Origin of the sequence: Brevibacterium luteolum, from assembly GCF_025147615.1 — a bacterium.
GTDB lineage: Bacteria > Actinomycetota > Actinomycetes > Actinomycetales > Brevibacteriaceae > Brevibacterium > Brevibacterium luteolum.
In genome coordinates this window covers 1-51193 of record NZ_JALXPM010000019.1, presented here as the reverse complement: position 1 = coordinate 51193, position 51193 = coordinate 1, and the positions used below count along the sequence as shown (strand labels likewise).

Sequence of the window (51193 nt, the reverse complement as noted above, 5' to 3'; positions counted from 1 at the left end):
GGACATCACTACCACAGAACGCCCCTGAATTGGCGCCTTCCCGCCCAAAGAATCGAGAGAATCCACTATCATCCCTGGTCAGAGCGCTGAGAAAAAATTCTGAGAAATTTTCCGGAGGTGGCGCCCGGTTCGAGATCTGACCGCTGGCAGCCGTGTCCGGGGGTGCCGATAGACTGTCGAGCACACCGGATCCCAGCAGCTATCGGGATCCCAGACAGATCAGCAGGCCAAAGCCGCGCACTGTTCGGCAAGGGAGGCAACGATGCCCACGCGCACGCTGCGGATCACCGCAGACAATCCTTCGGCGATGACGCTGGAGGGAACGAATACCTACCTGCTCACCAGCGCTGACGACGCCTCGGCCCTGCTCATCGACCCCGGCCCAGAACTCGCTGAGCACCGGGCGAACATCCTCGACGCGATCGCCGGCCGGTGCCTGTCTGCCGTCGTCTTCACCCACCGGCACGCCGACCACACCGAGATGTTCCACACCGTGAGCGAATGGGCCCCGGACACCGCCTGCCACGCCGTGCTGCCCGAGTTCTGCCGGGGCGCCGATCCGCTCATAGACGGCCAGCAGCTGTCCTTCGGATCCGACCACGCAGACGCCGTGACGATCCTCGCCACCCCAGGGCACACCTCGGATTCGGTGAGCCTGCTCTTCGGCTCCTCGCTCTTCACCGGCGACACAGTGCTCGGCGAGGGCACGACGATGATCGCCCACCCGGAGGGCTCGCTGGGGGACTACATGGCCAGTCTCGCGCGCCTGCGCGGGCTCGTCAGCGATGGGGTCTTCGACCGCATCGAACCGGCCCACGGGCCGGCGCGCACGGATGCCGCGGCGGTGCTCGACTACTACATCAGCCACCGCCACGAGCGCATCGAACAGGTGCGCGGACTGCTGGAGGACGGCCACTCTTCGGCGGAGGAGATCTGCGACGCCGTCTACGCCCAGGTGCCGGACTCGGTGCGCCCGGCGGCCCTGCAGATCGTGCGGGCGCAGCTGGCCTACATCGACGAGCTCGACGGCTGAACCGCAGCACCAACAGCAGAACGCCCGGACATCGTGTCCGGGCGTTCGCGGCTGCGTTCAGGTGCTCAGCAGCTGAAGGTCAGTGGGCGCGGTTGCTCAGGCGCTCCTGGTCGAGGATGACGACGGCGCGTGCCTCCAGACGCAGCCAGCCGCGAGCGGCGAAGTCAGCCAGGGCCTTGTTGACGGTCTCACGCGAGGCGCCGACCAGCTGGGCGAGCTCTTCCTGCGTGAGGTCGTGGGCGACGAGCGTGCCGTCCGGACCCTGCTTGCCGAAGCGCTCGGCCAGGTCGAGCAGCGCCTTGGCCACGCGGCCGGGCACGTCGGAGAACACGAGGTCGCCGACGGTGTCATTGGTGCGGCGCAGGCGCTGAGCCAGGGCGCGCAAGAGGTTCATCGCAGCCTGCGGGCGCTCTTCGAGCCAGGTCATGAGGTCGTTGTGCTCCAGGCTCAGCAGCTCGGTCTGCGACACAGCGGTCACCGTCGTCGAGCGGGAGCCCGGATCGAACAGCGTCAGCTCGCCGATCATCTCACCAGGGCCGACGACCGACAGCAGGTTCTCACGGCCGTCCGGCGATTCGCGGCCGACCTTGAGCTTGCCGGTGGAGACGATGTAGAGCTCGTTGCCGGAATCGCCCTCGCGGAACAGCACGGTGCCCCGGCGCAGGCTGCGCGGCTTCATGAACTTCAGCAGCGCGCTCGTCGATTCGTCATCAAGACCCGCAAACAGCGTGGCATTCCGGACTACTTCGATATCCACAGTTCCTCCTGAGGTCTTCCCTCACATACGTTTGTCGCCGATGTGTCCCACCGCACACTCTACTTGATGCCGGTGCCGGCGTCATGCCTGTTACCCGGCCGTAGAGCATGTGCGATCCTAACAGGCGCCCGGCCTGCGATCGCGGGTTTGGCCGCACTGCGGAACAGAGTTCTCCACGAGCTGAAACGCACCGTTCCCGAGGCGGTTCCCACCTCCGCTCCGGAGGTGGTGGACACTCCGCTCCGGAGATGGTGGATACCCCGTGCCCGAGGCGGTTGGCACCCCGTGCCCGAGGCAGGGGTGACCTCCCAGCGGTGGGTGACCGGCGCCTCGGGCGCGGGGATCGATAAGGTGGGAGACATGCTGAGTGTCGCGGAGAAGAGTGCGCGCCGATTCGCCAAGGAGACGCCGCTGGGGCGGACGAGGCGGGCGCGGAAGATCCACCGGATTCTGGCCGAGGTGTACCCGAACGCCCGCTGCGAGCTGGACTTCGAGACCCCGTTCCAGCTGCTCGTCGCCACTGTGCTGTCGGCGCAGACGACCGATATCCGGGTGAATTCGGTGACCCCGGGGCTGTTCGCGGCGTTTCCCGACGCCGAGGCGCTGGCGGCTGCGCGGATCGAGGATGTCGAGCAGCTCATCCGCTCGACCGGGTTCTACCGGTCGAAGGCGAAGAACATCGTGCGGCTCGCAGGCGAGCTCGTCGACCGGTTCGGCGGCGCGGTCCCGGCGAACCAGAAGGATCTTGTGAGCCTGCCGGGCACGGGTGTGAAGACGGCCAATGTGGTGCTCGGCAACGCCTTCGACATTCCGGGGCTGACCGTCGATACGCACCTTGGGCGCCTCGCCCGCCGGATGGGGTTCACCACGCAGGAGGACCCGGCGAAGGTCGAGGCCGATGTCGTCGCACTGTTTCCGAAGAAGGATCTGACACTGCTGTCGCACCGGATGATCTTCCACGGCCGCCGGATCTGCCATTCACGCCGGCCGGCCTGCGGCGCATGCCCGATCGCCAAACTGTGCCCGAGCTTCGGCATCGGCGAGCTCGACCCGGCCAAGGCGGAGAAGATGCTGCGCTTCGAGATGGCCCCGAAAGCCGAGCCGGAGCAGCCGACCCCGGAGGCCCAGGCGTGAGTCTGTGGGTGCCGAGCCCCGGTGACCCGGTCAAGTCCGCGCTTGCGCGGCTGGCCGAATCCGGCGGCAATGAGGAGTGGATGCGCCGGGTCCACAAGAAGGACGATGCGCCGGTGCGCGATGCCTCTGTGCTCATGCTCTTCGGCCGCGGGCAGGCCCCGCGCACACTCGCCGGCCGCCGCGAGCAGGACCGGCTCGAACGCCTCGGGGTGGCCGATGTCGACGTGCTGCTGCTGCAGCGTTCGGCGAAGCTGCGCCACCACCCCAACCAGGTCGCCTTCCCCGGTGGCGGACGCGATCCGGAGGACGCTGATGAGATCGCCGCAGCTCTGCGCGAGGCCGAAGAGGAGACCGGCCTCGATCCCGACGGCGTCGAAGTCGTCGGCACCCTCGATCCGCTCTACATTCCGGTCAGCTCCTTCGAGGTCACCCCGGTGCTCGCCTGGTGGCAGAACCCTTCGAACGTGTGGGTCGTCGACCACGGCGAGTCCTCGCGCGTCTACCGGGTGCCGGTCGCCGACCTCGTCGCCCCGGAGAACCGCGGGACGTTCACCGCCCCGGACCGCTCGTACCGCACCCCGGCCTTCGACGTCGGCGTGCTGCGCGTATGGGGCTTCACCGCAGCCCTTCTGGAGTTCGCGCTGGAGGAGATGGGCTGGGCCCGCGACTGGGATCGCGCAGCCCAGATCGACATCGAACTCTGAGGCGCCCCGAGCCGCCCAGACACGACTGAAGCCTGCATCCGCACAGGATGCAGGCTTCAATCAGTGGCTCTCATGGGCTCCCAACAGGTGAGCCGGACTCAGCACGGGAACCTGACCAAGTCCGGGAACCGGCGCCCACTGCGGCACCGAACCTCCGCCTCGGGAGCGGAACCGGCACCTCGGAACCGGAACTCAGACGCGCGGGCCCGAGGGGTTGCTCAGGGCGCGCTTGAAAGCGTTGAGTGCCGACTTGCCGGAGCTGATCGCCGACTGCGGGGTCGGGTTGCCCTTCTTGAGGAACGGCACCGCAATGCCGACGAGGATGAGCGCGAGCACGAGCAGGATGCCGAAGACGATGAGGGCGCTCAGCCACCACGACAGCCCGACGCCCTCGTGGAAGACGGCTACGAGCAGGAAGGTGACGACAAGCGAGCCGAGGAACAGCAGGAACAGTCCGGCGATCGCCAGGCCGGCACCGATGCCGAGCTTCTTGACACCCTCGGTGACCTCGGCCTTCGCGAGGGCCGACTCCTCCTGGACGAGTGCTTGGCCATCAGCTTGGATGTCTTTGATGAGCTGGGAGATCGACCGCTCGGACATGCTGGCTCCTTCATAGATGAGGAATGGGTAACGCTGCTTGCTTCCTAGCCTAATGCGTTCTGCCCGCCTGACAAACGCCAGGGCGCGCGAAAATCTGCGAAACCACCGATCAGCGGCCCGCGCCGGCGCGCTCCGGCGCGGGCGTGCCGCGTCTTGGACACCGGCTGGGACCCGCTGTCGCGGCCCCGTTTCCGTGCCCGAGGCGGCGGCTGGGGGCAGATCTCAGCCCTGGGCGACGCGGCTGGCGATGACGTCCATGACCGAGGCGTCAGCCAGGGTCGTCGTGTTGCCGATGCCGCGGTTCTCCGCGACGTCCTTGAGCAGGCGGCGCATGATCTTGCCCGAGCGGGTCTTGGGCAGCTCCTCGACGATGAACACCTGCTTGGGCTTGGCGATCGGACCGATCTCGCGGCGCACGTGGTTCTGCAGCGCCTCGGCGGTGTCGTCGTCCTCGGTGGCCTTGCCGCGCAGCACGACGAAGGCGATGACGGCCTGGCCGGAGGTCTCGTCGGCGGCGCCGACGACAGCGGACTCGGCGACGTCGGGGTGGGAGACGAGCGCAGACTCGATCTCTGCAGTCGACAGGCGGTGGCCGGACACGTTCATGACGTCGTCGATGCGGCCGAGGAACCAGATGTCGCCGTCGGAGTCGAAGCGCGCGCCGTCACCGGCGAAGTACTGGCCTTCGACCTGCGACCAGTAGGTCTCCTTGAACCGCTCGGGGTCCTTGTAGATGCCGCGCAGCATCGCCGGCCACGGTTCGGTGATCGTGAGGAAGCCGGCGGCATTCGCCTCACACGGGTGGCCTGCGTCGTCGACGACCTGGGCGCTGATGCCCGGCAGCGGGCGCTGGGCTGAGCCCGGCTTGAGGTCGACGGCCCCGGGCAGCGGGACGATCATGTGCGCGCCGGTTTCGGTCTGCCACCATGTGTCGACGATCGGGCAGCGCCCGCCGCCGATCACCTCGTGGTACCACAGCCACGCCTCGGGGTTGATCGGCTCGCCGACCGAGCCGAGCAGCCGCAGCGAAGACAGGTCGAACTTCTGCGCGTGCTCCCGGCCCCACTTCATGCACGCCCGGATTGCGGTCGGTGCGGCGTAGAAGATCGAGACCTTGTACTTCTCGACGACCTCCCACCAGCGGCCGCGGTGCGGGGAGTCCGGGGTGCCTTCGTAGATGACCTGGGTGGCACCTGCGGCCAGTGGGCCGTAGGCGACGTAGGAGTGGCCGGTGATCCAGCCGACGTCGGCGGTGCACCAGAAGACGTCGGTCTCCGGTTTGATGTCGAAGCTCGCCTGCATCGAATACAGCACCTGGGTGAGGTAGCCGCCCGAGGTGTGCAGGATGCCCTTGGGCTTTCCGGTGGTTCCCGAGGTGTAGAGGATGAACAGCGGATGCTCGGAGTCGAAGAACTCCGGCGTGTGCGCATCCGACTGCTGGTCCATCAGATCGTGCCAGTACTGGTCGCGGCCGGAGACCATCTCGATGTCGTTCTTTGCGCGCTTGACGACGACGACGTGCTTGACAGGGGTGTCACCCTTGCTGAGCGCCTCGTCGACGGCCGGCTTGAGCGAGGACGGCTTGCCACGCCGGTATCCGCCGTCGGCGGTGATGACGACCTCCGCTTCGGCGTCCATGATCCGCGAGTGCAGGGCATCGGAGGAGAACCCGCCGAAGACGACTGAATGGGCGGCGCCGAGGCGGGCGCAGGCGAGCATCGCGATCGTCGCCTCCGGCACCATCGGCATGTAGATGGCGACCCGGTCTCCGGACTTCACACCGAGACCGGTGAGCATGTTCGCGGCCTTGCACACTTCCGCGGTGAGCTCGACATAGGTGTAGGTGCGTGAGTCGCCGGGCTCGCCCTCGAAGTGGATGGCGACGCGGTCGCCGTTGCCGGCTTCGACGTGGCGGTCGAGGCAGTTGTAGGCGACGTTGAGGCGGCCGCCGACGAACCACTTGGCGAAGGGCGGGTCAGACCAGTCGAGCGTTTCGGAGAAGTCGGTCTCCCAGTCGAGCAGCTCACGTGACTTCTCCGCCCAGAAGGCGAGTGGGTCAGCTGCAGCTCTGTCGTACTCGTCTGCTGTGACGTTGGCGTTGCGCTTGAACTCCTCCGGTGGCGGGAAGGCCTGGTCTGCGTGCTGCTGGCTCTGGTCTGTCATGTGTGCCTCCGACATCATTGGCGAGTTGGAACAAATGCCTCTGTGGTGCACCTTACATCGAATTCTCTCACCGGTTAAGACTGCTTATCTCATTCAGCAACAGTGTCGGAAACGGCAGCAGGCTGGCGTCGACAAGGGGTGATGTCGGTAAGCTAGCCCTCGACATGCTTACGTCCAGCGAACGACCGCGGGGCGCCGGGAGGCCGAGCAGGCCGCCGGTGGGCCGTGGGACTGAGACTCGGCCACCGTGCCAGGTCACAACGACTGAGGAGAACTTCCGATCATGAGCACCCCCTACCAGCCTGGCGGACAGCAGCAGGATCCGCACCAGCCGGCGTCTGCCTACGGCAGCCAGCCCGGCGCTGGATACGGCGCCGGTTACGGCGGTCAGGATCCCGCAGCCTACGGCAGCCAGAACCCGGGCGCCTACGGCAGCCAGGGGCAGACTTACGGCCAGCCGCAGGGCCAGGCGCCGCAGCCCGAGCAGTGGGATCAGCAGCAGGCTGGCTACGGCAGCCAGATGCCGGCCGCCTATGGCAGCCAGCCCGGCGCCGGATACGGCCCTGGAGGCTACCCGCAGCAGAGCGCGGCCCCGCGTCGGCCCGGTGGCGGACTGCTCGGGCCGCTGACGCTGCGCGACATCCTGCTTCTCGTCGGCGCGCTCTTCGGGCTCATCTCGCTCATCACTCCGTTCTGGCGCGATATGTACGGTTTCGGCTACGGGCTTGAGAACACCTTCCTCATGACGAGCAGGTACGGCTGGCAGATCGTTCTCATGTGGCCGCTGCTGCTCATCATCGCCGGGGTCATCACGCTGCTGAATAAGACGGTGCGCGGCTTCCCGCAGCGCATCGGCTCGCTCAGCCCCGATCAGCTCATCTCGGTGCTGACATCGGTGGCGTTCGCCACCTGCGCCCTCGAGATCGCACTGACGGTGTTCTCGATGTCTGCCTGGCACGTCGGGGCCTACTTCGCCTTCGTCGGAGCGCTTGTGTCCTTCTTCGCCGGTGTCTTCACGATGCTGCCCTTCTTCGCCGCTGAGTTCGCCCAGCGACCGGACAGTCAGGCACACCCGAAGGCCCGCCCGGTTTCGCGCGATGCCGCGTCGGCCGCTCCGGGACTCAGCCAACAGGCCCAGCCGCACGTTCCGCACGGTCAGTACGACCAGCACGGTGCTCAGTCCCAGATGGGCCAGCAGGCCGGTCAGGGTCAGTTCGGTCAGCAGGATCAGTTCGGTGCGCAGCCGGGTTACGCCGCGGCCGACCAGCAGCAGGTTGGTGCGGTGTCTGCCGGCTACGGCGACCCGCAGGCCTACGGTTCGCAGCCGCAGGCTTACGGTTCGCAGCCGACTGGCTACGCCGCACAGCAGCAGGCTCACGGTTCGCAGCCGACCGGTTATGACGCGCAGCAGCACGCCTATGGCTCCCAGCCGGCAGCCGGTGAGACCCCGGCCGCTGATTCCGGCAGCCAGGGCGCAGGTTCAGTCGCCGGTGCCGTCGGTGCCGGTGCGGCCGGAGCCGCAGCCACCGGCATCGGCATGAACGCCGATGACAACGACGCGCAGGCCGGTGACTTCGCGGCAGGTGAGGAGCCCCGTCAGCAGCAGATCTCCGACGATGGCCAGGCCTACCTCGGCAGCCACACCGCTGACGCTCCCGAGCACGCGCAGAGTGAGCCGACCCAGGCGTTTATGGCCGGCGGCCGGACGCACAGCGCAGACTTCAGCGATAACGCAGCTGCTGAACCGGCAGCCGAGCGCAGCAGCGACGACGCAGCTGCAGACGGCCTTGCAGGTGCCGACGTCCACGATGCTGATCGCACCGTCGTCGCCGACTCCGTCAGCGACGCCCCTGCTGCGGCGGTCAGCGAGGAACCGGCCGAGTCCGTAAGTGACGCACCTGCTGAGACCGCGGATCCGACCGAAACCGAGCGCACCGCTGCAGACGCCGAGGATGAAACCGCAGTAGCTGCGGATCCGGTTGATGCTGCTGATCCGACCGAGACCGAGCGCACTGCAGCAGACGATGCCGACAGCCAGTTGGCCGAGGCCAGCGGCTTCGGCGCCAAGGCTGCCGACACCTCGGGTGCGGACACGGTCGCCGAGACCCCGGTCGCCGACTCCTCGGCACCGGCGGCAAGCGAACCGGCAGCCGACCAGCCGGCCACCCGCCGGGAGGCGCGCGTGCGCGGTGAGCAGCAGGCCAGCGATGACCCGAACGAGCCGACCCAGTGGTTCCGGGCCTACGAGCGCGACAGCTCGGGCGCGGCAGCGCCGACCAGTTCTGGCAGCACGGCCGCCAGTGAGCTCGCCGACAGCGACCAGACGGTGGCTGCAGGTGAGCCAGTCGCCAGCGATCCGTCGCTCGATCAGCCGACTCAGGCCTGGACCCCCGGCGCCGACGCGCAGGCACCCGGCGCCGATGCGACGCTCGACCAGCCGACCCAGGCGTGGAGCCCGGCGACAGAGTCGACGACCTACACCGGCGAATCGGCCGAAGCCGTGCCCTCGGGTCAGGCCCAGCCGTTCTGGTTCGCCGTCCCGGAGCCGCGCGAGGCGATCGACCCGAGCACCGGCCGGCCGCTGTTCACCGTCACCCCCGGTGAATGGTTCCTGGCGCTGTCGGACAACGGCACCACCTTCACCGTCCGGGACGCCACCGGGCAGGAGGGACTGCTGCGCAACCTGGAGGGCATCCAGCGCGGCTGACCCGCCGGAACCCTGAAGAACACTGCGCGCCCTGATCCGCATCACCGATGTGGACCAGGGCGCGCAGTCGTGTGTGCAAGGCGGTGAGTGCACCGCGACGCGTGCGCAGAAGCTGTGGATGGGTGCGCGGTTGCCAGCGGGGAAGTGGGCGAGGCGGATGCGACTTTCACCGGTCAGTCGCACAAATGGGCGCGCTGACCAGCAGCAACGCTGACAGGTGTGGACGCAGGTGACCTACGGTCACAAGCGGCAGGCGCAGCCGCTGCTATCCACAGCCGAGGCGGCCCCCGCCTAGGGGAGAGTGGATTCGGGTGAGCCTGAGGGCATGTCCCGCATCGCGCTCGTCACCCAGCTGACCAGCCTCGCCGAACAGTGCGCCGCACTCGCCGACGGCATCGGCATCCGTCTCGACGTGCTGGCCCCGCACTCCGGCGGCTGGCAGGACGCCGTGCTCGTCCTCCTCGGCGAAGACGTCACCGACCCGCTGCCGGCACTGTCCGCCCCAACGGTGCTCATCGCCGTCGACCACGCCGCCGAGGTGTGGCAGCAGGCCGCCCGGCTCGGCACCGACACCGTCGCCGTGCTGCCAGCAGCCGCCGAATGGCTCACCCAGCGGATGATCCACGCCGTCGAACCGCCCGGCAGCCCAGCCACCACGATCGGTGTCGTCGCAGGTTCGGGAGGAGCCGGCGCCTCGGTGCTCGCGTGTGCGCTCGCCCGCCACGCCGCGACCGAGGCGGTCGAGACAGTGCTGCTCGACGCCGACCCACTCGGCGGGGGTGTCGACCTTGTGCTCGGCTACGAGAACATCGACGGGCTCAGGTGGCCGGCGCTGACGACATCGCGGGGACGGCTGAGGCCCTCAACCCTGCCGCAAGCACTGCCGCGCAGCGAGGGACTCTCCGTGCTGTCCTGGGATCGCGAGACCCACGCCGATCTCTCCGGGGACGTCTTCGACGCCGTCATCACCGCAGCCCAGCAGGCATTCAACCTCGTCATCGTCGACCTGCCCCGGCATGCCCCAGTCGAATGGGCCTCCAGCTGCCACCACCTCGTACTCGTCACTCCCGCCCGGGTGCGCGCAGTCATCGCCGCCTCCTGCGTGGCCAGCCGACTGCGCGCCGTCCACCCGGCCGTCGGCCTAGCCGTCCGCGCAGTCGATCGGCAGGGTCTCGACCCTGCCCTCGTAGCCGAGAGCATCGGACTCGAACTGCTCGGCAGCTACCGCGACGACCCGTCGCTCGCCGCCCAGGTCGACCGTGGGGAGGGCATCCCCTATGCGCGCACCCGTCTCAAGCGGTTCGCCGCCGAAGTGCTCGACGGGATCCTCACAGACTCACCGCACTACGCCAGCGCAGGTGGCCGATGAGTGAGTGGCTCGAACCCGGACTCATCAACGATGTGCGCGCTCACCTGCTCGATCATCCCGGCCCGATCACCGCCTCGGCAGTGGCGACGGCAGTCCAGCGCACCGGGCGGGTGCTCGGCTCGGCAGCCCTGCTCGAACTTGTCGCCCGGATCTCCGCGCAGCTGGCCGGGGCCGGCCCGCTGCAGCCGCTGCTCGACGAACCCGGGGTCACCGACGTGTTCGTCAACGGGCCCCGCGACATCTGGGTCGACCGGGGCGCGGGTCTGATGCGGGTGCGTCTCTCACTCGGCGGGGAACCCGATGTGCGCACCCTGGCCGTGAGGCTGGCCGCTCTCGGCGGCAGGCGATTGGACGACTCGACTCCGCTCGTCGATGTGCAGTTGCCCGACGGGGTGCGGCTCAACGCCGTCATCCCACCGCTGTCCGGAGAGCACACGATCATGTCGTTTCGCATCCCGCGCCCGCGCGGATTCACCCTCGCTGAGCTCATCGACACCGGCGCGGTGCCAGCCGCCATCGCCGAACTGCTGCACCAGATACTGGCCCGCCGGGCCAACTTCCTCATCTCCGGCGGCACCGGATCGGGCAAGACTGCGCTGCTCGGGGCTCTGCTGGCCGAATCGGCAGCCGACCAGCGACTCGTCATCGTCGAGGACTCCCGCGAACTCAGCCTCGACCACCCGCACGTCGTGCAGCTCTCGGCCCGCCAGTCCAATGTCGAAGGCGCCGGGACCGTGTCGCTGACGGACCTGGTGCGCAACGCGCTGCGAATGCGCCCGGACCGCCTCGTGGTCGGAGAGTGCCGTGGGGCTGAAGTCCGTGACATGCTCACCGCGCTCAACACCGGACACGAAGGCGGGTGCGCGACGATCCACGCCAACACCGGCGATGCGGTCCCGGCCCGGCTGGAGGCGCTCGGTGCGCTGGCCGGCATGACCCCGGCAGCCGTGCGCTCCCAGGTCGCCAGCGCCATTGACGTCGTCATCCACATCCGCCGGCTGCGCCCCGGCGAAGCGGAGGAGCCAGGAACAGGTGCGGGGGCATCGCGGCAGGTGAGCGAGCTGAGCGTGCCACGCGCCGAACCTGATGGCCGGATCATCATGCACCCGGTCTGGCACGCGGGCACCGGCTTCGACGCCACCGGCCTCGACATGCTCACCACCCTGCTCGCCGAGCGCAGCGGCATCACCGGACTGCACCGATGACCGCCGTCGTCATCGCACTCATCGGAGGGCTGGCAGCCACCGGCTGGTGGCTGCTGAGCGCCGACACGGCAGCCAGCCGGCTCACCCAGCTGCTGCCAACCCGGGCCGGAGCCGACCAGTCGCCAAGCCGACCGCGGCTGTTCGCCCGCTGGCGCCGGCAGGCGGCCACCGCCTCGGGCTCGGACGATGAGTCCGCAGCGATCGCGATGATCGACCGAGCCGCCGAGCTGCTGCGCGTGGGCATGCCGCCGGAGGCGATCATGAGCCAGCTCGGTGAGCTCAGCGACGACCCGCACAGCGCCGAGGTGCTCGGCCGCATGTCGCGTTCGCTGCGGCTGGGGGAGCGCCCGCACGAGGCGATCCGCCGGCATGCCGGACAGCTGCCGACTGCCCAGCACGACATCTTCGACGGGATGGCCGCCGTCTGGTTCGTCGCCGAGACCGCTGGTGCACCGGCTGCCGACATGCTCGCCCGCTACGCCACCTCCTGCCGTGAGAAGGCCGACGCCGCCCGCGAACGCGCCGTCGCGCTAGCTGGCCCGCAGTCGACGGTGCGCGTGCTCACCTGGCTGCCGGTGTTCTCCCTCGGCCTCGGCGCGTTCATCGGCGCCAACCCGCTGCGGCTGGCGCTCACCGTGCCTGGAGCGCTCAGCCTCGGCGGCGGCATCGCACTGCTGCTGGCCGGTCGCGCCTGGATGCGCGCGATGCTCAGGAGAGCGCAGTGAGCGGGCTCGTCATCGCCGTCATCGGTGTGCTCGTCGCGGCCGCCTTCGTGCTCTTCGACCCGGGAACAACCGGCCGGCTCACCCGGCTGAGCGGCAGCCGTGCTCATCCCCGCGCCCGAGGCGGTGGATCCGACAGCCGGGAGGCGCCCTCGAGTGCCGGGCCGGGTGTGAGTGACTCGCCGGTTGACCGGCTGGCCTTCGACCTGGAGCTGGTGGCGATCTGCCTGCAGAGCGGCCTGACCGCGGAGCGGGCGCTCATCCTGGCCGCGCAGGCCGCCGATGACCGCAGCGGGCTCGGCCGGCTCGGCCACGCGATCGCCCTCGGGCAGTCGACCGAAAGCAGACAGGCCGGACACGCGCATTCTGCAACGCACGGGGCGGACGGAGTGACGGGTGACGGTGCGCCCGGGCCGGTCGTCTCACAGCTGCCCGACATCGATGAGCGTCTGCGCCCGGTGGTCTCTCTCATCGACTTCAGCCGCCGCACCGGCGTTGCGCTCGCCCCGCTGCTGCGCGGATTGTCGGCCGATCTGCGCCGCAGTGAGCATCGCCGCCGGCAGCTGGCCGCTGCACGACTCGGGGTCACCCTCGTCATCCCATTGGGCGTGTGTATCCTGCCGGCCTTCATCCTGCTCGGCATCGTCCCAGTCGTCATCACATTGGTCTCCGATATGGCTGGGGTGTTCCAGTGAAAACGGCTGTGGATCACGGTCTTGCGTGTGTGCACCCGGATGTGGACGCACCTCGGGCATCCACACCTGCGGTGCCGTGTCTGGAGGCAGCCGGCCGGTCACCGGAGGCTGGGATCAGCTCGCCGCCCCAGGCATCCAGCCCGTGGGCAGTGCAGCTGGAGTCCGCAATGGCACACAGTGAGGAGACACCATGGACACGACACGAGACCGCACAGCACCGGCACGCAGTCCGAACCAGCAGAAGGCAGGTGCGGGGCCGACCCGCCTGCTCACCCAGCACATCAGCTCCGATGAAGGCGCAACGACTGCCGAATACGCGATCACCACACTGGCAGCCTGCGGGCTGGCGGCGCTGCTCGTGACACTGCTCAAGAGCGACACGCTGCTCGAGCTCGTCACCGGCGTCATCAGCTCGGCGTTCGGGCTCGGCGGCTGACATGACCAGGCCAGTCTGCGAAGAGCGCCGTCGGCGGATCACCTGTGACCAGGGAGCGGCGACCGCGGAGTTCGCCATGGTGCTGCCGGCCCTAGTGCTGCTGCTGGCGCTCTTCGCAGGCGCGGCCACCGTCGGGATGACCCAGCTGCGCGCCTACGACGCCGCTCGGGCCGCCGCTCGCGAGGCAGCGCGTGGGGAACCGCAGCACACCGTCGTCGCCGAAGCCGAGAAACGCGCCGGTGCTGGATCGAAGGCAACGATCAGGACCGAGGGCGGATACACCGAGGTCGCCGTCGTCATCGGCCTGCCGCAACCGGTGAGCATGATCCTCAAACGAGTCGAGTCGTCAGCAACCGCCAGGACGGAAGGCAGCTGATGAGCCGGTCAGCCACAACCCTGCTCCGCTCTGATGCCGGGTCGACGAGTGTTGCGGCGATGATGATCGCAGCGGCAGCCTTCGCACTCGTGGCAGGACTCGCGCTGGGCGGCAAAGCCTTCCTCATCCACGCCCAGGCCGCTGGAACCGCTGACCTGGCAGCACTCGCCGCCGCTGATGCCGCCCGCGGCATCGCACCGGGTGATCCATGCGAGGTCGCTGCTGCCACAGCGGCGAAAGCCGACCTCAAGGTCACCGAGTGCATCGCCCGCTCCGATCTCGGTGCGGCGACCGTCACCGTGAGCGCACCCCTGCCGGCCCCGTTACCGGCCATCAAAGTCAAGGCCGTCGCCGGCAGCTCCGGAGGTCCGTGAGAGCGCTCCGTGAGAACGCTAGATCCCGCGCAGCAGGGCAGTGAGGATCCGCGCGGCAGCGTCCTTGTCGAGCGGGTTGTTGCCGTTGCCGCACTTCGGCGACTGCACGCATGACGGGCAGCCGGTGAGGCACTCGCATGCCTCGATCGCCACCAGTGTTGCGGTCTGCCATTCATCGAAGGCGCGGAAGCCGCGTTCGGCGAATCCGGCACCGCCGGGCTGTCCGTCGTAGACGAACACCGTCGTCTTCCCGGTATCAGCGTGGCGGTCGGTTGAGACACCGCCGATGTCCCACCGGTCGCAGCCGGCGAACAGCGGCAGCAGGCCGATCGAGGCGTGTTCGGCTGCATGGACGGCACCGGGCAGATCCGGTGTCACGATCTCGGCATCCTCGACCAGCGACTCGGACACCGTCCACCACACAGCCGAGGTGCGCAGGGTCCGTTCGGGCAGGTCGAGGGCGTGCTCGGAAAGCACGACGCCGGTGCCGTTCTGCCGGATCTGATACCCGGTGACCTGGTCGAGGACCTCGACCATGCCCAGGTGGACGTGCCCGCCTGAAGGCAGTGGGCGAGAGTCGGTGACCGATTCGATGCTGATCTCGGTGACGGACTTCGGCTGGGTCGTGTAGTCGACGGTGCGCGGTTCGACGAGAGCAACCCGCTCGTCAAGATCCAGGTCGGTGACGACGAACGTCTGACCCTGGTGGACATACACAGCCCCGGGGTGGGACTGGCGCAGCGCTCCGGCATCGTCGACGGTGCCGAGCACCGTGCCGGTGGCGGCGTCGACAAAGCGCACGATGCCACCGCCTCCGCCGCGGATGTCGGTCAGCGCTGCCGCCGGTTCGCGCTTCGTCCAATACCAGCCGGTCGGCCTGCGGCGCAGCAGGTTCGCCGCCGCCAGCTGCGCGACCGTCTTCTCCGCAGCCTCGCCGAAGAGTGCGAAGTCGTCCTCGGTCAGGGGTCGTTCGGCAGCAGCGGCACACAGGTGCCCGCCGAGCACGTACGGGTTCGACGGGTCGATGACTCCGCCGTCGACCGGTGAGCCGAACACCGACTCCGGATGGTTGACGACATAGGTGTCGAGCGGGTCGTCGCGCGCGATGAGCACGGCCAGCCATTCCGAACCGGCGCGCCCGGCGCGTCCGGCCTGCTGCCACAGCGAGGCCAGGGTGCCTGGCCAGCCGGCCATGACGACGAGATCGAGGCCGGCGATGTCGATGCCGAGCTCGAGGGCATTCGTCGAGGCCACCGCCCGCAGCCGGCCGTTGCGCAGCCCGGTCTCCAGCAGCCTGCGCTCCTCGGGAAGGTAGCCGCCGCGGTAGGCCGCGACTGTTCGGGTGAGCTCCGGGAACGACCGTGAGACCGCCGAGCGGGTCGCCTCGGCCAGGGCTTCGGTGCCGCGGCGGGAGGCGATGAAGGCGATGGCGGAGAAGTCTGAGCACACCGCATCGGCGAGCAGATCAGCCGACTCGGCGATCGTCGACCGGCGCTGCGGACCATCGGTGAGCACCCCGAGCGGATCCCCGGCCTCAGCCCCGAGACCCAGCGGATCATCCCCATCCGAGCCGACACCGATGCCGAGCGGATCATCGACGCCGAGGGCATCGAAGACATCGGCATCCGGATCCCCGGTGGCGTTCGGGATGAGCGGCGGCTCCCACAGCACGAAGTGACCGGCCGCCCGCGGCGACCCGTCCTCGGTGACGGCCGTGCATTCCCGGCCGGTGAGCCGGGCGAAGGCGGTGGCCGGGTCGGCCATCGTCGCTGACGCCCCGATCACCACAGGCGCCGCCCCATAGTGGGCGGCGACGCGCAGCAGCCGGCGCAGCACGAGCGCGACATGCGAGCCGAACACTCCGCGGTACCGGTGGGCTTCATCGACGATGATGAACCGCAGATTCCGCAGCCAGCGGGCGAAGCGGGCATGCTGCGGCAGGACCGTGCGATGCAGCATGTCCGGATTCGTGTAGATGAGGTTGGCGTGGGCGCGGGCCCAGTCCTTCTGCGCCTGCGAGACATCCCCGTCATAGGCCGCCGGCCGCAGCCCGGCCAGCACAAGCTGGCTGACCTTCTCCATCTGATCGTGGGCCAGTGCCTTCGTCGGCGACAGATAGATTGCCGTCGCCTGCTGCCGCGGCACCGCATCCTTCGTCGCAGCGAACGCCTCCAGGACCGGCAGCAGGAACCCGAGCGACTTGCCTGAAGCCGTCCCCGTCGAGATGACCGTGTCCTCACCGGCATGGGCCGCCTGGGCAGCGGCCGCCTGATGCGTCCACGGACGCTCGACCCCGAGTGACTGCCAGGCCGCAACCACCTCGGCGGACACCCAGTCCGGCCAGTCGGCGTATTCGGCCTGACGCGCCGGCAGGGTCTCGACATGGCGGATCCGGTCCTCACGCTGACCGAACCCGCCGACCAGGTCGAGCAGCCGCCGTGCCGGCGCCGCATCCTGCCGCTGAGCCATAGGCCCCATTGTCCCACCCGGCCAGGACACCACCGCACCGAACCGGTTTCGTACAGTGGGACACGTGAACACCTCGCCCACCACCGCCTCGGTCCCGGTTCCGACCGCCGACGAGACCACCCTGCGCCCGCTCGCCGACCTGCTCAAGCGCTCCTTCCCGTTCAGCCCGGAAGCCGCGCCGCTGTGGGACACCCACGCGCAGGCGGCCATCGAGCGCTCGAACGCCGCGCCTGCGATTGTGCAGACCCGGGCCCGCGTGGCGGCCGGTGAGATCCCCGCGCCCGAGGCGGCGCTCGCTTTGCTCTTCGTCCTCGACCAGGCCGTGGACGCCGGTTCCGTCGCCGAGGCGTGCGGGCCTGAGCTGTTCGCCGCGCTGCGGGCAGACGGCTGGCTCATCGACGCCGGCGAGACAACCGGCAGCGACGGCGCAGGTGACGGAACCGAGGACCAGGTGCGTGCGGCGCTGACGATCGCAACCTTCGACGGGCTGCTCATCGCCGCCGACTGGGGCACCCTGACCCGCGACGAACCGCTGGCAGGCGACCACGTCCTCGGGCTCGGGGGAGCAGGCCGGACGCTGGCGGCGGTCACCCCGCGCATGCCCGTCGAGCTGGCCTGCGACATCGGCACCGGCTGCGGCATCCAGGCGCTGCTGCTCGCCGCCCACAGCGCCCGCGTCATCGCCACCGACATCTCCACCCGGGCGCTCGCCATCGCCGAGCTCAACGCCGGGCTCAACGGCATCGAGTCGATCGAATTCCGGGCAGGCGACATGCTCACGCCGATCGACGAACCGGTCGACCTGCTCGTGGCCAACCCGCCGTTCGTCATCACCCCGCAGGGCGAGACCCAGACCTTCGAATACCGCGACGGCGGCCAGCCGGGTGATGCGATCATGGCCGGGCTCATCGCCGGCATCCCCGAACGGCTGCGCCCCGACGGCAGCGCGGTGCTGCTGGGCAACTGGGAGTACCACGCCGCCGGCAAGCACAGCGCACCCGGCAAGCCGTCCGGCGGGCTCACCGCGCCCGAGGCGGTGGTGACCGAGGTGCCGACCGAGGCGCCGGCCGAGGTGCCGGCACCGATCCGCTGGATGGAGGAGCTGAGCACGCCGGGCAGCCCGGCGGCCGAAACCTCGATGCTGCTCGTCGAACGCGAGCACCTCGACCCGGTCGCCTACGCCGAAACGTGGATCCGTGACGGCGGGGTGACCCGGATGAGCGGCCGGTGGCAGGCCGACACGAGTGCGTGGCTGCACGACTTCGGCGCCCGTGGGGTCGCGCGCATCGGATTCGGGTGGATCCGCCTGCACCGGGCACCCACACCTTCGCACCGGGCACCCACACCTTCGCAACGGGCGCTGCACCATCTCCGGGAGACCGGGCCGCTCGCCGGTGACACCGCCACACTGGCCGCCGTGCTCGACACGCGGCTGGCCGTCCTCGAATGGCTCGCCGGCACCGGCGACGCCGAACTGAAGCGCACCGCGTTCATCCGCGGCCAGGACCTCGTCGAGCACCGCCACCACACTCCCGGCGAGGACGAACCGCACACCATCACCTATGAGCAGGGCACCGGATTCGGGCGCACCATCACCGCCGACACCGCCCTGGCCGGACTGCTGGGCGTCAGCGACGGCAGCCTGAGCCTCGGTGCGATCAGCGATGCGCTCGCCCAGCTGCTTGAGGCCGACCCGGCTGCCCTGCGCACCCAGCTGACCGGGCAGGTCCGCCAGCTGCTGGCCGACGGATTCCTCTTCCCCGTCCTCGATTCCGGCGCTGGAGAGTTGAACACGCGCTGAGGGTCGCCGTGAGCGGCGGATGCTAAGTTCTGTAAGGTGTAAGCCACCGTGCGGCCAGTCAGGACCGTCCGGCCGCTGCGGTGCCGCCCGTCGCTCCGCGCACATTCCGTCGAAAGGGAACCTCGTGGCACAAACGGCTTCTCAGCCGCGCCGGCTCGTCATCGTCGAGTCTCCGACCAAAGCCCGCACCATCGTGGGCTACCTCGGGGACGACTACGACGTCGAAGCCTCGGTGGGCCATATCCGAGACCTGCCGCAGCGCTCGGAGCTGCCTGCGGATATGAAGAAGGGCCCCTTCGGCAAATTCGCCGTCGACGTCGACTCCGACTTCGAGCCGTACTACCGGGTCGCCCCGGACAAGAAGAAGAAGGTCACCGAGCTCAAACGCCTGCTCAAGGACGCCGACGAACTCTACCTGGCAACAGATGAGGACCGGGAGGGCGAGGCGATCGCCTGGCACCTGCTCGAAGTGCTCAAGCCCAAGATCCCGGTCAAGCGGATGGTCTTCCACGAGATCACCCCTGAGGCGATCGCGCGTGCTCTGGAGAACACCCGCGAACTCGACTACTCACTCGTTGACGCGCAGGAGACCCGCCGGATCCTCGACCGCCTCTACGGCTACGAGGTCTCCCCGGTGCTGTGGCGCAAGGTCCGCGCCGGCCTGTCGGCCGGCCGCGTGCAGTCGGTGGCCACCCGGCTCGTCGTCGAACGCGAACGCGAGCGGATGGCCTTCGTGCCTGCCCACTATTGGGACCTCGACATCGACCTGGCTGTGCCCGGCTCGGGTGCCGAGTTCGCTGCCCGGCTGGCGACGTATCACGGCCAGCGGGTCGCCGGCGGCCGCGACTTCGACGACGCTGGACAGCTGAAGAAGAAGGCCGCCTCCGAGGTCGTCGTCCTCACCGAGGACATGGCGACCGAACTCGCCGGCCAGCTCACCACCTCGGCGAAGGACAGCCTGAGCGTCACCGCGCTGGAGACCAAGCCGTACTCGCGCCGCCCGGCCGCGCCGTTCACCACCTCGACGCTGCAGCAGGAGGCCGGCCGCAAGCTGCGGATGACCGCCCGGCAGGCGATGCGCACCGCACAGTCGCTGTACGAGAACGGCTACATCACCTACATGCGAACCGACTCCTCGGCGCTCTCAACCCAGGCGGTGACCGCCGCCCGGAATCAGATCGCCGAACTCTACGGCCCCGAATACGTCCCGGAGTCGGCCCGGGTGTACGCGCAGAAGCAGAAGTCCGCGCAGGAGGCTCACGAGGCGATCCGACCGGCTGGTGACTCCTTCCGCACCCCGGCCCAGGTCTCCGGGAAGCTCTCTGGAGATGAGTTCCGGCTCTACGACCTCATCTGGAAGCGCACCGTCGCCAGCCAGATGGCCGACGCGAAGGGCAAGACCGCGACCATGCGGATCACCGCTGACCTCGGTGAGGACAGGACGGCGGGCTTCACCGCCTCGGGCACGGTCATCACCTTTCGCGGCTTCCTCGCCGCCTACGAGGAGGGCCGTGACGCCGAACGTTACGCCGCCAAGGAGGGCGGCCGGCTGCCGGAGGTCACCGAAGGCCAGGCGATCTCCGTCGCCCGCGCCGAGGCCGACGGCCACACGACCGCACCGCCGCCGCGCTACACCGAGGCCAGCCTCGTCAAGCAGCTCGAAGAGCTCGGCATCGGCCGGCCCTCGACGTACGCGGCGATCATCTCAACGATCCAGGACCGCGGCTACGTCACCGAACGCGGCAGTGCGCTGGTGCCCAGCTGGCTGGCGTTCTCCGTCGTCCGGCTGCTCGAAGAGCACTTCGGAGGGCTTGTTGACTACCAGTTCACTGCAGCTCTCGAAGCCGACCTCGACGCGATCGCCGGCGGCGCCAAGGAGCGCAGCCAGTGGCTCAGCGAGTTCTACTTCGGCACAGGGGCTGACCACAACGGTCTCAAGCCGACAGTCGACGACCTAGGCGACATCGATGCGCGGGCGATCAACTCGATCGACATCGCCGAGGGCATCGTGCTCAGGGTCGGCCGGTACGGACCGTATCTGGAGGTCTCGCCGGAGGCGGCTGCAGGGGCTGGGGCGAAGGCTGCATCCGAGCAGGCCGGTGCGAAGGCTGCTGCCAAGGGTGAGGGGGAGTCTGGGGAGCCGGCGCCGATCCGCGTCTCCGTGCCCGATGACCTGGCCCCCGATGAGCTGACTGCTGAGAAGGCCCGTGAGCTCATCGCTGAACAGGGACAGGGCGACCGCGAGCTCGGCGTCGACCCGGAGACCGGCCACACGATCGTGGCGAAGTCCGGCCGGTTCGGCCCGTATGTCACCGAGATCCTGCCTGAACCGGAGGAGAAGCCCAAGCGCGGGGCCAAGAAGCCCAAACCGCGCACGGCCTCGCTGTTCAAGTCGATGGACCCGGCCACGGTCGACCTGGCAACGGCACTGAAGCTGCTGAGCCTGCCGCGCGAGGTGGGTGCCGACGCTGAGGGCGAGGTCATCACCGCGCAGAACGGCCGATACGGTCCCTACCTGAAGAAGGGCAGCGATTCGCGTTCGCTGGAGACAGAGGAGCAAATCTTCTCCATCACCCTCGAGGAGGCGCTGGCGATCTACGCCCAGCCCAAGCAGCGCGGCCGCCGTGCTGCGGCCGCCCCGCTTAAGGAGTTCGGCGAGGACCCGGAGTCGAAGAAGCCGGTTGTGCTCAAGGACGGCCGCTTCGGCCCCTACGTCACCGACGGGACGACGAATGCGACCCTGCGCAAGGACGATGCCGTCGACTCGATCACCGCCGAGCGGGCCTTCCAGCTGCTTGCAGAGAAGCGGGCGAAGGGGCCGGCGAAGAAGCGCACGACCGCCAAGAAGACGCCGGCCAAGAAGACGACTGCGAAGAAGTCGACGACCGCGCGCACGACCGCTGCGAAGAAGACCACGGCTGCGAAGAAGACGTCTACGGCCACGCCGAAGACGCCCTGATCTGAGCGAGCGCAGAGCCCCGTCAGCCGCACCGGCTGGCGGGGCTCAGCCGTTGCCGCGGCGCTTCAGCGGTGTCGCTGCTGCGGCGCTTCAGCTGCTCACAGCTCGTGTTTGCCCCGGTACTCAGCAGCTGCGGCCAGCGTCGTGACATCGATCTGTCCGGCCACTACCTCGTAGGCGGTGCCATAGGCGGCATCGAAGGCCCCGGCGACCGCCTCGACCGTCACCTCGGGATGCACCTCGCTGATCGACCCGCCGGTGGACGGATCCCACTCGACGCCCAGGGCCGCCTCGACGTCGGTGAGGACTGCGCGGATCGGATCCGGATCGGTCACGACGATCGACGACGAGAACAGCCACCCGGCCGCCGTCACCCGCTGTGCCGTGCCGATCGCCTTGATCCTCCCTGCGACATTGACGCTGTGCTCACCGGGGCAGTACTCACCCGGGATCTCGCCGAGGCGCGCGTCGATTCCGAGCGAGCGCAGCACCTGGGCGTACATCGCCCCGAAGTCCGTGAACCGGCCCTGCGTGCCTGACAGCAGCGTCGAGGCCGGTTCGATGTGATCGATGACGAGGCTGCCGCGGTGATACGGGGCCACGCGCCCGCCCAAGGAGCGCAGCACCGGAGTGAACCCGTGAGCACGCGCCGCCTCGACGGCGGCGGAAAAGCCGGGCAGGAACCGGTCGCGGGCACCGAAGGCGACTGTCGGCTCCGGCCGATAGATCCGCAGCACACCCGGCCGCTGCCCGGCCCGCACCTCATCGAGCAGCACTCGGGCCAGGGAGAGCGCATCGACTGGGTCATCGGCCCCGCGTCCGAGGCGGTGCAGCCGGACGCTCTCAGGCGCGGTCTGGCCTTCAGTCAGGGGAGCAGCCGCAGCAGAGGCCCCAGCAGGCTCGGCGGAATCGGCAGGCCGGTTGGCCTCGTCACGGGAGTCGGTGTCGGTCACCTAGACAGGATAACCGCGGCCGCACGAGACCTCGCCCGCAGCCGAATTCCGCACCGGCTGGCGGTGTTCACCACTGCGTCCAGCAAGCGGACAGGTGCGCCTCGTAGGCTGACGTCGTCGATGTCCGAGCCGATGAGTATCGTGGAGATGTGATGACAACTCCGAAGCCCCCGAGCGGCGCGTCCGCAGCCGCACCAGCGGCACCCAGACGGCATCCGCTCGCCCCGCTCGTCCCGCTTGGGCTCGAAGTCGGCGCCTGGCTGCTGCTGCTGACCACCGGCGCGATCGCCTTCGGCCTCGCCGGCATCATGGGGTTCTTCGACACCGGCCTGCCGGCCGACCTGCACAGCGTCCAGCCCGTCTGGGAGGTCGGCGAATTCAGTGTCCGCCATGGCGCGATCGCCCTCACCGTCCTCCTCGTCGTAGCCGCAGCCGGCCTGTTCCTGCCGACCTCGCTGCTCGGCTCACGCCTGTCGACCACCGGCGGCCGGGTGTTGTCCTCCTCAGCAGCCGCGGCCGGCGTCTCGGGTCTGTTCCTCTTCCTCTTCCCCTCCGTCTGGCTCGCTTGGCTCACCGGCCTGCTGCTGGCCGTCATGGTCGCTCTGCTCGTCCGCCAGGCCCCGGGTGTGCACCGCAAGCCGTGGCGCTCGGTCGGCGTGGCCGCCGGCCTCGGCCTGTTCGTCACCTACATCGCCCAGATCGCCTCGGGTGTCTCCGCTGGCGTGCCCGCCCAGCGCTGGCTGCTGCTGCTGGCCTTCATCGTCATGCTCGCCTCGGCGATCGCCTCCTTTCTCCTGCCGGTCACCGCCGACTCCGTTGACCAGACCACCGGCGCGTTCCCCGCCCAGCACCGCGGCCGCGGCGAAGCCGAGATCGCCCGCCCCTGGGCCTGCTACGTCCTCTTCGGGGCACTCGGCGTCATCGTCGCCCTGCCCCAGATCGTCGTCGCCGACCTCAACTTCGGCCAAGCCGGCACCTACGCGATCCTGTGCGCCGCCCTCGTCGGCTGGGCCGCCGGCTTCGAAGCCGGCCCGACCTTCGCACCCGGCATGACCCGCCCGCGCCTGACCTCCTTCGCCGTGCTCATCGCCGGTGTGCTCCTCGTCCTCATCGGCGCACTCAAGGAGCTCTCGGGCATGGCGATCCTCTCCGGTGCCGCGGCCTTCGTCGTCGGCATCGGCGTGCGCGCCCAGCCGTACGCGTTCTCCCGCCGCATCGGCTTCGGCATCGGCGCCTTCGTCGCCCTGCTGCTCACCTGGCTCGGCACCGCGCTCAACGTGCCGGTCACCGACTTCATGGTCTGGGAGATCACCACCACCGAGGTCGCCTACATCATCCCCGGCCTGCTCACCATCGCCGCCGGCATCATCGCGATCATGACGTTCTCCCCGCTCGGCGTCCGCGGCCTCGGCGTCGACCTCGTCCACGCCTTCCGCGCACCCGTCACCCGCTCCGCTCCCGAGGAGCCGGTCGCCGGGCCCGAGGCGGTGGCCGGCTCCCAGCCGGGTGCCGTCGATGCCGCGCGCAGGCTGCCCGAGCGCGGCCTGTTCATCGCTTTCGAAGGCGGCGACGGGGTCGGTAAGACCACTCAGATCCGCAAGCTCGGCGAGCATCTGGCAGCCCGCGGCTTCGCCGACATCCACACCACCCGCGAACCCGGCGGCACCGAGGCCGGCCAGCGGATCCGCGAGGTGCTGCTGGGCGGCAGGGGAGTGGCCCAACGCGCCGAAGCACTGCTCTTCGCAGCCGATCGTGCCCACCACATCGCCGACCGGGTCGACCCGTGGCTCGCCAACGGCGGCGTCGTCATGACCGACCGCTACATCGACTCCTCACTGGCCTACCAGTCAGCCGGCCGGCAGCTCTCAGTCGCTGAGGTCGGGGCGATCTCACGCTGGGCGACGACCGGGCTCATCCCGCACCTGACGATCATCCTCGACATGGAACCGGCGACAGCGAATGCCCGCACCGAATCCCGCGGCGGCGCCAACCATCTCGACCAGGCCGGTCTTGAGTTCCACTCGCGCGTCCGGCAGGCCTTCCTCGACATGGCCGCCCGCGAACCGCAGCGCTACGTCGTCATCGACGCCGACCGTGACCCCGACGCCGTCGCCGCCGACATCGCCGCAGCCGTCGACCGCACGCTGACAGCCCAGGGCATCCGCCCCCAGCCCCCGACAGTCAGTCAGCCGCCGGCCAGCGGACAGCAGTCGGCAGATACGCAGCAGCCTGCACCCGCCGCACCCGAAGCTGACGCGCCAGCGTCCGACGAGGACGCCACCACCGTCCTGCCCTCAGCCAGCAGCGGAAACGGCAGCCACGCGGCCGGCGAAGACGACGATGACTTGGCCACGACCGTGCTGACACCCCAGGCGGGAGCCGAGCCGGATCCCGGTGACGCCGAGACGACCGTGATGCCGCGCCAACAGCTGCACAACTCCTCGCGGCAGAAGCTGCAGGCCCAAGCTGAGATCGAACGCCAGGCTCGTGAGCGCCTGCGCGAAGCCCGCATGCGCGGCATACGCCGAGGAGACCCGCAGTGACCGGCGTGTGGAGTGAGCTCGTCGGCCAGGACGCGGCGATCGAACAGCTGCGCCGCGCCGCCCATGCCGCTGGCCGCATCGCCGCCGGCGACACCTCGGGCGCCGCCTCGATGACCCATGCCTGGCTCATCACCGGCCCGCCGGGCTCGGGCCGGTCGAATGCCGCCCGCGCCTTCGCCGCCGCGCTCTTCAGCCCGTCCCACGGTGATGAGCTCGACTCCGAATCGCACCGCGCGCTGGCCGGCACCCATGAGTCGATGACCGTCATGTCGACGCAGAAGTCGCTCATCTCCATCGACGAGGTCCGCGACCTCGTCTCCCAGGCCCATTCCGCCCCGGTCAACGCCCCCTGGCGGGTGATGATCATCGAAGACGCCGACCGGATGGCCGAACGCACCTCCAACGTCCTGCTCAAGGCGATCGAGGAACCGCCGCCTGCAACCGTGTGGATCCTTTGCGCGCCGAGCACCCAGGATGTGCTCACGACGATCCGCTCACGCTGCCGCAACGTCAACCTGCGGATCCCGCCGACCGAGGCGATCGCCGAGCTGTTCATCACCCGCGACGGCGTCGACCCGGACAAGGCCGCCTGGGCCGCTGCAGCCGCACAGAACCACATCGGCCGGGCCAAGCGCTTCGCACTCAATGAGGCGGCCGCCGCCGAACGACAGCGCACGCTGGACATCCCCTCCCGGCTCACCTCCCTGGGCACCACCGTGAGGTTGGCCGGACGGGTCGTCGACAGTGCTGCCGAACGTGCCAAAGAGCGCACCGCTGAACGCAATGCCGCCGAACGCGAGGAGCTGCTCACCACCCTCGGCGTCGAACCCGGCAAAGCCCCGCCGCCAGCCGTGCGCGCCCAGGTGCGCCGCCTCGAAGAGGAACAGAAGCGCAAGAACGTCCGCGCCCGCAACGACGAGATCGACTCGATGTTCTTAGAGCTGCTCTCGCTGTACCGCGATGTGCTGCTGTGCCAGCTCGGGCTTTCCGACGGCTGGATCAACAAGGGCGAGGACGAGCGCATCCGCGCACTGGCTGAGGGCAGCACGGCCACGAGCACGCTGCGCCGCATCGACATCCTCACTCAGGCTCGCCAGCGACTGGCGACGAACATGGCTCCGCTGCTCATTGTCGAAGCTGCGTTCATCGGGCTCGTGAACCCCTGGCTGCTCGCCGAGTGAGCCTGCCGGCAGGCTGAGTGCGCTCAGTCGTCGAGCAGGCTGCCGACGAGGTCGCGGACGAGTTCGACCCGCCTGGGAATCCACGCCGCCACCGCGTGCTCGCTGTCGGCATGCGACCCGCCGCCGATCGTGCCGAGCCCATCGAGGGTCGGCACACCGATGCCGGCGGTGAAGTTCCCATCCGAACCGCCGCCCACAGCGATCGACCGCAGCGGCGGGTGCCCGAGCCTGCCGGCGATCCGCTGGGCGCGGGCGTAGAGGTTCATCGAGTGCTTCGTCTCGAACGGCGGCCGGTTGATGCCCCCGCGCAGCAGCAGCTTCGCACCCGGGTGCTTCGGCTTGAGCATGCGCAGTGCGGCGTCGACGCGACGCTGCTCCTCAATCTGCACCGCACGGGAGTCGATGCCGACCTTCGCGGCAGCCGGGACCGTGTTCGTCGTCGTGCCCGAGCTCATGACGGTCGGCACCACCGAGGTGCCGGCTGAACGATCGCCGATCGTGAGGATATCGAGCACCTGGGCTGAGACCTCGGCGGTGGCATTGATGCCCTTCTCCGGCTCGACACCGGCATGCGAGGCACGGCCGCGCACTTCGAGCTCATAGATCGCCACACCCTTGCGCGCGATCTTGACTGCCCCGTCGGTGCCGCCGGATTCGAAGACGAGCGCGGCCTTCGCCCCGCGCGCCTCCTCCTCGATGAGTGAGCGCGAGGTGATCGAACCGAGCTCCTCATCACCGGTGATGAGCACCGAGACACCGTCGAGGCTGCCGCGGCGGGCCAGCAGCTGGCCGAGGGCGTGGAAGATGATGAGATCTCCGCCCTTCATGTCATCGGCACCCGGGCCGCGGATGATCCCGTCGATGAAGGAGAACGGCAACCGGCGGATCGTGCCCAGCGGCCACACCGTGTCGTGGTGGCCGATGAGCACCACCTCGCGCGGGCCCGAGCCGAAGCGCCAGAGTGCATGGGTGGCCTTGTCGATGCGGATGAGCCGGGCGGCGCTGCCGAGGTGGGAGGCGCCGATCTTCGAGACGAGACGGGCGCTGCGGGCCACCGCATCAGGATCCGCGGACGGGGACTCGCATTCGATGAGCTCCTCGAACTCGCGCAGGAAGCGATCCATATCCACGGCCACGTTCTCTCCAGGTCCTTTCGTCTCTCGGTGGGCGGTATGCGATGGCAGGCGGGGCTGCCGGGCAGCGGTGTGCGCTGCGCGCCGCCAGCTTCACTGTATCGCGCCGGCAGGTGCAGGCGCCGGAATGTCCTTTTGACGCTCGACTGAGTGAGCCGCTATCCTTGTCCAGGTTGCCTCCTTAGCTCAGTCGGCAGAGCGTCTTACTCGTAATAAGAAGGTCGCCGGTTCGATTCCGGCAGGAGGCTCTCTGATTGTCAGGAAACGCGCGGATGTCACCAGAAGACATGGGCGCGTTTCTGCTTTCTCACGTTTGGCCCGCAACGTGCGGCTTGATGCTCGAAAAGGCGGCGGTGACGGCTGTAGAGACGGCTACTGCTGATCCGGTCCGTTCACTGAAGGACTTTGTCGCCGAGCATCCCGTGGGCCGGGAGCGCGTCGACGTTTACAAGGAGCGGATGCTCGCCGAGGTGCGTGTGTACCGGCTCCGCGAGCTGCGCGAGCAAGCTGGCCTAACACAGGCTCAGCTCGCGGAGCGCATCGGCGTAGGGCAGCGCCAGGTCTCCAAGATCGAGCGTGGCGACCTTGATAACGCAAAGGTTGGAACGATCCGCAGCTACCTTGAAGCAATCGGCGGTGGCCTGGCTATCGAGTACGTGCTGGGAGACCAGCGTATCCAAGTGGCCTGATCGAAGCCGACGCCGAACGCGTCTGGATCGCGTGAGTCGGCCTCATGCTCGAGCCATGTCCAGGGCTTTCAGCGCGACTGCAGCAGCTGCCGATCGGTCCAACTGATGTGGATGCAATAGCAGCCGACCCCGTTCCGCCATCACGCCCGCATCGCAGCCGGGGCTGCTCAACTGTGCGCCGGCGCAGATCCCGGTGTGCCGATGTCATATGTGACACAGTCATGACACTTCGGCAATCGGTTCTGCTATGGTCGTCATCGTCCGCATCGAGCGGATCCTTGCAGACGGTGCGGATCACCTGCACCACAGCGTGCGGCGAACGTCCGCACTTTTCTCGGATGAAGGGAGAGCCAGCGCGATGTTCCGCCTGCACCTGTTCTCCCGCCGCGTCATCGATCTGATGTACGTCTGCACCTGCGGTTGTTGCTCCTGATATCTCCACGCCGCCCCGGTATGACGAGCATTCCTATGCCCTGATCGGGCAGGAAACCCTGCTGCCTGTGCCGCCTGCGGCTGTCTGTCGCACGCCTGATGCGCGCTGTCTGCGGCGCCATCCAGTGCCTGCGACGCGAATCCTCTCTCACCACTGCCGAACCGCCGCCCGGACACATCCGGCCAGCCTGTGATGCCAGGCCAGCCGGCGCCTCGGCTCTGCACAAAGGACTTCCATGATCATCACTGGACTTCTCGTCGGCCTCGTTCTGGGCTTCGTCTTCCAGCGTGGCCGCTTCTGCGTCACCGGAGCCTTCCGCGACATCTTCATCGCCGGCAGCACCCGCTGGTTCTCCGCGTTCATCCTGCTCATCGCCGTCCACGCCGTCGGCCTCATGGCACTCAACACGCTGGGCATCATCACCCTGGAGACCGACCCCTTCCCGTGGCTGGCCTCGATCGTCGGCGGCTTCATCTTCGGGTTCGCCATCATCCTCGCCGGCGGCTGCGCCACCGGCACCTACTACCGCTCCGGCGAAGGACTCATCGGAAGCTGGTTCGCCCTCATCTTCTACGCTCTCTTCTCCGCGTTCATGAAGGCAGGACCGGCCGCCGGGTTCACCGAATGGATCCGCGGCATCACCCTCGAGCAGGGGTCCCTGCCGGCGACCTTCGGCCTCTCCCCATGGGTGTTCGCCGTTGTGCTCGCAGCTATCGCCGCAGCACTCGTCGTCCACCACCAGCGCAAAGCGAAGACCCCGCTGGCTGCCCTGCCGCCGCGCAAGTCCGGACTGGCCCACCTGCTGACCGAGAAGCGCTGGAACCCGTTCGCCACTGCTGTGGTCATCGGCATCATCGCCACGATCGCCTGGCCGCTCTCAGCCGCCACCGGCCGCAATGCAGGTCTGGGCATCACCACCCCGTCATCGAACCTCGCGCAGTACCTCACCACCGGTGACGTCGACCTCATCGACTGGGGTGTCATGCTCATCCTCGGCATCCTCACCGGCTCGTTCATCGCCGCCAAGGCCTCAGGCGAGTTCCGGTTGCGGGTGCCCGACGCACCCACCGTGGTCAAGTCGATCGGCGGCGGTGTGCTCATGGGCGTCGGTGCTGCGATCGCCGGAGGCTGCACTGTCGGCAACGCGATGGTCGAAACCGCCCAGTTCAGCTACCAGGGATGGGTCTCGCTCATCTTCATGATGCTCGGCACCGGGCTGGCAGCCAAGCTCACCATCAAACCCGCCACCGCCTCGGCGCCGGCCGCCCGCGTCAGCGCCTGACAGCCACCACATATCGAACCTGACAGCCACCGCATACCGAAAAGGAGACCACCATGCAGCATGTGCTTGAGACCAACGGACTCGTCTGCCCATTCCCGCTCGTCGAGGCCAAGGACGCGATGAACGGCCTGCCGGCCGGTGACGAACTCGTCATCAACTTCGACTGCACCCAGGCAACCGAGTCGATCCCGCAGTGGGCAGCCGACAACGGCTACCCGGTGACCCACTTCGACCGGACCGGCGAGGCCTCCTGGACCATCACCGTGCAGAAGGCCTGAGGGCCTCGGAGACGGAACCCGGGGGGGGGGGGGGGGGGGCGCTGGGGCGGGGATGCGGGTGTGATGGGTGGGGTATTCGAGGGTGATCAGGGCCCGCGGTCGCGGGGGCGCGTCAGACTGCGGCGGCGACCGCGTTCTTGATGCGCTCGAAGTCGACGGTGCCCGGGCACGAGGTGGCGACAACGGCGCTGTGTGGGATGAGCGCGACGTGGGGGTCGAGTCCGTAGTCGCGGCAGATGCGTGCGCACAGTGCGATCGAGGTGTTGTAGGTGAACTCGTCGGGGGCGCGGTTCTGGTCTGCGGAGTGCTCGACGCCGATGCTGCGCTGATTCATCGCGAAGCTGCCGGCATGCCAGGCGGTGTCGCCTTCGTTCACGTATTGATGCAGGGCTCCTTCGCCGATGCCGTAGTGAGCGCTGACCTGGGAGGCCGGGTCCTTGAAGGTGGCATCCGCGGCGGCGAGAGTGCCGACGATGTAATGGATGACGATGCGGTCGATGCCGGAGCCTCCACGGCCGTGGTTGAAGTTCGGGCTGCCGATCCAGATAGGTTCTGCCATGGTTCAGCCCTCCAATCCACGGCCGAGCGCGCAGCCGAGGCGGTTGGCCGGATTCGAGGCCTCACCACCATCGGAGTCGGAGGTGCGGAAGCCGGTGGCTTCGGTGATGGGCCGGTTTTCGGCAGCATGGCCGGGTGCGGCACTGAGCAGTACTGCGGATCCGAGGACTGCTGCGCCGGATGCGAACAGTGAGCGGCGGGAGAACGTATTCGTGTCCATGCACGCGACGTTAGAGACGGTGAGATTGCCCGACAATCCCGCGTTGGTGCTACGACGATCGTTGTATCTGCGGCGTTTCTGATGGTTTGGCCTGGGCGAACAGAGGTGGCTATGGGACGAGGGCCGTGCAGACCTTCTCCTTGTTGTCCGGATGCCGGATACGTCGCGACAGCTTTGTGCAGAACACGATGCATCGGACTGCGCAGAAAAGTGCGCGGTTGTCTGGATAGCCACGCACCTAGCGATACACGACAAAACGCACTGGCATCAAGCGCCGCAACCGAACCCGCCGCGGCCTACCCCGACCGAATGAACCCATACCTGTAAACCCGACCCCATACACAACAGAATTGACAACCTCAAAAATGCTAGCAATCACAACAGCTTCCTGCCCGGCCCGGATGGTCGCAGACGAGAGCCTATGTGCAGACCGTTAACCATCAGTGAGGGCTCATACGCACGCAGTACGGGTCGATAACGCTCTCAAGCTACGTGTCAAACCTGACATCCGGAGCTGCACTCAACCTGATCGCGTTTCGCTAGTGAACACGGCTTAGAGTACGTGGAGCACGATTCGATAAACTTGGTGTCTAACCAGGTTGTACGACCGAGAAGTGCTCACGTGACAGGGAGCAAGCGTCATTTAGTTCGCGGTTCTCGATCAGCGCATTCAGGATACGGTCTTCCGCCAGCCCCAACTCCAGCAAGATGTTAACCAATACAACGGCACGAGTTACGCGCATGACTGCGTACAAACCCATCACATCGACTTCGGACTTGCCGGAGTGGCTAAGTGAATTTCGTGCTCGACTCGCCGCCTGGGCCCACCGTTTTGGATCGGGAAGCAGACGGTCACAGCACGAATCAGGCATCCGTTCAGCAAGACGTTCTAGCCGTTGCCGAAGCGAGTGGCCCTTCGGAATCACTTGCTTGATCCATTGCTTCCGATCCTCCGGCATGGCTTTGACAGCTCGGGTAACAAGATCCTTCATGACGTCCGGTGGAATGGGAGGTGGTTCTTTCAACTCCATGTGAAAAGCCTCCGCTGCAGCCACAGCCGTGATTGTGGATGATTCGACATAGGCCTCCTTAGAGTACCGAGCTGAGATCAAGATGTTGCACGGTGCCTGAAACTTCTTACGCACTTCGAACCATCTAGGCAACACCTCATCGAAAGGAATGTCGGTGAGCGTGAAGACCACGCTGTGTGAGCTCACGGCCTCAGCACCTGGATCCCCTATACCCCGCCCTCGGGAATAGAGGTGCACCTGTCGAGGGCGAACCTTAGGGCACGTTTCTGGCTTGTGAGGGATACTCAACCGACGGAGTACCTCTGGATCCTTCCACGGCATGCGCTCGGCGCAGGGGCATGTATCGTAACCAGAAGGTACTTCAAGGATGATCCATAAAGGTGCCGGATTGCGTCCCGTCGCCAGCGCGAGCAGGTCAACCAGAGCGTACATCTGCCTAATGAACAAAGTAAGGGACGAGGCTTCTTCAACCTTAAGAGAGAATACCGGGTTGTCATTTACTCGCCCCTGGCTCCCGATCCGAGTGTGGTCATAGGCGGGAAGGGTCAACCAGTGCGCCAGAGAGTACTTGACACCGGCGAACTCGGCAGTCAGGTCATCTACCGGCTTCAGCGTGATCGTCCCGTCGCCGGAGAGAGCCTTCCGGTGGGAATCCCAATGTATCTGTGCGGTAATCGCATCGGAACCGCTCCAGGCCAACGTGTCCTCGATCGAGCAGACGAGACGGCTGAAAACCTCCTGATTTGGATCGGATACGTGGGTTCCGACTAGAGCGTCGGCAGCGTGAATAGTCTGCTCCGAAGGGCCCAAGCCGATGCCCAAACCGACTGTCGTGCTGTGCGCGGGGTAAGCGTCGAAGAGGGTGATCTCCTTACCCCCCGCAGACAACCCAAGGATCACAGGGAAACTACGTGTTTCCCCAGAGCGCGATCTACCCGCAGGGGCGACGTCTTCCCAGATGGTCTCGTCGAAGCCGCCAATCAACGTCAGTTGGATCCCCTTATGGGGATCGTATTTGAGGAAGCCCGGGCACTTTTGCTCTGAGTCTTCAGGGAGCCACCAGAAACCTTTCCACTCGGCAGGCTCATGCAGGAAGGGATGCGGCAAGAGAACCCCCTACGTAGTTGTCCCGGAATTAGACGTGATTCCGGTCGCTCGGGTCAACAATCAATGGCGGGTGGTACTTCTTCAAGGATTCACTCGTTCCCTTTGCCACCCCATAATCATTACCCTAGTCCCGCGTCGATCCCGATTGTGGGATGCGCTTCACGGTAGCGTCGATGACACGCACCACTTCACAGCCGATGACTTGACTGGGCCATTAACAGAACAGTGTATGTTGAAGCGAAGGAGCTGCGCCGAGTTGGAGGTCGAGATCTATGCCCGTCGCGGCTTAATGCTCGTTTGAGCATTAACCCAACGATGACGCGAGCCATCAGCCCCAGAACAAAAAGAAATCTCGGGACATCGAGTGAACGATGTCCCGAGACTTCACAATGGTGGAGGTAAGGGGACTCGAACCCCTAACCCTCTGCTTGCAAAGCAGATGCGCTACCAATTGCGCCATACCCCCAAGCGTGGCTCCATTCTACACCTGGTCAGTGTAGGACGACCACTGTTCGTGCTGCCGGCGGCGGTTGCCCCGGAACACCACCAGCACTCCTGCAAGAGCAGAGAGGACGCCGGTCAGCGTCAACCACTTCTTCACGTCATCTCCCGATGTCCGTTTCGAATGATTGCGTGGGCCTAAGAGGACTTGAACCTCTGACCTCTTCGTTATCAGCGAAGCGCTCTAACCGCCTGAGCTATAGGCCCGTGTGGGATGACCCGAGGAACCAATATACACACTGCCCCCGGTCAGTGCAAAATCGGCTTCTCCCCCGCAATGCAAAGGCCGGCACGACGCTCACTGCGCCGCACCGGCCCGTGCTGAGAAGAGGTGCCGATCAGTCGTCGGTGAGCTTGAGGTGGAAACCGCCGACGAGCGTCGAACCGATGTTGTACAGGAACGCGAACAGCGTCGACAGCGCGGTCATCAGCACCATGTTCACCAGCGCGAGGATGACGGCGAAGGACAGCACGCGCCCAAGGCTGAACATGCCGATGACCTTGTCAGCACCCTCGGTGCCAGCCAGCTCGGTCAGCGTCGACTGGATGCCGCTGAGCGTACCGGTGGCCTGCAGCACCAGCCAGAGAACGAGGGCTGCGATGACGGTGGCGATGCCGATCGCCAGCGACAGCAGGAACGACATCTTCATGACCGACCACGGATCGACGGTGGCGACGGTGAGCCGCACGGTGCGCGGGCCCTTCTTCTTCGTCTTCCCACTCATCCGCACCGGTCCAGCCGAGGCGCGCACGGAGCCGTCGGCCTTGGCCGCCTGCTCCTCCGGGACGCCGGCGATGCGCGCGGTGCCCGAGGGCCCGGAACCGGAGGATTCCGCGCTGCGGGGGCCTGATCCGGTCGTCTGGATCGGACCCGAACCCACTGCCGAGGCGGCGGTCCCGCTGGAATTGCTGCCCGCCTCGGTCCCGGAGCCGGCCTTGAGCCGGGTGGTGCCGGCCTTGACGCTGCGCGGCTTGCCCTCTCCGCTGCCGGGGCGCTTGCCGCCGGAGACGGCGGTGCTCGTCGTCGTCTTCGCCGTGCCCGAGGCGGCGGTCTCGGAGTTCTTGCCCTTGCCGCTGGCAGACAGGCGGGTCGAGCCGGACGAGGCCCGGATCACCTTGGCGGGTTTCTGTTCGCTGTCAGTCATGCTTGTCCTTCATCCTCGCGCGCCACCTCTGCGGCTTCGGCTGCTGCCTCGGCCTCAGCATCGACCGGGGTTTCGGCTTCGTCCTCGACGACCTTCTCCGGGCCGCGGGTGACGGCGATGATGCGATCGTTCTTTCCCGGTTTCGCAAATACTACTCCCATAGTATTGCGTCCCTTGGCCGGAACCTCGTCGATCGAGGACCGGACCACCTTACCGCGCTCCATGACGACGAGCACTTCCTCACCGTCGGAGACGATGAGCCCGCCGACCAGGTCGCCGCGCTGTTCGGTGATCTTGGCGACCTTGATGCCGAAGCCGCCGCGGCCCTGCACGCGGTACTCCTCGATCGGGGTGCGCTTGGCGAATCCGGCTTCGGTGACGACGAAGACGTAGCTGTCCGGGGTCATGACGTCCATGGTCAGCAGCTGGTCGTCGTCCTTGAACTTCATGCCGGTGACACCCGAGGTGGCACGGCCGATCGGCCGGATCGACTCATCGCTGGCCTTGAACCGGATCGACATTCCCTTCCGCGAGACGAGCAGCAGATCGTCCTCAGGTGAGACGAGGCGAGCGGAGACGAGCTCATCGGGCACACCGGGGGTGATCTCGCGCAGGTTGATCGCGATGACCCCGCCGGTGCGGTTGGAGTCGTATTCGACCAGCCGGGTCTTCTTCACCAGGCCACTCTTCGTAGCCAGGGCGAGGTAGTCTGCCTCATCGTAGTCGCGGATCGACAGCACCTGGGCGATCGTCTCATCCGGTTGCAGCGCCAGCAGGTTCGCCACGTGCTGGCCCTTGGCGTCACGGGATCCCTCGGGCAGCTCATAGGCCTTCGCACGGTAGACCCGGCCGGTGTTGGTGAAGAACAGCAGCCAGTTGTGCGTCGAGGTGACGAAGAAGTGGTCGACGACGTCATCACCGCGCAGCCGCGCACCAGTGATGCCCTTGCCGCCGCGATGCTGAGCACGGTAGAGCGCCGACTGGGTGCGCTTGGCGTATCCGCCGCGGGTGATCGTGACGACGACCTCCTCCTCGGGGATGAGGTCCTCCATCGAGACGTCCCCGTCGAAGCCGGCGAGGATTCGGGTGCGGCGGTCATCGCCGTAGCGGTCGACGATGTCCTGCAGCTCCTCGGAGACGATCTCGCGCTGCCGGGCCGGGGTGTCGAGGATGTGGTGGTATTCCTTGATGAGCTCCTCGATCTTCTTGGCCTCTTCTTCGATCTTGAGGCGTTCGAGAGCGGCCAGACGACGCAGCTGCAGATCGAGGATCGCGTTCGCCTGGATCTCGTCGACATCGAGCAGCTCCATCAATCCGCTGCGCGCCTCATCGGACGACGGTGAGCGGCGGATCAGCGCGATGACCTCGTCGAGGGCGTTGAGGGCCTTGAGGTAGCCGCGCAGGATGTGGGCGCGCTCCTCGGCCTTCTTGAGGCGGAACTTGGTGCGCCGGACGATGACGTCGATCTGGTGCTTGACCCACAGGCGCAGGAACGAGTCGATCGACAGGGTGCGCGGCACATTGTCGACCAGGGCGAGCATATTGGCCGAGAAGTTCTCCTGCAGCGAGGTGTGCTTGTACAGGTTATTCAGCACGACCTTGGCCACGGCGTCACGCTTGAGCACGATGACCAGCCGCTGGCCGACACGGCCGGAGGACTCGTCGCGCAGGTCGGCGATTCCGGCGACCTTGCCGTCCTTGACATAGGAGGCGATTTTGGTGGCCAGCGAGTCGGGATTGACGAGGTAGGGCAGCTCCGTGACGACAAGGCAGGTGCGTCCCTGGATCTCCTCGACCTCGACGACAGCGCGCTGGGTGATCGACCCGCGCCCGGTGCGATAGGCGTCCTCGATGCCCTTGCGCCCGAGGATCGTCGCGCCGTTGGGGAAGTCGGGACCCTGCACGATGCCGAGGATCGCCTCCAGGGCTTCGTCCTTCTCCGCCTCGGGGTTGGCCAGCAGCCATTGGGCGGCCTTGGCGACCTCCCGCAGATTGTGCGGCGGGATGTTCGTCGCCATGCCCACGGCGATGCCGGCCGAGCCGTTGACGAGCAGGTTGGGGAACCGGGCGGGCAGGTAGACCGGCTCGGTGTTGCGCCCGTCGTAGTTGTCCTGGAAGTCGACGGTGTCCTCTTCGATGTCGCGGACCATCTCCATGGCCAGCGGCGCCATCCGGCACTCGGTGTATCGCGGGGCTGCGGCACCATCGTCGCCGGCGGAGCCGAAGTTGCCCTGACCGGCGATGAGCGGGTAGCGCATCGCCCACGGCTGCACGAGGCGTACGAGCGCATCGTAGATCGCCGTGTCGCCGTGCGGGTGGTAGTGGCCCATGACGTCGCCGACGACGCGCGAGCACTTGTTGAAGGAGCGGTCCGGCCGGTAGCCGCCGTCATACATCGCATAGAGCACGCGGCGGTGGACGGGCTTGAGGCCGTCGCGCACATCCGGCAGCGCACGCCCGACGATGACGCTCATCGCGTAGTCGAGGTAGGAGCGCTGCATCTCCAGATTGAGGTCGACCTTCTCGACGCGGGCGGCGACGGGGGTGCCGGTCTCCGAGGAGATCACGGGGCCGTCCTCGGGCTGCTGGTCGCCTGGCTGGGTGTTGTCAGTGTCATCGGCCACGGGGCTGTTTACCTCTTGTATTCGTCAGTCGTGTGCAGAAACTCTTCGGTGGCATCCGGCCTGCTGCCCCGCTCCCGAGGCGGCGGGCGCCTGGGGTGCGGTCGGCTGGCCGGGCCGGTGGATCAGATGTCGAGGAACCGGACGTCCTTGGCGTTCTCCTGGATGAACTGGCGGCGGGATTCGACGTCTTCGCCCATGAGGATCGCGAAGATCTCATCGGCTTTCATCGCGTCATCGAGGGTGACCTGCTTGAGCAGTCGGTAGTCGGGGTTCATCGTCGTGTCCCACAGTTCGCTGTAGTTCATCTCGCCCAGGCCCTTGTAGCGCTGGATCGCCTGGTCCTTCGGCAGCCGCTTGCCTGAGGCCTTCCCGTCGGTGAGCAGGGCGTCGCGCTCCCGGTCGGAGTAGGCATATTCGTGTTCGGCGTTCGACCACTTGATGCGGTACAGCGGCGGGGTCGCCAGGTAGACGTAGCCGTGTTCGACCAGCGGGCGCATGTAGCGGAAGATGAGAGTCAGCAGCAGCGTGGCGATGTGCTGGCCGTCGACGTCGGCATCAGCCATGAGCACGATCTTGTGGTAGCGCAGCTTGTCGAGGTCGAACTCCTCGCCGATGCCGGTGCCGAAAGCGGTGATGAGCGACTGCACCTCCTGGTTGCCCAGGGCGCGGTCGAGGCGGGCCTTCTCGACGTTGAGGATCTTGCCGCGGATCGGCAGGATCGCCTGGTGGATGGCATCGCGGCCCTGCAGCGCGGAACCGCCGGCGGAGTCGCCCTCGACGATGAAGATCTCGGAGACGACCGGGTCCTTGGACTGGCAGTCGCGCAGCTTGCCGGGCATGCCGGAGGATTCGAGCAGGCCCTTGCGGCGGGTGGCCTCACGAGCCTTGCGAGCGGCCATCCGGGCCTGCGAGGCCTGGATCGCCTTGCGCACGACCTCCTTGGCCTGTGCCGGGTTCGATTCGAGCCAGTGGCCGAGCTCATCGCGGACGATGCGCTGGACGAAGGTCTTGGCTTCGGAGTTGCCCAGCTTCGTCTTCGTCTGGCCTTCGAACTGCGGTTCGCCCAGCTTGACGGACACGACGGCGGTGAGTCCCTCGCGCACATCGTCGCCGGTGAGGTTGGCGTCCTTCTCCCGCAGCAGCTTCTGCTCGCGAGCGTAGGAGTTGATGAGGCTGGTCAGCGCGGTGCGGAAGCCCTCCTCATGGGTGCCGCCCTCATGCGTGTTGATGGTGTTGGCGTAGGTGTGGACGGATTCGGCATAGGAGCTCGTCCACTGCATGGCGACCTCGAGCGCGATCTGCTGCTCGGTGTCCTCGGCTTCGAAGGCGATGACGTCGTCGTGAACTGTTTCGGTCTTCTTCGTCGCCGTCAGGTGCTCGACGTAGTCGAGCAGCCCGTTGGCGTACAGGTAGGTGACGCTGCGCGGTTTGACCTCAGCAGTGTCCTCGGCTTCGAGCTGGACGTCGTCATCGTCGATCTCCTCAGACCGCTCATCGGTCAGCGAGATCTTCAGGCCCTTGTTGAGGAAGGCCATCTGCTGGAACCGCGAGCGCAGCACCTCGAAGGTGAATTCGGTGGTGTCGAAGATCTCCGCATCCGGCCAGAAGGTGATGATGGTGCCGGTCCTGTCGGTCTCCTCGCCCTTGGTGACCTCGCCGGTGGGCACGCCGCGGCGGTAATCCTGCCGCCACACATGGCCGTCGCGGTGGACCTCGGCGTCGAGGCGTTCGGACAGGGCATTGACGACAGAGGAGCCCACCCCGTGCAGACCGCCGGAGACAGCGTACCCGCCGCCGCCGAACTTGCCGCCGGCATGCAGGATCGTCAGCACGACCTGCAGCGTGGGGATGCCCTCGGTCGGGTGCATGGCCACCGGGATGCCGCGGCCGTTGTCGGTGACCTGAACGGAGCCGTCAGCGCGGATCACGACCTCGATGTGGTCGCAGTATCCGGCGAGCGCCTCGTCGACGGAGTTGTCGACGATCTCGTAGACAAGGTGATGCAGGCCGCGCTCGGAGGTGGAGCCGATGTACATGCCGGGCCGTTTGCGAACCGCTTCGAGTCCCTCGAGAACGGTGATATCACCGGCATCGTATTCCCGGTTCTCCTCAGTAGCCATGTGTCTCCTTGTCACAGTTGAACAACCCTGCCCATTCTACCTGCTCGCGCGGCAAGATCATGCCCTGCGCGGCCCGCAATCGGCCTTTTTCCATGTTTTCAGGCCCGCAAACGTACTCCGACTCGTCTCAGGGCCTCTCAGCGGCTCTCAACGCGGTCTGCGGACTCGGCCCGCGCGCTCGAATCCGGCTCAGCTCAGGACCTGGAGAGATGGTGCCACACACCCCAGGCGCTCAGGGCGGTGAATCCGGCCATCGCCAGGAGCATGAGCACGATCCATACGCCTGCCGGCACGCGGGTGGCGCGGGCGAGGATCGCGGCATCGGACTGGCCGCGATCACCCCGGGCGTGGGCACCGAGCAGGTTGCCGAAGGCCTTCCATGCCCCGAGCAGCAGGAACAGCCCCGCGCCGAGCGCGGCATAGGAGGCGATGACCGGCGGCGCCCAGAACACGAGCAACCCGGCGATCACGGCGGTCAGTGCGGTGACGGCCACGGCGAGGAACCCGCGCATGAAGACGAGCGAGACGATCAGCAGCACGACGGCTGCTGCCAGGGCTGGGGCCGGATAACCGAAGAGGGCGGCGAAGATGAGCAGGGAGCCGATGAGTGCCGGTGCCGGATATCCCCAGAAGGTCATCCACGGCGCCGAGGTGCCGGTCCCGCGGGAGAGCGCGAGTCCGGATTGGTCAGGTGAGATCCGGATTGCCAGTGATCTGCGGCCGAGCATGAGGCCGGCGAATCCGTGGCCGAGTTCGTGGACGATGGTGACGATGAGGCCGGTGAGCCGCCACATGCCGCGCGGGATGACGAGGACGGCGGCGATGATCGCGCCGATGAGCAGGAAGATGAGTGTGCCGTGGGCCGGCGGGGTGTGGGCGCTCAGGCGCTCGAGCAGCTCGCCGGTGCGCGTCTGGGCAAGGAGGATGGTGGCAGGCATATCGATCCAGAGTCTATCCGTAGGTGTCGCGAGGTCCCCGACCTTTGACTGAGCGTCTGCCGTGTTTCCACGACCGCTGCACCGGTCCGATGATCTCGATGTCGTCGATGATGCGGCGGCCGAGTTCGCGTTCGAACCGATCGAGCAGTTGTGTGCGCAGGATCGTCAGCTGGGTCGCCCACGTCGTCGAGGAGGCGCGGATGACGAGCACCGGTGGGTCGAACTTCTCCGGGGTGCAGTGGGCGGCGACGTTCTTGCCGACGAGCTCGTCCCAGCGGCCGAGCACCGCGCCCACATCGAGGTTGTTCGTCCAGCCCTGGGTCTTCACCAGCGCCTTGAGGCTGGCATCGAGCGGCTGCGGATCACGCGAGTCCGGCCGGGCAGACGTGTAGGCGATCTCCGCGCGCCGCATTCCGGCCAGGCTGCGGCGCGGCCCGCGGTGAAGCGGCCGGAACTCGGAATCGGCCATCCGCCGGATCCGGTCGAGTGCCTCCAGGCTGGCGACGGGCACGAGGTGCTCAGGACTGCTCATCGCCTGCCGCCTCGGCGACGTGTGCGGGCAGGTCGACGATGCGCCCGCTGAGATTGTCCGGGATGTCGCCGGCGACGGCGGCGGTGATGAGGACCTGTTCGGCGCCGTCGATCCGCTCGGCGAGCCGGCGGCGGCGATCGGCGTCGAGTTCGGCGAAGACGTCATCGAGCACGAGCACCGGCTGATCGTCCGGTGACCCGTCCTCGCCGCTGAGCAGCTCCCAGCCGGCCAGCTGGAGCGCCAAGGCCAGTGACCATGATTCCCCGTGTGAGGCATAGCCCTTGGCCGGCACTCCCCCGATGAGCAGCTCGACGTCATCGCGCTGAGCGCCGACGAGGGTGAGCCCGCGCTCGATCTCGACGCGGCGGCGCTGGGCGAGCCCCGCGACGACCACCTCGGCGGCGGCAAGGGCATCGTCGATGCCGCGGTAGTCGAGACGTGAGGTGTAGTCGAGGTCGACCTGCTGGCGGGCCTCGGCGGCACCGGAGGCGATGTGGGCGAAGGCGGCCGTGACCGGTGCGCGCAGCTCTTCGAGCAGCTGTCGGCGGCCGAGGACGAGCTGCGCGTTGGCCTCGGCGAATGCCTCATCCCAGATGTCGAGGGTGGCCTCGAGACCGGGATCGCGGTTGGAGCGCAGGCTCTTGAGCAGCGCGTTGCGCTGGCGTAATGCTCGCTGGTGATCGGCGATGACCCCGGCGAAGCGCGGCTGGCGGGCGATGAGCAGGTCATCGAGGTACTGGCGGCGCTCGGCCGGGTCGCCCTTGACGAGGGCGAGGTTCTCCGGGGCGAAGACGACGGCGCGGACGAGGCCGAGGACATCGCGGGCGCGCACCGGTGAGCGGTTGATGCGGGCAAGGTTGGCACCCTTGGACCGGATCGTGACCTCGAGGGTGACCTGGCGGGGCCCGCGGTGGGCCAGAGCGGAGATCGTCGCCTGCTCGGCACCGGTGCGCACGAGCGGCTGATCGCCGGCCACCCGGTGGGAGCGCAGGGCTGCGAGGTAGCCGATCGATTCGACGAGATTCGTCTTCCCCCAGCCGTTGGGTGCGACGAAGGTCGTCACACCCGGCTGCAGATCAAGGCTGAGCTGCGGGTAGGAGCGGAAGTCGCGGAGAAGAAGTCGCGAAACCCACATCAGAACCGCATGACCGGCATGAGCAGGTAGCGGTAAGAGGTGTCGAGTTCGCTGTCGGCTTCGTCCTGGCCGGAGATGACGACCGGCTTCTTCGGCTCGGTCATGGAGAACCGGACGTAGGGCTTGTCGATGGCGGCCAGGCCCTCGGCGATGAAGTGCGGGTTGAAGCCGGTGGAGATGTCCTCACCGCTGATGTCGACCGGCAGCGATTCGCTGGCCTGGGCGTCGTCGCCGGCGCCGGCGCGCAGGGTGAGTGCACCGTCGGCGAACTCGAACTTGATCGGGGTGTTGCGCTCGGCGACGAGGCTGACGCGGCGCACCGCCTCCCGCAGCGTGGCGGTCTCGCACACGGCGGTGATGGCGACGTCCTTGGGGAACAGCGAGCGGACCTTCGGGTAGTCGCCCTCGACGAGCAGAGAGGTGGTGACCCTGCCGTTGGCGGAGAAGGCCAGCATCTCCTTGCCACCGGATTCGGCCAGGGCGATCTCGACGTCCCCGCCCATCGCCTTCGCGGCGTCTGAGAGGGTCCGGCCCCTGACCAGGGCCGTGGCCGAGAAGTCCGGTCGGCGCGGGTTCCAGGTGAATTCGCGCACGGCCAGGCGGTAGCGGTCGGTGGCCAGCAGGGTGATCGTCTCGCCTTCGATCTCGACGCGGACCGAGGTGAGGATCGGCAGCGTGTCGTCCTTGGAGGTGGCGATGGTGGCCTGGGAGACAGCGTGCTGGAAGTCGCTGGCGGCGACCATGCCCGAAGTCTCGGGGATCTCCGGCAGGGCCGGGTACTCCTCGACGGGCATCGTCATGAGCGCGAAGCGGGACGAACCGCAGGTCAGCGACACCTTGTTGTCCTGCTGTTCGAGGATCACCGGCTGGTTCGGCAGCGCCTTGGCGATCTCGGCGAGCAGCCGGCCGGAGACGAGAACTGTGCCGGCGGATTCGACCTCAGCGGCGATCTCAGCACGTGAGGAGACCTCGTAGTCGAAGACGGCCAGCTGCACCGAGCCGCTGGCATCGGCGGTGATGAGGATACCGGTGAGGACGGGAACCGCGGGACGCTGCGGGAGGCTCTTGGTCGCCCAGGTGACAGCCTCGGCCAGGACGTCGCGATCGACTTTGAACTTCACGGGCTGCGCTGCGTCGGTGTTCACGGTTCTCCTGCGGTATCGAGGGTGCTGGCCGGTGTGGTGAATGGGCTTCTGCCGTGCCCTGGATGCGGACACGACAGCGCACTGAAACTTTACACCGGGCTATCGGCGTGGGCAATTGCATGGAGGCCGAAATCGTGCTTGACCAGGAGCTTTGTCATTGCTGCAGTGCGAAGCACCATGTCACACCGCAGTCAGCATGCCACTCCCCTGTCCGGTCGTTCGCTCATCCACAGCCCGCCGAGCAATGAGCGGTGCGCTTCGGAAGCTCGATAGATGAATAGGCAGTCGTGTCAGTAGCACCTGTGGATCCTGTGTAATCACATCGATGTCATCGAGCATCCAGGCGGTCGAGGTCCGATTCAGCCCGGTGGATGAGCTGTTGACAAACTGCACACGGCGCTCCACACCCTGTAAATCACACCGATGTGCTTCCACACGCGTCCACCGACGACCCGGAATCGTACACCGGTCGCACCCCGGTGTGAACCCCCTTACACACAGACTTTTCCACAGCTGTGAAGATCGTGTTCTGTGTCGTTTCAGAGACGGTGCTGCTGTTTGATGCGGTTTGTCAGTTCGGTGACCTGCGTGTAGAGATTGCGCCGCTCGGCCATCTGCGTGCGGATCTTCTTGTTGGCATGCATGACTGTCGTGTGGTCACGGCCGCCGAACTCCTGGCCGATCTTCGGCAGCGACAGATCAGTGAGCTCACGGCACAGGTACATCGCGATCTGCCGGGCAGTCGTCAGCGTCCGTGACCGGCTCGAGCCGCACAGATCCTCGAGCGTGAGCCCGAAATACGCCGCGGTCTGGCCCATGATGTCGGTCGCGGTGATCTCCGGGGTGTCCTCATGGGTGATGTAGTCCTTAAGCACCGTCTCAGCCAGGGACATGTCGATCTCCTGGTCGTTGAGATTGGCGAAAGCCGTCAGCCGCACGAGCGCGCCCTCGAGTTCGCGGATGTTCGAGGACACCCGCGAGGCGATGTACTCCAGAACGTTGTCAGGCACCTGCAGGCCCTCGGCGATCGACTTGTTGCGCAGAATCGCAAACCGGGTCTCGAGGTCCGGCGGCTGCACATCGGTCAGCAGCCCCCACTCGAAGCGCGAGCGCAGCCGCTCCTCAAAGCCCTTGAGCATCTTCGGCGGCTGGTCGGAGGTGATGACGACCTGCTTGTGCTCGTTGTGCAGGGCGTTGAAGGTATGGAAGAACTCCTCGACGGTGGCGTCCTTGCCCTGCAGGAACTGGATGTCATCAATCATGAGGATGTCGACTTCGCGGTACCGGCGCTGGAACTTCGGGCGCAGCGAACCAGACGTCGAGGAGCCGATGGTGTTGATGAAGTCGTTGACGAACTCCTCGCTGGAGACGTATTTGACCCGGATATTCGGGTAGAGCTGCGCGGCGTAGTGCCCGATCGCATGCAGCAGGTGGGTTTTGCCCAGTCCCGAATCGCCGTAGATGAACAGCGGGTTGTAGGCCTTGGCCGGCGATTCGGCCACGGCGAAGGCAGCGGCGTGGGCGAAGCGGTTCGACGAGCCGATGACGAAGGTGTCGAAGGTGTACTTCTCATTCAGCTGGCTTACTCCCCCGGCCTGGTCTTCCGGGGCAGGTGTGAGCACCTGTTCGATGGCTGCGTCGTCGATCTCATCGCTGGTCGCAGCGGCAGTCTCCGTGCCCGAGGCGGTGGGCGCGTTGGCAGTCGGAGCGGTTGGGGTGGCCGGCCCCGTGGGTTCGGCAGGGGAAGTCTCAGCTGGGGTTTCGCCGGGGCTCTCGCGGGTGGCCAGCGGCGGATCGAGATCCGGTTCGATCGCGATGGCGAAGCTGACATCGTGACCGAGGACGGAGGAGAACTCGGCCGCCAGCGGCTCGCGGAGGTTCCGCTCGAGGGTGGAGCGGGTGAGGTCATCGCGGACTGAGAGGACCACGAGATTGTCCCCGACCATTGCCTTGGGCACTGCCAGCTGCAGGAAGCCCTTCTGCTGGGCTGTGATCGTCGGGTCGTTCAGCAGATTCGCCAGCACCGTGTGCCAGGTGGTCAGCAGGTGCTCGGTGTCCGTGTTCTCGGGCATGAACACTCCCTCCTCAGCTGTGGATAACAAGGGGACATCACTTCCACATAGTTTTCCACAGACGGTGGAAAAAAACGACAACGGTGCCGGAATCATCCACATCGGTGGAGAAACGTGTGGAAAATACATCGTTGTGAGTTGTGGACGTGGTTGTTCATGGCACTATGTGGATTCAGGTTGACCGCGGTGTGACGCCGGAATGTCCCGTTCATCCCCCGGTGCAACCGAGTTTGACCCTGCCCAGCAGGCGCTCGTAGACTTGAGTGTCCTGTGTTGCGGGCCCACTTGAGTTGTGATTGAGCGAACTTCCCCGTTTGGCCACTCGGCGCAGGAGCGTCACCACCAGCTGCGCTCGCAAGAGCTGAGACCAGCTGCGTGCGAACCGCCCGCATTCCTGCGGCGGCTGAAAGCAACAACAGATAGACGGAGACACTTGTGAGCAAGCACACCTTCCAGCCCAACAACCGCAAGCGCTCGAAGAAGCACGGCTTCCGCCTGCGCATGCGCACCCGCGCCGGCCGCGCCGTTCTGGCTGCCCGCCGCCGCAAGGGACGCAAGGCCCTCTCGGCCTGAGCGCCACAGTCGACGACCCTGCCGCACCCTCACTCCTGCGCATGCGCAGGTACGGGTTCGGGGATCTGAGGACCCTGTGCTCCCTGCGGTGAACCGTATGCGACTGCCCGATGAGTTTCGGTCGGTCTTCCGTGCGGGCACCAAAGCCGGATCCCGTCAGCTGGTCGTCCACTGCCTGCGGACTTCCGACGACGCCCACGCTCCACGCGTGGGTTTCGTCGTTTCCAAGGCAGTGGGCAACGCTGTGGTCCGCAACCGAGTCAAACGCCGGCTGCGGGAGCTCATGCGCCCGCGGCTTCACCACCTCGGGAACGGCACGCTGCTCGTCATCCGTGCGCTGCCGGCCGCGGCCGACGCGGACTTCGCCGCACTCGAGCGTGCCCTGACCAAGGGCATGGACAGGCTCGGACTGACCAGCGAGGAGAAAAGGCGCAGCCGGCATGAAGCACTCAGCTGAGCACACCCGCTCCTCCCTGCCGCTGGCGCCGGCGGGAACCGGCGCCAGGACCCTGCATTGGTTGCGCATCGCCCCGCGGATGCCGTTCGTGTGGTTCATGCGGCTGTACCGGCTGGCGATCTCGCCGCTGTACGGCCAGGTCTGCCGCTACTACCCCAGCTGCTCGAAGTACGCACTCGATGCCTTCGAGGTCAAGGGAGCCGTGCGCGGCACAGTCATGACGATCTGGCGGCTGCTGCGCTGCAACCCCTTCTCCCCCGGCGGAATCGACTACGTCTCCGGCTCTGTTCTGGAGCAGCAGTCGGAGCTTCTGAATAAGGGAACAGCGGCCGGCCGGGAACGGCACCGCAGCCGATCAGGCGATTGATGGTCGGCGCCACAATAGTGGCACAATATACGAGATATAGAACCAGCAGACCGTGCATCGGCCGCGGTCGAGGAGAGAATGAATGAACTGGATTGACAGTGTTCTATGGCCACTGAAGTGGGTCATAGCCTGGATTCTGACAATCTTCCACCAGATCTTCGAGATGCTCGGCATGCCCTCGGACAGCGGGTGGACCTGGGTGCTGTCGATTGCATGCATGACGATGGTCGTGCGGGCGGTCCTCATTCCTCTCTTCGTCTACCAGATCAAGTCGCAGCGCAAGATGCAGCTGCTGCAGCCGGATGTGCAGCGCCTGCAGGCGAAGTACAAGGGCAAGAAGGATCAGTTCTCCCGCCAGGCCATGGCCGAAGAGCAGATGGCCCTGTTCAAGAAGCACGGCACCAATCCGTGGGCTTCGTGCCTGCCGCTGCTGGCACAGCTGCCGATCTTCTTCTCGCTGTACCGCGTCATCTTCAACATGCCGATGGTTGCCCGCGGTGAGACCGACCCCATCGGCGGTCTGACGCAGTCACTGGCCCAGGAGGCCGAGCGCGCCACCATCTTCGGTGTGCAGCTGTCCGAGACCTTCCTCACCGGTGACATCTCAGTCAAGATCCTCACTGCGATCCTCATCATCATCATGGGCGCGACCCAATTCATTACCCAGAAGCAGATGATGAGCAAGAACATGTCGGAAGCTGCCATGAACAACCCGTTCATGCAGCAGCAGAAGATGCTGCTCTACATCATGCCCGTGGTCTTCGCCGTCGGCGGTGTGTACTTCCCGCTCGGTGTGCTCATCTACTGGCTCGTGTCGAACTCCTGGACGATGGTTCAGCAGTTCATCGTCATCCGCAACATGCCTGCTCCCGGCTCGCGCGCCGAAAAGGAGCTCATGGAGCGCCGCGCCCGCAAGGGCAAGTCTCCGCTGCCGGGCTCAAAGCCGATCAGCGAGGAACCCCAGAACCCCCAGCCTGCCTCAGGCCAGCGCAAGCAGCCGGTCGGCAAGGCACGCCAGAAGAAGAAGAGGAAGAGGTAGAGCCGACGCATGTCCGAAGACTCGATGGTCAACACCGCCGACGAACTCAGCACGACAGACACAGACCAGTCCGTTGACAACGCCAACGGTGGCGACAACGCCGACGGGCAGGTCGAAGAGACCAAGCCGACCCGCGCGGAGCTGCTCGAAGAAGAGGGCGAGATCGCGGCCGACTACCTTGAAGAGCTGCTCGATATCGCCGATATCGACGGGGACATCGACATCGATGTCGCCGACAGCCGTGCAGAGGTCGCCATCGTCTGCGACGACGGCGACAGCAACCTGTCGACTCTCGTCGGCAAGCAGGGTCGTACGCTCTCGGCGCTGCAGGAGCTCACCCGCTTAGCAGTGCAGACGGCGACGGGACAGCGTTCCTGGCTGATGCTCGATATCGACGGCTACCGCGACCAGCGGAAGGAAGACGTCCGCGAGATCGCTCGCAAGGGCATCGAGAAGGTCAAGCAGTCCGGTGACTCGTTCGAGTGCCAGCCGATGAACTCCTTCGAACGCAAGGTCGTGCACGACGAAGTCGCCAAGGCCGGACTGTACTCCGAATCCGCCGGCGAAGGCGATCGTCGTCGTGTGGTCATCCAGACAGCCTGAGTTGGCACGCTGATGGACAGCACCCACTCCCCCGCCGGCGAAGCGCCGGAACTCGAGAACATCGAGTCCGAACCCCAGGCAGCTGCCGAGATCGTCGGTGATCGCATTGAGCTCGCACGCCGCTTCGCCGGCCACCTGGCGACCACCGGAGTCGAGTGGGGTCTTCTCGGTCCTCGCGAGCTCCCTCGTCTGTGGAGCCGCCATATCCTCAACTGCGCCGTCATGGCCGAACTCCTCGACGACAGCGACGTGGTCGGCGATATCGGCTCCGGCGCCGGCCTGCCCGGCATTGCCCTGGCTATCGCGCGACCCAACACTCGTTTCGTGCTCGTGGAGGCGATGGAGCGGCGCGTGGAATGGCTGCAGATGGTCGTCGACGACTTGGACCTCGACAACGTCAGGATCGTCCGTTCCCGAGTCGAAGAGCTCGTTGACGAGGAGATCTTCACCGTCGCTACGGCACGTGCCGTGAAATCACTGCCGGTGCTCATCGAATGGTGCACCCCAGTCCTCGGCCCGGATGGCCGTCTGCTCGCGATCAAGGGCCAGTCCTACGAAGCCGAGATCAAGAAGGCCGCTAAGCACATCAAGCGCTATCGATTGTCCCAGCCGAAGGTTCACACCCTCGGGACAGAGTTGCTCGAGGTGCCTACTACGGTACTTGAACTGCGGCGCCGATGAACCGCTCGTTCTAATAGCGTTCGAATAGGTGGTGCTCTTCGGTCCGCGGGTGGAGCCGAAGGGCAGTCGTGTTTCACGTGAAACATCGAATTCCAGTTGCTCCGGTGGACGATCGGCGCTTCGCCTAGAGTCGTTCGTTTTGACGCCTGAAGTCGCGTGATTCTTGTCTGCTGATGTCCTTGTGCTTGGGTAGACTTAGAGACGGTTTGCGAGCCAGTCGGCTCTTGTTGATGAACGGAGTTCTGTATGCCCATCATGGATGAGTCGACTCCGTTGGGTGCTCAGATCGCGCGGGACCACCGTCGCGCAGAGCGCCTCGCGGCGACGACATTTCCACCCCCCGATTCGACACGGATCTTCACCGTCGCCAACCAGAAGGGCGGGGTGGGCAAGACAACCACGGCGGTGAATATCGCTGCAGCACTCGCTGCTCAGGGCCTGAAGGTTCTCGTCATCGACATTGATCCCCAGGGCAATGCGAGTACAGCTCTCGGCATTGAGCATTCGACAGAGGTCAACAGTATCTACGACGTCCTGATCGAGGATCTGCCCGTCTCGGAAGCCGTGGCGCAATGTTCCGACATCGAAACTCTCACGTGCGTGCCGGCGACCATCGATCTGGCCGGGGCCGAGATTGAACTCGTCTCTCTTGTTGCGCGCGAGCAGCGTCTCGCCCGAGCGCTTCGGGCGTATCTTAAGGAGCGCGAAGATGCGGGAGATCGGGTCGACTACGTCATCATTGACTGTCCCCCATCGTTGGGCTTGCTGACGGTCAACGCGTTTGTTGCGGCAAATGAGGTGCTCATTCCAATTCAGTGCGAATACTATGCTCTTGAGGGTTTGAGCCAGCTGTTGAAGAATATTCAGCTGATCCAGAAGCATCTGAATCCAGCTCTGGAGATCTCGACGATTCTGCTCACCATGTTTGATGGGCGCACCAATCTCAGCCGTCAGGTTGCTGATGATGTACGGGCGCACTTCCCGAACCAAGTACTTGAGGTGACTATCCCCCGATCTGTCCGAATCTCCGAGGCTCCGAGTTACGGACAAACTGTCATTACCTATGAACCTTCATCGTCCGGCGCTCTGTCCTATCGGGAAGCAGCCGAAGAAATTGCACATCGAGGAGTAACAGATCATGGCTGAGCGTAAACGAGGATTGGGTCGGGGTCTGGGAGCCCTCATCCCGGATGTTGTGACTGATGAGCGTCCGGTAGACGTTTTCTTCGGGCAGCAAGGCGAACAAGAAACCGATGTTTCACGTGAAACACCGCGTTCGAAGGATCCGGCTGAAGGCATGCGGAAGGCGCGGGCTGCGAAGCGGACCTCTGCGAAGCCGGCGAAGAAGGGCTCCTCCCCCGCGGTAAAGAACTCTGCGCCCACAGCTGCGAAGAAGACCCAGCGGGCCGATTCGAAAGGGGCACCGACGAAGAAGTCAACGGTCATTCCAAGTGAGTCCGGAACGGATTCGGTCACCCTCGGCACGTCGGATGTTTCACGTGAAACGGTCCTGCAGGAAGTCCCCGGCACAGCTTTCGGTCTGATCCCCCTGGAGCAGATCAGCCCTAACCCACGGCAGCCGCGCCAGGTATTTGATGAAGACGCCCTTGATGAGCTGGTGCATTCGATCCGTGAAGTCGGTGTGCTTCAGCCTGTCGTGGTGCGCCTTGTCGATGAAAAGAAGCCTTCCTACGAGCTCATCATGGGTGAACGGCGTTTCCGGGCGTCAGAGCTTGCTGGAACCACAACAATTCCGGCGATCATCAGAGCAGTCGAAGACACCGAGCTGCTTCGTGACGCACTTCTCGAGAACCTGCACCGTTCTGACCTCAACCCACTCGAAGAAGCCGCGGCCTATGAGCAGCTGCTGAGCGACTTCCAGTGTACTCAGGAGGAGCTGTCTGAACGGATCGGTCGGTCGCGTCCGCAGATCTCGAATACGCTGCGCCTGTTGCGGTTGCCGCCGCTGGTCCAGAGGAGGGTCGCCGCCGGAGTCATCTCGCAGGGACACGCACGTGCGATCCTCGGAGTCGAGGATCCGGCGAATATGGAAGTTCTGGCTCAGCGCATTGTGGCTGAAGGCCTCTCGGTACGGGCAACTGAAGAAGCTGTCGTGTTGCTGAACCGTGGCGAGAAGCCACGCGTTTCACGTGAAACGAAGCAGCTTTCGCCGGAACTGGCGCAGATCGCAGACCGTGTGGGGGATAAGTTCGATACTCGTGTGAACATCGTCATGGGCAAGCGCAAAGGCAAAATCAGCGTGGAGTTTGCGAATCAAGACGATTTGAAGCGAATCCTCACCGCTCTTGGCATCGAATACGAGGCCTAACACAATACAGCTAGATACAC

The 51193-nt window shown here is 66.6% G+C and carries 44 protein-coding genes and 3 tRNA genes; 28 read left to right on the top strand and 19 right to left on the bottom strand.

Translation table 11 applies throughout. The features are described 5' to 3' along the window. The first annotated feature begins 262 nt into the window (after positions 1-262). Complete coding sequence (locus M3C25_RS06595) at positions 263-1033, top strand: MBL fold metallo-hydrolase (protein ID WP_259855412.1); 771 nt, start codon at positions 263-265, stop codon at positions 1031-1033. 79 nt (positions 1034-1112) lie between these two features. On the opposite strand, the gene M3C25_RS06590 is transcribed toward M3C25_RS06595, so the two are convergent. Further along, the gene (locus tag M3C25_RS06590; protein WP_259832986.1) at positions 1113-1790 is read right to left on the bottom strand and encodes a Crp/Fnr family transcriptional regulator; all 678 of its coding nucleotides are present in this window, start codon (positions 1788-1790) and stop codon (positions 1113-1115) included. Between the two features lie 360 nt (positions 1791-2150). On the opposite strand from M3C25_RS06590, the gene nth reads away from it, so the two are divergent. Both nth and M3C25_RS06580 read left to right on the top strand, forming a co-directional pair. Next, positions 2151-2924, top strand: a complete 774-nt coding sequence (gene nth / locus M3C25_RS06585; protein WP_259855411.1) for an endonuclease III — start codon at positions 2151-2153, stop codon at positions 2922-2924. Beyond that, the gene (locus tag M3C25_RS06580) at positions 2921-3628 is read left to right on the top strand and encodes an NUDIX hydrolase (protein ID WP_257995042.1); all 708 of its coding nucleotides are present in this window, start codon (positions 2921-2923) and stop codon (positions 3626-3628) included. Before nth ends, M3C25_RS06580 begins: the two co-directional genes overlap by 4 nt. Before the next feature lie 192 nt (positions 3629-3820). Here the strand turns inward: M3C25_RS06580 and M3C25_RS06575 are convergent, their stop codons facing one another. After that, the gene (locus M3C25_RS06575; RefSeq protein WP_217006544.1) at positions 3821-4228 is read right to left on the bottom strand and encodes a phage holin family protein; all 408 of its coding nucleotides are present in this window, start codon (positions 4226-4228) and stop codon (positions 3821-3823) included. 222 nt (positions 4229-4450) lie between these two features. Then, positions 4451-6391, bottom strand: coding sequence for an acetate--CoA ligase (gene acs / locus M3C25_RS06570; protein ID WP_259855410.1), 1941 nt, complete (start codon positions 6389-6391; stop codon positions 4451-4453). Positions 6392-6674: 283 nt separating this feature from the next. Here acs and M3C25_RS06565 point away from each other — a divergent pair, with 283 nt between their 5' ends. The 8 genes from M3C25_RS06565 (at position 6675) to M3C25_RS06530 (ending at position 14275) form a co-directional block, all read left to right on the top strand. After that, positions 6675-9098 (top strand): hypothetical protein, encoded by a 2424-nt coding sequence (locus M3C25_RS06565; protein WP_259855409.1) that lies wholly within the window; start codon positions 6675-6677, stop codon positions 9096-9098. A 325-nt stretch (positions 9099-9423) separates the two neighbouring features. Continuing rightward, entirely contained in the window at positions 9424-10467 is a 1044-nt protein-coding gene (gene ssd / locus M3C25_RS06560) for a septum site-determining protein Ssd (protein WP_259855408.1), read from the top strand. Further along, positions 10464-11672 carry a TadA family conjugal transfer-associated ATPase gene (locus M3C25_RS06555; protein WP_259855407.1) on the top strand — a complete coding sequence of 403 codons (1209 nt, stop codon included), beginning with the start codon at positions 10464-10466 and terminating at the stop codon, positions 11670-11672. The genes ssd and M3C25_RS06555 overlap by 4 nt, the downstream gene beginning before the upstream one ends. Further along, on the top strand, positions 11669-12397 hold the full coding sequence (locus tag M3C25_RS06550; RefSeq protein ID WP_259855406.1) for a type II secretion system F family protein: 729 nt from the start codon (positions 11669-11671) through the stop codon (positions 12395-12397). The genes M3C25_RS06555 and M3C25_RS06550 overlap by 4 nt, the downstream gene beginning before the upstream one ends. After that, the gene (locus M3C25_RS06545) at positions 12394-13089 is read left to right on the top strand and encodes a type II secretion system F family protein (protein WP_259855405.1); all 696 of its coding nucleotides are present in this window, start codon (positions 12394-12396) and stop codon (positions 13087-13089) included. The genes M3C25_RS06550 and M3C25_RS06545 overlap by 4 nt, the downstream gene beginning before the upstream one ends. A 190-nt stretch (positions 13090-13279) precedes the next feature. Next, a complete protein-coding gene (locus M3C25_RS06540) occupies positions 13280-13525 on the top strand; it encodes a DUF4244 domain-containing protein (protein ID WP_102161218.1) in 246 nt (81 codons plus the stop codon). 1 nt (position 13526) lies between these two features. Continuing rightward, positions 13527-13901 (top strand): TadE family type IV pilus minor pilin, encoded by a 375-nt coding sequence (locus M3C25_RS06535; RefSeq protein ID WP_259855404.1) that lies wholly within the window; start codon positions 13527-13529, stop codon positions 13899-13901. After that, complete coding sequence (locus M3C25_RS06530) at positions 13901-14275, top strand: hypothetical protein (RefSeq protein WP_259855403.1); 375 nt, start codon at positions 13901-13903, stop codon at positions 14273-14275. Before M3C25_RS06535 ends, M3C25_RS06530 begins: the two co-directional genes overlap by 1 nt. An 18-nt stretch (positions 14276-14293) precedes the next feature. On the opposite strand, the gene M3C25_RS06525 is transcribed toward M3C25_RS06530, so the two are convergent. Then, positions 14294-16744, bottom strand: coding sequence for a DNA 3'-5' helicase SftH (locus tag M3C25_RS06525; RefSeq protein ID WP_259855402.1), 2451 nt, complete (start codon positions 16742-16744; stop codon positions 14294-14296). 64 nt (positions 16745-16808) lie between these two features. Here M3C25_RS06525 and M3C25_RS06520 point away from each other — a divergent pair, with 64 nt between their 5' ends. Next, on the top strand, positions 16809-18545 hold the full coding sequence (locus M3C25_RS06520; protein WP_259855401.1) for a methyltransferase: 1737 nt from the start codon (positions 16809-16811) through the stop codon (positions 18543-18545). Positions 18546-18669: 124 nt separating this feature from the next. After that, positions 18670-21504: a type I DNA topoisomerase gene (gene topA / locus M3C25_RS06515; RefSeq protein ID WP_259855400.1), complete on the top strand. Its 2835-nt coding sequence runs from the start codon at positions 18670-18672 to the stop codon at positions 21502-21504. A 98-nt stretch (positions 21505-21602) separates the two neighbouring features. Here the strand turns inward: topA and M3C25_RS06510 are convergent, their stop codons facing one another. Next, complete coding sequence (locus M3C25_RS06510) at positions 21603-22337, bottom strand: lipoate--protein ligase family protein (protein ID WP_375545103.1); 735 nt, start codon at positions 22335-22337, stop codon at positions 21603-21605. 272 nt (positions 22338-22609) lie between these two features. On the opposite strand from M3C25_RS06510, the gene tmk reads away from it, so the two are divergent. Together tmk and M3C25_RS06500 are read left to right on the top strand one after the other, a co-directional pair. After that, positions 22610-25000 (top strand): dTMP kinase, encoded by a 2391-nt coding sequence (tmk, locus tag M3C25_RS06505; RefSeq protein ID WP_259855399.1) that lies wholly within the window; start codon positions 22610-22612, stop codon positions 24998-25000. Then, positions 24997-26181 carry a DNA polymerase III subunit delta' gene (locus tag M3C25_RS06500; RefSeq protein WP_259855398.1) on the top strand — a complete coding sequence of 395 codons (1185 nt, stop codon included), beginning with the start codon at positions 24997-24999 and terminating at the stop codon, positions 26179-26181. The genes tmk and M3C25_RS06500 overlap by 4 nt, the downstream gene beginning before the upstream one ends. A gap of 23 nt (positions 26182-26204) precedes the next feature. Here the strand turns inward: M3C25_RS06500 and M3C25_RS06495 are convergent, their stop codons facing one another. Then, on the bottom strand, positions 26205-27305 hold the full coding sequence (locus M3C25_RS06495; protein WP_102161235.1) for a M20/M25/M40 family metallo-hydrolase: 1101 nt from the start codon (positions 27303-27305) through the stop codon (positions 26205-26207). Positions 27306-27489: 184 nt separating this feature from the next. On the opposite strand from M3C25_RS06495, the gene M3C25_RS06490 reads away from it, so the two are divergent. From M3C25_RS06490 to M3C25_RS06470, 5 genes are all read left to right on the top strand, one after another. Then, a tRNA-Thr gene (locus tag M3C25_RS06490) sits at positions 27490-27562 on the top strand. Positions 27563-27586: 24 nt separating this feature from the next. Then, positions 27587-28003, top strand: coding sequence for a helix-turn-helix domain-containing protein (locus tag M3C25_RS06485; RefSeq protein ID WP_259855397.1), 417 nt, complete (start codon positions 27587-27589; stop codon positions 28001-28003). 247 nt (positions 28004-28250) lie between these two features. Continuing rightward, a complete protein-coding gene (locus M3C25_RS06480) occupies positions 28251-28436 on the top strand; it encodes a hypothetical protein (protein WP_259855396.1) in 186 nt (61 codons plus the stop codon). A gap of 235 nt (positions 28437-28671) precedes the next feature. Continuing rightward, positions 28672-29718 (top strand): YeeE/YedE family protein, encoded by a 1047-nt coding sequence (locus tag M3C25_RS06475; RefSeq protein WP_259855395.1) that lies wholly within the window; start codon positions 28672-28674, stop codon positions 29716-29718. A 53-nt stretch (positions 29719-29771) separates the two neighbouring features. Then, entirely contained in the window at positions 29772-29996 is a 225-nt protein-coding gene (locus M3C25_RS06470; RefSeq protein ID WP_102161239.1) for a sulfurtransferase TusA family protein, read from the top strand. Between the two features lie 112 nt (positions 29997-30108). On the opposite strand, the gene M3C25_RS06465 is transcribed toward M3C25_RS06470, so the two are convergent. From M3C25_RS06465 to dnaA, 13 genes are all read right to left on the bottom strand, one after another. Next, a complete protein-coding gene (locus M3C25_RS06465; protein ID WP_259855394.1) occupies positions 30109-30555 on the bottom strand; it encodes an N-acetylmuramoyl-L-alanine amidase in 447 nt (148 codons plus the stop codon). A 3-nt stretch (positions 30556-30558) separates the two neighbouring features. Further along, the gene (locus M3C25_RS06460; RefSeq protein WP_259844381.1) at positions 30559-30774 is read right to left on the bottom strand and encodes a hypothetical protein; all 216 of its coding nucleotides are present in this window, start codon (positions 30772-30774) and stop codon (positions 30559-30561) included. A gap of 590 nt (positions 30775-31364) precedes the next feature. Further along, positions 31365-32912, bottom strand: a complete 1548-nt coding sequence (locus tag M3C25_RS06455; RefSeq protein ID WP_259855393.1) for an ApeA N-terminal domain 1-containing protein — start codon at positions 32910-32912, stop codon at positions 31365-31367. 390 nt (positions 32913-33302) lie between these two features. Then, positions 33303-33378: transfer RNA gene (locus tag M3C25_RS06450), tRNA-Ala, on the bottom strand. A gap of 168 nt (positions 33379-33546) precedes the next feature. After that, positions 33547-33620: transfer RNA gene (locus M3C25_RS06445), tRNA-Ile, on the bottom strand. 131 nt (positions 33621-33751) lie between these two features. Then, complete coding sequence (locus tag M3C25_RS06440; RefSeq protein ID WP_102162516.1) at positions 33752-34558, bottom strand: DUF3566 domain-containing protein; 807 nt, start codon at positions 34556-34558, stop codon at positions 33752-33754. After that, complete coding sequence (gene gyrA, locus M3C25_RS06435; RefSeq protein WP_259855413.1) at positions 34555-37122, bottom strand: DNA gyrase subunit A; 2568 nt, start codon at positions 37120-37122, stop codon at positions 34555-34557. Before gyrA ends, M3C25_RS06440 begins: the two co-directional genes overlap by 4 nt. 182 nt (positions 37123-37304) lie before the next feature. Then, on the bottom strand, positions 37305-39302 hold the full coding sequence (gene gyrB, locus M3C25_RS06430) for a DNA topoisomerase (ATP-hydrolyzing) subunit B (RefSeq protein ID WP_259855392.1): 1998 nt from the start codon (positions 39300-39302) through the stop codon (positions 37305-37307). Positions 39303-39496: 194 nt separating this feature from the next. Further along, complete coding sequence (locus tag M3C25_RS06425; RefSeq protein WP_259855391.1) at positions 39497-40240, bottom strand: M50 family metallopeptidase; 744 nt, start codon at positions 40238-40240, stop codon at positions 39497-39499. 13 nt (positions 40241-40253) lie between these two features. Beyond that, entirely contained in the window at positions 40254-40772 is a 519-nt protein-coding gene (locus M3C25_RS06420) for a DciA family protein (protein WP_259855390.1), read from the bottom strand. After that, positions 40759-41907 (bottom strand): DNA replication/repair protein RecF, encoded by a 1149-nt coding sequence (gene recF / locus M3C25_RS06415; RefSeq protein ID WP_259855389.1) that lies wholly within the window; start codon positions 41905-41907, stop codon positions 40759-40761. The genes M3C25_RS06420 and recF overlap by 14 nt, the downstream gene beginning before the upstream one ends. Continuing rightward, positions 41907-43028: a DNA polymerase III subunit beta gene (dnaN, locus tag M3C25_RS06410; RefSeq protein ID WP_175294205.1), complete on the bottom strand. Its 1122-nt coding sequence runs from the start codon at positions 43026-43028 to the stop codon at positions 41907-41909. The genes recF and dnaN overlap by 1 nt, the downstream gene beginning before the upstream one ends. Before the next feature lie 563 nt (positions 43029-43591). Beyond that, positions 43592-45124, bottom strand: a complete 1533-nt coding sequence (gene dnaA / locus M3C25_RS06405) for a chromosomal replication initiator protein DnaA (protein WP_102162546.1) — start codon at positions 45122-45124, stop codon at positions 43592-43594. 435 nt (positions 45125-45559) lie between these two features. On the opposite strand from dnaA, the gene rpmH reads away from it, so the two are divergent. From rpmH to M3C25_RS06365, 8 genes are all read left to right on the top strand, one after another. Beyond that, positions 45560-45697: a 50S ribosomal protein L34 gene (gene rpmH / locus M3C25_RS06400; protein WP_102162510.1), complete on the top strand. Its 138-nt coding sequence runs from the start codon at positions 45560-45562 to the stop codon at positions 45695-45697. A 76-nt stretch (positions 45698-45773) separates the two neighbouring features. Beyond that, on the top strand, positions 45774-46154 hold the full coding sequence (rnpA, locus tag M3C25_RS06395) for a ribonuclease P protein component (RefSeq protein WP_102162509.1): 381 nt from the start codon (positions 45774-45776) through the stop codon (positions 46152-46154). Next, positions 46138-46521: a membrane protein insertion efficiency factor YidD gene (gene yidD, locus M3C25_RS06390; RefSeq protein WP_102162508.1), complete on the top strand. Its 384-nt coding sequence runs from the start codon at positions 46138-46140 to the stop codon at positions 46519-46521. Before rnpA ends, yidD begins: the two co-directional genes overlap by 17 nt. Before the next feature lie 82 nt (positions 46522-46603). Further along, on the top strand, positions 46604-47560 hold the full coding sequence (gene yidC / locus M3C25_RS06385) for a membrane protein insertase YidC (protein ID WP_102162507.1): 957 nt from the start codon (positions 46604-46606) through the stop codon (positions 47558-47560). A gap of 9 nt (positions 47561-47569) precedes the next feature. Then, positions 47570-48163: a Jag family protein gene (locus M3C25_RS06380; protein WP_259855387.1), complete on the top strand. Its 594-nt coding sequence runs from the start codon at positions 47570-47572 to the stop codon at positions 48161-48163. Between the two features lie 12 nt (positions 48164-48175). After that, a complete protein-coding gene (rsmG, locus tag M3C25_RS06375) occupies positions 48176-48844 on the top strand; it encodes a 16S rRNA (guanine(527)-N(7))-methyltransferase RsmG (RefSeq protein WP_259855386.1) in 669 nt (222 codons plus the stop codon). Positions 48845-49090: 246 nt separating this feature from the next. Beyond that, positions 49091-49990, top strand: a complete 900-nt coding sequence (locus tag M3C25_RS06370) for a ParA family protein (RefSeq protein WP_102162504.1) — start codon at positions 49091-49093, stop codon at positions 49988-49990. Beyond that, positions 49983-51173 carry a ParB/RepB/Spo0J family partition protein gene (locus M3C25_RS06365; RefSeq protein WP_259855385.1) on the top strand — a complete coding sequence of 397 codons (1191 nt, stop codon included), beginning with the start codon at positions 49983-49985 and terminating at the stop codon, positions 51171-51173. Before M3C25_RS06370 ends, M3C25_RS06365 begins: the two co-directional genes overlap by 8 nt. The last annotated feature ends 20 nt before the right edge of the window (positions 51174-51193 follow it).

Bases quoted from the DNA above. Each gene is read 5' to 3' on its own strand.
- M3C25_RS06380 (WP_259855387.1), top strand. From the start codon at position 47,570: ATGTCCGAAGACTCGATGGTCAACACCGCCGACGAACTCAGCACGACA.
- M3C25_RS06475 (WP_259855395.1), top strand. From the start codon at position 28,672: ATGATCATCACTGGACTTCTCGTCGGCCTCGTTCTGGGCTTCGTCTTC.
- gyrB (WP_259855392.1), bottom strand. From the start codon at position 39,302: ATGGCTACTGAGGAGAACCGGGAATACGATGCCGGTGATATCACCGTT.
- M3C25_RS06535 (WP_259855404.1), top strand. From the start codon at position 13,527: ATGACCAGGCCAGTCTGCGAAGAGCGCCGTCGGCGGATCACCTGTGAC.
- M3C25_RS06465 (WP_259855394.1), bottom strand. From the start codon at position 30,555: ATGGCAGAACCTATCTGGATCGGCAGCCCGAACTTCAACCACGGCCGT.
- dnaA (WP_102162546.1), bottom strand. From the start codon at position 45,124: ATGCCCGAGAACACGGACACCGAGCACCTGCTGACCACCTGGCACACG.
- M3C25_RS06420 (WP_259855390.1), bottom strand. From the start codon at position 40,772: ATGAGCAGTCCTGAGCACCTCGTGCCCGTCGCCAGCCTGGAGGCACTC.
- M3C25_RS06370 (WP_102162504.1), top strand. From the start codon at position 49,091: ATGCCCATCATGGATGAGTCGACTCCGTTGGGTGCTCAGATCGCGCGG.
- M3C25_RS06525 (WP_259855402.1), bottom strand. From the start codon at position 16,744: ATGGCTCAGCGGCAGGATGCGGCGCCGGCACGGCGGCTGCTCGACCTG.
- yidC (WP_102162507.1), top strand. From the start codon at position 46,604: ATGAACTGGATTGACAGTGTTCTATGGCCACTGAAGTGGGTCATAGCC.
- M3C25_RS06575 (WP_217006544.1), bottom strand. From the start codon at position 4,228: ATGTCCGAGCGGTCGATCTCCCAGCTCATCAAAGACATCCAAGCTGAT.
- M3C25_RS06480 (WP_259855396.1), top strand. From the start codon at position 28,251: ATGGTCGTCATCGTCCGCATCGAGCGGATCCTTGCAGACGGTGCGGAT.
- M3C25_RS06440 (WP_102162516.1), bottom strand. From the start codon at position 34,558: ATGACTGACAGCGAACAGAAACCCGCCAAGGTGATCCGGGCCTCGTCC.
- M3C25_RS06555 (WP_259855407.1), top strand. From the start codon at position 10,464: ATGAGTGAGTGGCTCGAACCCGGACTCATCAACGATGTGCGCGCTCAC.
- rsmG (WP_259855386.1), top strand. From the start codon at position 48,176: ATGGACAGCACCCACTCCCCCGCCGGCGAAGCGCCGGAACTCGAGAAC.
- M3C25_RS06365 (WP_259855385.1), top strand. From the start codon at position 49,983: ATGGCTGAGCGTAAACGAGGATTGGGTCGGGGTCTGGGAGCCCTCATC.
- ssd (WP_259855408.1), top strand. From the start codon at position 9,424: ATGTCCCGCATCGCGCTCGTCACCCAGCTGACCAGCCTCGCCGAACAG.
- M3C25_RS06495 (WP_102161235.1), bottom strand. From the start codon at position 27,305: ATGGATCGCTTCCTGCGCGAGTTCGAGGAGCTCATCGAATGCGAGTCC.
- M3C25_RS06595 (WP_259855412.1), top strand. From the start codon at position 263: ATGCCCACGCGCACGCTGCGGATCACCGCAGACAATCCTTCGGCGATG.
- yidD (WP_102162508.1), top strand. From the start codon at position 46,138: ATGAAGCACTCAGCTGAGCACACCCGCTCCTCCCTGCCGCTGGCGCCG.
- recF (WP_259855389.1), bottom strand. From the start codon at position 41,907: ATGTGGGTTTCGCGACTTCTTCTCCGCGACTTCCGCTCCTACCCGCAG.
- M3C25_RS06530 (WP_259855403.1), top strand. From the start codon at position 13,901: ATGAGCCGGTCAGCCACAACCCTGCTCCGCTCTGATGCCGGGTCGACG.
- M3C25_RS06565 (WP_259855409.1), top strand. From the start codon at position 6,675: ATGAGCACCCCCTACCAGCCTGGCGGACAGCAGCAGGATCCGCACCAG.
- M3C25_RS06485 (WP_259855397.1), top strand. From the start codon at position 27,587: ATGTCACCAGAAGACATGGGCGCGTTTCTGCTTTCTCACGTTTGGCCC.
- M3C25_RS06540 (WP_102161218.1), top strand. From the start codon at position 13,280: ATGGACACGACACGAGACCGCACAGCACCGGCACGCAGTCCGAACCAG.
- M3C25_RS06460 (WP_259844381.1), bottom strand. From the start codon at position 30,774: ATGGACACGAATACGTTCTCCCGCCGCTCACTGTTCGCATCCGGCGCA.
- M3C25_RS06425 (WP_259855391.1), bottom strand. From the start codon at position 40,240: ATGCCTGCCACCATCCTCCTTGCCCAGACGCGCACCGGCGAGCTGCTC.
- M3C25_RS06470 (WP_102161239.1), top strand. From the start codon at position 29,772: ATGCAGCATGTGCTTGAGACCAACGGACTCGTCTGCCCATTCCCGCTC.
- nth (WP_259855411.1), top strand. From the start codon at position 2,151: ATGCTGAGTGTCGCGGAGAAGAGTGCGCGCCGATTCGCCAAGGAGACG.
- tmk (WP_259855399.1), top strand. From the start codon at position 22,610: ATGACAACTCCGAAGCCCCCGAGCGGCGCGTCCGCAGCCGCACCAGCG.
- M3C25_RS06550 (WP_259855406.1), top strand. From the start codon at position 11,669: ATGACCGCCGTCGTCATCGCACTCATCGGAGGGCTGGCAGCCACCGGC.
- acs (WP_259855410.1), bottom strand. From the start codon at position 6,391: ATGACAGACCAGAGCCAGCAGCACGCAGACCAGGCCTTCCCGCCACCG.